Genomic DNA, 56,985 nt, shown 5'->3' with positions numbered 1-56,985 from the left:
GCGCCGCGCGGTCGGTCACCGTGTTGGGGGTGACGCGCGGCAGCTCGATGCGGGCGACCAGCGCGGCACGGTCGGCCGGCGCCATCAGGCCCAGCGTCGCCTTGCCGATGGTGCTGGAATGCAGCGGCTTGGTGTCGCCGGGGCTGGAGGTGTAGCGCACGATATGGGTGCCTTCGATCACCTCCAGATAGGTGACATGATCGTCCTGCCGCTTGCCCAGTAGCACGGTCTCGCCGGTATCGCGGCGCAGATCCTCCAGGATCGGGGCCAGCTTCTCCAGCAGCGGATCGTGCCGGGCGATGGCACTGGCCACCGCCAGCAGCCGCTTGGTCGGATAGACCCGCTTGCGGCTGTCCAGCACATAGACATAGCCGCGCGCCTGCAGCGTGCGGACCAGCGAATGGCAGCTGCTGATCGGCGTGTTGATGCGCTGGGCGATTTCCGTCAGCGACAGCGGACCGCGCGCCTTCGCGAAAACCTCCAGCAGATCCAGCGTGCGCGCCGCCGTCTTCACGGCATCCTGACCGGCCATGCGTCCCCCAATACCCAACCCTGTTACCCAGCCCTGCCTGACAGGCTTGTTCCGCCCGCCTCTTTATCGATGCCGGACTATGACATCGCCGGCCCCGGAAAATCCAGATTCCAGCGGTCCCGCACCCGTCGCGAAACATTATTACCCACTCAACGGTTTTCTAATGACAGAAAAATGTTTCACCATGCCGAAAACTTGACTATCGTTGCCGCGATCATACGGTCTGGCTCCAACGCGGGCCGACATCAATCAATCCGACACGATCGGGCAGGCCGGCGAACGCGGCAACGGGTTCCGCAACGACCTGCCTTTTGGGGGGAAGAAAATGAAGATCACCGCACTCCACGGTCGCATTGCGTCCGTTCTCGGCGTTGCCGTGGCGCTGGGCCTGACCGCCGGTACCGCCAGCGCACAGCAGCGCCTGGCCATGGGCGGCACGCACGGCAATTCCGCCTTCTACGCCTATCAGGTCGCCGTCGTCTCCGACTGGAACAAGGCGGTGCCGGGCGTGAACATCAGCGTGCAGGAGCTGGGCGGCGCCTCGGCCTCCACCACCGCGCTGATGCGCGGCGAGGTCGATATGGGCATCGCTGTCACCTCCAGCGATTTCGCGACGATGAAGGGCAAGGATGGCGCCAAGCTGCGCACGCTCTACTACTTCGCGCCGCTGCCGGCCAACTGGGTGGTGTCCGCCGATTCCGGCGTGAACAGCCTGACCGACCTGGCCGGCAAGCAGTTCAACCCGGGCGGCCGCGGTTCGGCCACCGAGAAGCAGGCCGAGGCCATCCTGCAGCTGCTGGGCATCAATGCCGAGCTGCACCGCGCCGGCGGGTCCGACGCGCTGGATGCCTATCAGAACCGCCGCATCGTCGGCTTCATGAAGGCCGGCCTGCACCCCGATGGCTACATCCAGCAGGCGCACGCCTCACGGCCGATCAAGCTGCTGCCGATGACCGAGGACCAGGCCAAGAAGATCGCCGCCGAATATCCCTATTTCAGCGTCGCCAAGAGCCGCCCCGGCGAGAATTACGGCGCCCAGCCGGCGGAGCTGGTGACGGTGCAGACCGCCATCGGCATCAACACCACCGACGCGCTGCCGGAGGGTGTGGCCTACGAGATCGCCAAGCGCATCTTCTCCGCCGACGGCATGGCGGCGGCCAAGGCCGGCTATCCCGCCGCCGACCGCGCCAACCCGCAGGAGCTGACGCTGGAAGCCTCGGTCGCGCCGCTGCATCCCGGCGTCGCGCGCTTCTACAAGGAAAAGGGCATCGCCGTGCCCGACCGGCTGATGGCCAAGTAACGCCGTTTCCCGTCCAACCCAAACTTGGCCGCCGACGTTCCGCGTCGGCGGTCCCTCTTTTTCCGAACACCAGAATTCCAGCCCTCCCATGGAACCAGAAGAGAGAGAAAGCGCCTACCGCAGCTATGGCGGTATCATCGGCGCGGCCCTGATGACCGCAGCGATCCTGTGGGTCCTGTTCCATGTCGTGACAGCCGGCATCGGCACCCTGCCGAACTACCAGCAGCGCGCGATCCATCTGGGCGGCGCGCTGGCGCTGGTCTTCCTGCTCTATCCGGGGGCGCGGCGCGACTCAGCCCTGCTCCGGTTCGGCGACCTGATCCTGGCCGGCCTCAGCGTCGTGGTGCTGGGCTATATTGTCTGGAACTACGACACCATCGTCGAGAGTACCTGGTTCACCAACGAGACGCTGGAGAAGCTGTTCGGCCTGGCGCTGCTGCTGCTGGTGCTGGAAGGCGTACGCCGGGCGCTCGGCTGGCTGTTCGTCGGCCTGATCCTCGCCTTCTACCTCTATGCCTATTTCGGCGGCTATATCCCCGGACCGCTCGGCCATCGCGGCCTGTCAATCGACCGGCTGATCTATGCCTTCTATCTGGGCGAGAACGGGTTGCTCGGCCCGCTGATGGGCATTTCGGCGACCGTCGTCACTTTGTTCCTGATCCTGGGCGCGCTGCTGAACAGCAGCGGCGCCGGGCAGGTCTTCATCCTGATCGCCATGCGTATCGGCGGCCGCATCCGGGGCGGTGCCGGCATGGTGGCCGTGTTCGGCAGCGCCTTCATGGGCATGGTGAATGGCAGCACCGTGGCAAATGTGACCAGCACCGGCGTGCTGACCATCCCGCTGATGAAGCGGCTGGGCTTCCGACGCAACCTGGCCGGCGCCATCGAGGCGGTGGCCTCGACCGGCGGCCAGATCATGCCGCCGGTGATGGGGCCGGGTGCCTTCCTGATGGCGGAGTTGCTGGGCGTGGCCTACCTGCAGGTGGTGACGGCGGCGCTGGTGCCCTCGCTGCTGTTCTTCCTGGCACTGCTGATCGGCGTCTATCTCTACGCCCTGAAATATGACCTGAAGCCGCTGCCGGCGGAGCTGATCCCCAGCGCGCGCGAGGCCTTCGCGCCCTTCCCGCTGGCCAGCCTGCTGATCCCCATCGGCATCCTGATCTACTTCATCGTGAACCAGTACACGATCCAGCTGGCGGTGTTCTGGGCGATCATCGCCATCGTCGCGATGATGCTGGCCGGCATCCTGCTGCGCGCCCGCCCGGCGCCGACGATCCGCACGACGGCGGAGCAGGTCCCGGTCGCCGACGCCGCCCCCATCGAGCCGACGCCGCAGCGCATCGCCAGCATGGCGCGCTCGATCCGCGACGGCCTGTATGACGCGGCGCGCGGCGTCGTCTTCATCGCCATGATCATCGCGGCGGCGCAGATCATCGTCTCGCTGATCAACCTGACCGGCCTTGGCGTCACCTTCTCGCAGATGATCGTCAGCATCGGCCAGGGCAATGTGCTGCTCTCCCTCGTGCTGACCATGGTGATCGCCATCATCCTGGGCATGGGCATGCCGACCCCGGCGGCCTATGCGGTGGGGGCTGCGGTGCTGGCGGCACCGCTGATCAATCTGGGCTTCGACCTGCTGCCGGCGCATCTGTTCTTGTATTTCTTCGCCAGCGTGTCGGCGATCACCCCGCCGGTGGCGGCCGGCGTGTTCGCCGCCGTGGCGATCAGCGGCGGCACCGTCATGGGCACCGCCGCCTTCGCCATGACGCTGGCCTGCAGCCTGTTCCTGATCCCCTTCCTGTTCATCATGAACCCGGAGCTGACGCTGCAGGGCGACCCGTCGGCCATCGCCACGGCGCTGGTCTCCGCCACCATCGGCATCGCCGGCATCTCCATCGCCGCCATCGGCCATTGCCGGGGCGCTGTCTCCTGGCTGCCGCGTATCCTGATCGCGGCGGGCGCGCTGGCGCTGATCGAGCCGGACTGGAAGACCGACCTGATCGGCCTGGCGCTTGCCGGCGCCGGCCTCGCGCTGCATCTTCGGCTGGATCGGCGCATGCGGTCGGCAGCCGTGCCGGAATAAACAAGAAGCCTGAGAGGAAACACCGATGAAGATCGCCATTCTCGGCGCCGGGGCCATGGGCTCCGTCTATGGCGCCATCCTGGCCCGCGCCGGCGACAATGATGTCTGGCTGGTTGACCGCTGGAAGGAGCATATCGACGCGATCCGCGCCAACGGGCTAAAGGTCACCGGCGCCAGCGGCGACTGGCTGTCGCCCTCCAAGGCGACCACCGATCCGGCGGAGGTGGGCCTGTGCGAGCTGGTGATCGTCGCCACCAAGACCCGCGACATCGAATCGGCGCTGACCGGGGCCAGGCCGATGATCGGCCCCGAGACGCTGGTGCTGTCGATCCAGAACGGCCTCGGCGCCTACGACATTCTGGTGAAAACGGTCACTAAGGACCGGCTGCTGCTGGGCATCGCCGGCGGTTTCGGCGCCACCATACCGACGCCCGGCCATGTGCATCATAACGGCTTCGAGATCGTGAAGATCGGCGCCACCATCGCCGAGGCGCAGCCCGCCGCCGAGGCGGTGGCCAAGCTCTGGGCCGATGCCGGCTTCCGCGCCGAGGCCGCCCCCGACATCCAGTCGATGATCTGGTCGAAGCTGATCTGCAACGTCACCTACAGCGCGGTGTGCGGCATCACCGGCCTGACCATCGGCCAGGTGATGGAGACGCCGGAAGCCTGGCGCGTGGCCTCATCCTGCGCGTCGGAGGCGTTCGCCGTCGCCAAGGCGCGCGGTATCGCCCTCAGCTTCGACGATCCGGTCGCCTATGTGCACAAGTTCGGTTCCGCCATTCCCGGCGCAAAGCCCTCGCTGCTGCTGGACCGGCTGGCCGGCCGGCAGGGCGAGATCGACTTCCTGAACGGCGCGGTCGCCGACGAAGGCGCCAAGCTGGGCGTGCCGACCCCGACCAATGCCATCGTCGCCGGCCTGGTTCGCGCCATGGAAGCGCACGACATGCGCACGGCCTCCCACAAGAACTGAGGACAGACACAATGTTCCGTAAAGATGGCTGGTACCGCTCGATCCTCTACGCCCCGGCGCACCGCGACAATCTGGAGAGCGTGTTCGCCAACACCCCTGCCGATGTGGTGATGCTGGATCTGGAGGATGGCGTGCCGCTGGCCGACAAGCCGGCCGCCCGCGTGAAGGCCACCGCACTTGCCAGAAAGGACTGGCCGCCGCTGGTGGCGCTGCGCGTGAACAAGGCCGACAGCGGCATGATCCCGGAGGATCTGGAGTGCTTCGGCCCCGGCATCGGGGCTGTGATCCTGCCGAAGGCCGAACGTGCTGCCGATCTGCAGGATATCGACCGCCGCCTGACCGAGAAGGAAAAGGCGCTGGGCATCGCGGTTGGCCGCACGAAGATCATCGGGCTGGTGGAAAGCTGCCTCGGCGCGCTGGAGGCGGCGAACCTCGCCCGCGCCACGCCGCGTATGCTGACGCTGGGCATCGGCGCGTCCGACTTCGTGGCGGATATTGGCAGTCCGGTTTCGCGCGCCACGCTGGACCCGGAGGCACTGTCGCTGCCGCGCCGCATGCTGGTGCTGGCGGCCCGCGCGGCGGGCCTCAGTGGCCCGTTCGATGGCGGTCAGTTTCCGCCCGGCCGGCCGGGCTGGGGCGAGGCCTGCGACATGGTCCGGTGCATCGGCTTTCAGGGCAAGGTCTGCTTCGACGACGCTCAGGCAGCGGAGGCGAACGCCGTGTTCTCCGCCCGCGAGGGCGAGATTCTGAACCTCTAGCCTGAGAAGGGGCTCTTGCCGCCCTCGGTATAGAGCCCCACGATCAGCTTATCCACCTGTTCCCCGTTCGAGGAGCAGGGCAGCACGATGCGGTGGATATGCGTCCAGTCGCGGTTCACGCTCTGCCGGCAGGTATAGAGCGGCTGCCGGCTTTCGACGCAGCCTCGATAATCGGCCAGAATCATCGCGCTGACCAGCGCCGGCAGTTCCGCCACCGGACGGCCGGTCAGGTCCATGTTGTTCACATAGACAAAGGCCGCGCCGAACAGGCTGAAGGTCATTTCCAGCGACGGGTGCTTCACATCGGCGATGGCGATATGGCCCATCCAGGGCGCGAATTCTTCCGGCAGGAAATCCAGACGCGATGGCAAGGGCCGGTCGCCAGCGCGAGTGCACCAGAAATCGTAGAGTGACCGCAGCTTGGCATGCGGCACATCGATATCGCCCGTCCCGACCGGCATATCCCTCCTAAATCCTGGCTCGCGATCATTCCGCCGCGATTTCCACTTTAGATAGCGATGATATGCACACTTATCCGCAGCACCGCAAGAAAGGCATCGAAAACCCGGTCCGCAGCGTTACCCTAGGCGATATGTTATTGAGGATCATTCTCGATTGCGATTATAAGGAGCGTGATAAGCTCCACTGATACTTATTCGCAAATAAGGAACCCTCATGCGCTTTTTCCCCTTGCCGCGCCTGGCCGCCGCTTTCCTTGCCGTCACGCTCTCCGCCGGCAGCGCTGCTGCTCATCAGGTCTGGATCGAGCAGCAGGACGGGAAGGCCAGCTTCTATTTCGGCGAGTTCGGCTACAATCTGCGCGAAATCTCACCGGGCCTGCTGGACCGCATGCCGGTGCCGCAGGCAGCGCTTGCCGGCAAGGACGGCACGAAGCCGCTGAGCGCCGCCAAGGGCGAGAAATCCATCACGCTGGACGGCGCGGCCGGCAAAGGCGAGAGCATCACCGCCGCGGTCACCGACTACCCCGCCTTCGAGCGCAAGAATGACGGCAAGACGGTGCGCACCGTCTGGACGCCGGCCGCGCGCTATATCGCCGGCTTCGATGCCCTCCAGCCCAGCCTGGCGCTGGACATCGTGCCGACCGGCAAGATGCTGGATGGCAAGGTGGAGTTCCAGGTGACCTACAAGGGCAAGCCGCTGCCGAAGGCCGAGGTCGAGATCGTCGCCCTGTCCGGCTGGGCCATGACCCGCCGGACAAGCGAGGACGGCACCTTCGCCGCCGCCTTCCCCTGGAAGGGCCCTTACGTCATCGAGGTGAAGCACAAGGACGAGACGCCGGGCAAGCGCGGCGCGGAGAGCTATGACGTCGCCTCTTACGTGACCAGCCTGTCCTTCACCACGACCGAGGGGCTGGAGTCGCCGGCCGCCCCGCCCGCCGCCAAGCCGAACTGAGGCCGGCATGACCGCGATGGCCGCAACCATGTCTCGTGAGAACAGAGGCCGGCGGATTGGCGCCGGCCTGCTGCTGGCCTTCCGGCTGCTGTCGATCGTTGTCGGCGGCTATTTCCTCAGCGCCGCCCTCACTGCACTGGGGGCGGCCGGGCTGGTCAGCCTCGGCATGGACCGCAGCGAGGCCGTGGTGCTGATGTCGATGCTGGGCTTCATCATCTACCTGCTGGTGCTGATCTGGGCCTTTGCCGAGCGCCGCCTGCCGCGGCTGCTGGCGGTGACGCTGGGCGGTACCGCTGTCGGACACGGGCTGGTCTATTGGCTGTCCATGGCGCCGCCGGCCCTGTCCTGACACACATGTCCTGACGCCAGCAAAAGGAACGACCAAGATGGAACAGGGCTTCCGCGCCTCGATGAACTGGCTGCACACCTGGGCGGGTGTGGTGATTGGCGCGCTGCTGTTCGCGATCTTCTGGATGGGCACGCTCAGCGTGTTCGACCGCGAGATCGACCGCTGGATGATGCCGATGACGCGCCTCGCGCCGATGGAGGCGCCGGTGAAGCTGGACGCGCTACGCGACATCCTGCTGTCCGATCTGGAGGCCAACGGGGAAGAAGGCGTGCGCAACGCCTTTATCATCCCGCCGGCCGAACGCGCGCCAACGGCCCGGGTCGGCTATCGCGGCAAGGACGGTTTCAAGAGCAAGTTCGTCAATCCCGCGACCGGCGAAGTGCTGCCCGAAGCCGGCACGCGGGGCGGCACCGGCTTCATCTTCCCGTTCCATTACAGCCTGCACCTGCGCGCGGGCGGCGTCGGCTACTGGCTGGTCGGCCTCGCCGGCATGGCGATGATGGCGCTGCTGGTCTCCGGCGTGATCGTGCATGTGAAGATCTTCAGGGACTTCTTCACCTTCCGCACCGACAAGAAGACGCCGCGCGTGGCGCTGGACCTGCACAATGTCACCGGCGTGCTGGCCCTGCCCTTTCATTTCCTCATCACCCTGTCGGGCCTCGTCATCTTCATCACAATCTATTTTCCGAGCGCCCCGAATATCCCCTACGAGCGCGACAGTCAGCTCTTCTTCAATGAGGCTTTCGGCAGCTATTCGCGGGACAAGGCAGGCCAGCCGGGCAGCATCGGATCGCTGGATGCGATGGCAGCGGAGGCGATGCGGCTTTGGGGCGATGGTACCAGGCCCTTCTTCGTGCGCATCCACCATCCGGGCGATGCCAACGGCTATGTCGAGATGCGGCAGTCCTACGAAAACAAGGTCACCATGTCGATGGACCGGGTGTATTTCGATGCCGCCAGCGGCGCGGTGCTGCACCGCCATGTCGGCGAACCGGTCCTGAACGCGCAGCGATTCATCTCCGGCCTGCATTTCATCCAGTTCAGGCACTGGACGCTGCGCTGGGTCTATTTCGCGCTCGGCCTGTCGGGCTGCGTGCTGATCGTCACCGGCTTCCTGTTCTGGCTGGAATCCCGGCGCAAGCGCCACACCCAGCAGGGTTTGCGCGGCGTGCGCATCGTCGAGGGACTGACCATCGGCAGCACCACCGGCATCATCTTCGCCACGCTGGGCTTCTTCATCGTTAACCGGGTCCTGCCGCTGGGGCCGGAACATCGTGACGATATCGAGTTCTGGGCCTTCTACGCGATCTGGGTGCTGACCTTCGCGCATGCCTGGCTCCGCACACGGCGCGGTTGGATCGAGCAGTGCTACGCTGTCGCCGCAGCCGCTCTGCTGGCCGTGCTGCTGAACGCCATCACCACCGGCGACCATATGCTGCGCACCCTGATGGCGGGCAACTGGCCGGTGTTCGGCATGGATTCGCTGATGCTGGCGGGCGGCGCCATCGCGCTGGCCACCGCCATCCGGCTGCAGCGCCGGCAGAGCACAGCACAGGCGGTGGCACGCCCTGCCGGCCCGATCCGAACCGACAAGCCGGAGCAACAGCATGCCTGAGGCAATCCTGCTCGCCCTTATCCTGGGCACCAGCTATCTGGGCCTCGATCTGCTGGCCTTGAGCCAGGAGAAGAACTGGGAGCGCGTAACCGGCCAGCGCCATGTGCCGGCTGGTCGGACCCTGCCGCTGCGCCTTGCCGGCTATGGGTTGCTGGCGCTGTCGCTCGCCCTGTCGCTGCAGCGCGACGGCGCCAGTTTCGGCAGCATCCTGTGGGTGGTGGGGCTCAGCGTCGGCGGGTTGGCGACGGTCGCGACGCTGACCTGGCGGCCGGCCTGGCTGAAGCCGCTGGCCTGCATCGCCGCCGCCGGCCGCTCCCGGCGCCAGAGCGCGTAAGGCAGAGACCTTCTCCTTTGTTATTCCCGGGCTTGTCCCGGGAATCCAGGCTTCAGCTTGCGTCGGCCTTGTTCCAGTAAGCTGAAACATGGACCCCCGGGACAAGCCCGGGGGTGACAGTCAGAGAAGATAGAGATCGTCGGGGCCAATCACCCCTTCGAGGCGACGTTGGCAGCACTGAGCACCGCCTTCACCGAGGCGATGGCGACATCGGCATCGATGCCCACACCGAACAGGGTGCGCCCGTCTGCCGTGCGGCATTCGACATAGGCGGCGGCCTGCGCGTCGGAGCCCTTGCGCAGCGCGTGCTCGTGATAGTCCAGCACCTCCAGCTCAATGCCGCAATCGGCCTTCAGCGCCTCCAGCAGGCCGGAAATCAGGCCATTGCCCTTGCCGCTGATCGAGCGTTCCTTGCCGTCCACCGTGATGCGGCCGACGAACACCCGGTCCTGCCCCGGCTTGCGTGCGCCGGTATCGTCATATTCAATCAGGTCGAAGCGCTGCGCCCCGGCCAGGCAGTAGGATTCCTCAAACGCCTCCCAGATCGCGCCCGCCGTGATCTCCTTACCGGTGCGGTCGGAAATCTCCTGCACCTTGCGGGAGAAGTCGATCTGCATGCGGCGCGGCAGCTGCAACCCCTTGTCCTGTTCCAGCACCCAGGCGACACCGCCCTTGCCGGACTGGCTGTTCACCCGGATCACCGCCTCGTAGGAGCAGCCGACATCCGCCGGGTCGATCGGCAGGTAGGGCACGTCCCAGTACTCGTCATTGCGCTTCGACTGTGCCGCGAAGCCCTTCTTGATGGCGTCCTGATGCGAGCCGGAAAAGGCGGTGAATACCAGTTCGCCCGCATAGGGGTGGCGCGGATGCACCGGCAGCTGGTTGCAGTATTCCACCGTCCGCACGACATTGCGCATGTCGGAGAAATCCAGCCCCGGATTGATGCCCTGAGTGTAGAGGTTCAGCGCCAGCGTCACCAGATCGACATTGCCAGTGCGCTCGCCATTGCCGAACAGGCAGCCCTCGATTCGGTCGGCGCCGGCCATCACCGAGAATTCCGCCGCCGCCACGCCGGTACCCCGGTCATTATGCGGATGCACGCTGACGATCACCGAATCGCGACGCGAGATGTTGCGGCAGAAATATTCGATCTGGTCGGCATAGATGTTGGGGCCCGCCACCTCCACCGTCGCTGGCAGGTTCAGGATGGCCGGGTTCTCCGGCGTCGGCTGCCAGACATCCAATACCGCCTCGCACACCTCGACCGCAAAGTCCGGCTCGGTGGCGGAAAAAGTTTCTGGCGAATACTGGAAGGTCCATTTCGTGCCCGGCTGCTTCGCAGCCTCCTCGACGAACAGCTTCGCGCCCGCCACCGCCAGCTTCACCACATCCGCCTTTTCCATGTTGAACACGGTACGGCGGAAGCTGGGCGAGGTGGCGTTGTACAGATGCACGATGGCCTGCTTCGCCCCCTTCAGCGATTCGAAGCTGCGGCGGATCAGATCCTCGCGCGACTGCGTCAGCACCTGGATGGTGACGTCGTCGGGGATGCGGTTTTCCTCGATCAGGCTGCGGATGAAATCGAACTCGGTCTGCGAGGCGGACGGGAAGCCCACCTCGATCTGCTTGAAGCCGGAGGCGACCAGCAGGTCGAAGAAGCGGCGCTTCTTCTCGCCATCCATCGGGTCGATCAGCGACTGGTTGCCGTCGCGCAGATCGGTGGACAGCCAGATCGGCGCCTTCTCGATGCGCTTCGACGGCCAGGTACGGTCAGGCAGATCGACCGTGGTGAAGCGGCGGTACTTGGTTTCAGGGTTCTGCAACATGGGAGCGACTCCGGATGATTTTCTTGTCTTGAAAGGGCGATGCGGCAGGGATACGGCCGCCGGGCTGCCGTCAGGCCCGACGACCGCCGCGCAGTCGCCCATGCGCAAGGCGCCCCCTGAGGCAGGCGTGCGTGAACAGGCAGAAACATTCAGAAAACGAAACGGTGGACATGATTTCACCGGCAGCAACGGACAGATCGACGACGCGCGTTATCCCGCCTCCCTCAGGAGGTCGGGCCTAGAAGTCGTAGAAGGGCTGCCGCGTGAATAATCATGCCTCTAATGTGCACAGTGCCGGCGGCAGCGTCAACCACCCGGTACGAACCTTCTTTCAGGCCGCAAAGCTGTTTTCTCTCCTGACAAATCCTGCCAAGCTTGGCCGGCCTTGAACCGGGGGGAGAGAACCATGCCGCGACTGGCCGCCGACCTGATCCTGCGCAATGGGCGCATCCATACGCTGGACGCGCGCAGCAGCGTCGCCAGCGCGCTCGCCATCCGCAACGGGCATATTCTGGCGGTCGGCAGCGAGGCCGATCTGGACGGGCTGGCCGGGTCGGAGACAAAGGTGATGGACCTTGGCGGCCGCACCGCCATTCCCGGCATCGTGGACAGCCATTGCCACCCCGACAGCTATGCCGCCCGCCTCGCCGGGTGGGAGGATGTCGGCCCGAACCGCATCCAGTCGCGCGCCGCCCTGCTCGCGCGGCTCACCGATGTCGCCGTCGCACGCGGCAAGGATGACTGGGTGGTCGCCTACCGGCTGAACGAGAACAAGTCCGGCGGCTATCCGACGCTGGCGGAGCTGGACGCGGCGGGCGAGGGACGGCCGCTGTTCATCCTGCGCACCGACGGCCATATCGGTCTCGCCAATTCCCGCGCCTTCCAGGAACTGGGCATCGACCGCGACACGCCCGATCCCGCCTTCGGCCGCTTCGACCATCACCCCGAAACCGGGGAGCTGACCGGCCTGATGCGCGAGACGGCGGTGCACGTGTTCCTCGATGTGATCCACGGCGCCGATACGCCCGCCCGCCTTGCCGACGGGCTGGAGAAAGTGTTCGACGACTGGGCGCGTCATGGCATCACGACCGTCTATAACTCGCTGGCCGGCAGCCGCTCGATCCAGGCCTACCAGCTGCTGCGCCAGCAGGAGCGGCTGCGCATGCGCGTCGGCATCATCGTCTCGGGCCGCGAGGACGGGCTGGTGGAATCCTATGTGAAGGCCGGCATCCGCTCCGGCTTCGGCGATGACATGGTGCGCATCATCGGCGTCGAATGGTGCCCCGACTGCTCCACCTCCGGCCGCACCGCCGCCTATTACGAGCCCTATGTCGGCATGCGCATCGAGGGCGAGCCCGAGCCGAACACCGGCATGCTGCTGTACGAGCTGGAGGACCTGAAATCCCGTGCGCTGGCCGCGCACAAAGGCGGGCTGCAGGTGATGATCGAGGGCGTGGGCGACCGCGGCATCGACTTCGCGCTGGACGTGATCGAGCATTGCCTGGCCGCCCATCCGGTGTCGGACCACCGCATGCGGGTCGAGCATTGCTGCTACGTCACCCCGCCGATCCTGGAACGGCTGAAGCGGGTCGGCGCGGTGGACAGCTCCGCCACCGGCTTCATGTACGATCTGGGCGAGGCCTACCGCGCCAATCGCGGCGAGGCGGCGATGCGCTGGATGTGGCCGCACCGCAGCCTGATCGATGCCAGCATTCCCGCCCCGGGCCATTCCGACGCCATGGTGTGTGACCCGAACCCGTTCTTCGCCCTGTGGTCGATGGTGACGCGCAAGGCGCAGACCGGCGCCTCGCTGGACGAGGCCGAGGCGGTGACGGCGGAGGAAGCCCTGCGCGCCTATACGATTCTGGGGGCGTGGTCAGGCCGCGAGGAAGCCGTGAAAGGATCGCTGGAACCCGGCAAGCTGGCCGATATCGCCGTGCTGGACCGCGACTATTTCAGCATCCCGGCGGAGGAAATCCGCGAGGTCGGCGTGACCGCGACCCTGCTGGGCGGGCGGCTGGTGCATGGCGGGCTGTAGCGGCGCCCGCCGCTAATACGCGGCCTCACCCTTCGGGGTCAGGCCGAGGGAGTCGCAGGCGAGGTAGCAGAATTCCAGCATCACCGTGGCGGCGAGCCAGGCGGTCTGGCCCTTCAGGTCAGCACCCGGCGTCAGCGTGTTCACGTCGAAGCCGACGAAATTGATGCCCTTCAGCGCGCGCAGCAGCGCCAGCCCCTCGCGCGCGGTCGCGCCGCCCCAGGCCGGCGTGAAGACGCCGGGGGCCGCCGAGGGATCGAAGAAATCCATGTCGAAACACAGGAAGACCGGGCGGTCGCCGACCGTCTCCCTGAAGCGTCTGGCGAGACCGGCCACGCCCTCGCTCTCCAGCGCCTCGATGGGGATGGTCTGGTAGCCGAGGCCCTGCGTGTAGTCGAACACGCGCGGCACATAGGTGAAGCCGCGCAGGCCGAAATGGATCGACCGGCTGGCATCGACATAACCCTTCTGCACTGCATAGGCGAAGGTGGTGGCGGGGTTGATCTCGCTCTCGTTGCCGGCTTCGGGATAGGCGTCGGTGTGGGAATCGAAATGCAGCACGCAGAGGTCGGGATACTTCCGGCTGAGCGCCTGCATCTGCGGCAGGCTGATGACGCCGTCACCGCCCATGCAGATCGGCACCACGCCGCGCTCCACCACCGCCGAGATCGCCTCGGCCATCGTCTCGACCGAGGATTCGACCTCCGCCGAGACCACCGGCACATCGCCGCAATCGACAAGCCCCAGCGCGCGAACGGGATCGAAATCGCCGGGATCGTCGGGCCGGTAATGCCGCACCATGTCGGTGGACATATAGCGGATCGCCGCCGGCCCCAGCCGCGCGCCGACACGCCTTGGGTGCCGGCCACAATCGAAGGGCAGGCCGATCACCGCCGCCTTCGCACCGGTCAGGTCCAGCGTCTGCGGCACGCCGAGATAGGTGCCGATGGTGCGGAACAGGCTGTTGGGCAGCGGCGCGGTCATGGGTAGCTGATTCCCAGCTCCTTCATGCGCGCCTGCGCCGCATCGTACAGATCCTGCTGCGGCGGCACGCTATCCGGGTCCAGCACGCGCACGGCGAAGCCCGCTGCCTCTGCCCGGTAGCGCTCCCACAGTCGGCGCAGGTCGGACAGCGGCGTCTCCGAATAATCGATGCGCAGGTCGAACATCGGGAAGCTGTTCTCGCCGATGGCGATCATCTGCGCCGCATGCACGGTGCCGGTTTCGCCGCCCGCTGCCTCGCCCGCCTCGATGGCGCGCAGCAGCCGCTCGGCGATCTCCAGCGACGGGTCGGCGGTGAAGGCCGCGACCATCGCCTTCGGCACCTCGGGATTATCGATGATGTTGCCGATGGCGACGACGCCCGGCGCCTGGCATTCGGCGCGGATCGAATAGATTTTGTCGCCATGGTGAAAGGCGGTGTTGCCATGCCGGTCCACGCAGGCAAGCTGCCGCCAGCCGATATCCTTCGTGCTGGCGACCACAGCGGCCATCGCCTCGGCGGCGGTGGCGCCATCCTGCAACAGCGCGATGCCGCGCGGCCCCAGCCTTGGGTCGGTGCGGTGCTGGGTCAGGAAGCCGCCGACGCCGGACTTCAGATAGACGCAGCGGCTGCCGACCGCGAGGTTGGAGGTGGAGATGACCGCGCCGATTTCGCCGGTACGGCCGCAGCGCGCGACGAGGGAGAAGGTCATGCCGCCCTCCCTCAGCTGATGGAATCGCGGACCAGCGGGCTGGTCGAGCAATGGATGCCGCCGCCGCCCAGCCAGATCTTGTCGTATTTCACATCGACGATCTCGATGCCCAGTCTGTCCAGCTTGTCGGCGGTGCGCGGCGACAAATTCGCCTCCATCACCACCCGGCCCGGCCGCACGGCGATGCAGTTGACCGCGCCCGAGGGATCGTCCGGGCTGACCTCGATGGTGCGGATGCCCAGCTCCTTCAGCTTCTCCAGGAACCAGAAGGGCAGCTGCGTCGGGTTGATGATCGCGGTATCGACATCGATCATCACCAGATTGCCGTCGATATGCAGGCGGTAGCCGGTCAAATCCACGCGCAGCAGCTCGCAGCCCTGTGCCTTCAGCACCTCCTCGACCTGGCGCGTGCCTTCCTCATTCACCCGGTTGGAACGGCCGACGGCGGCCAGCCCCGGCTTCAGCCAGGCAAAGCTGCCGCCCTCCATCAGGCCGGTGCCGTGCACGGTGCGCAGGATCGGCATGCCGATGGAGGCCAGCGTCTCGGTCGCCGGTGCTTCCTCGCCGCGCCGCACGATGGGGCCGAGGCGGGTCACGATGGCGCCGCCCTTCACGCCGATCACCGAATCGCGGGTATAGATCGATTTGTGCCGGCCCGGCGCACAGCGCTTCAGATAGACGACCTCCACGCCTTCCTTGCGCAGTGTGTCGGCCAGCGCGTCATGCTGGGCCTGCTGTTCTGCCAGAGTGGGGATCACGTCGCCGCGCCAGTACCAGGTCTGGCCCTCGACATCGCCATAGCTGCCCAGCTCCTCGATGCGCTTGGACGGGTCGATGATGTTCATCTCCTCGCCCGGCCGGTGCATCAGCACCTTGCGCAGCTGGCCCACATCATTGTCGCAGCCCCATTGCTGCCCCCACACCGTCTCCTGCTGCTGCGGCGTCTCGAACGCCGGCTCGGCGTGCGAGTGGAAAATCTTCATCGTCATGTTGTAGCGATATTCGAACTCGCTGACGGCACCCATGGGGTCGATCCTCTTCCTATGGTGGAGCGTTTTGCTTGCTGGCGGGTGTTATTCCCCGCCCTCTGAAGCCAGCGCCTTCAGGCGCGCGGCCCGGCGCTGGCGCGACCACAGCTCGAACAGCAGCAGCGCCAGCGTAACGATGATGAGAAGCGTGGCGACGGCGGCGATGGTGGGGTCGAGATGATCCTCGATGCCGTCCCAGATGCGCTTCGGCAGGGTGTAGATGTTGCGGCTGGTCAGGAACAGCACCATCACGATCTCGTCGAAGGAGATGGTGAAGGCAAAGATCGCCCCCGACAGCATGCCCGGCAGGATGCGCGGCACGATCACCAGGCGGATGGTCTCACTCATCGAGGCGCCCAGGCTGCGTGCCGCCTGCTCCAGCCGCACGTCGAAATTGGCCAGCGAGGCGGACACGGTGATGATCACATAGGGGATCGCGACCAGCGTGTGCGCCAGGATAACGCCGAGATAGGAATCCAGCAGCCGAAGATCGATCCAGAACCGGTACATCGCCAGCGCCTGAACGATGGTCGGCACGATGATCGGGATCAGCATGAAGGTGCGCACCGCCTCCGATGCGTTGGTGGACAGCCGCCAGCAGCCGATGGCGCACAACGTGCCCAGCACCACGGCCGCCAGGGTGGAGGCGACCGCGATCACGATGCTCTGCCCGGTCGCGGACAGCCAGATATCGTTGCTGAAGAAGGCGGCGTAATGCTGCAGCGACACGCCGTCCTGCGGCAGCGACAAATAATACTGGTCGGTGATCGAGACCGGGATCACCACCACCATCGGCAGCACCAGGAAGGCCAGCACGGTCCAGGCGCCGCCCAGCACCATGCCCCGCCCGAAAAGCTCGCGGAAATCGCCCTTCATCATCGCGCCCCGAACACTTTCTTGAGGTCAACGAAGCGCGCGACCAGCGCCAGCGTCAGCAGCACCGCGAACAGCAGCGTCGAGGCCAGCATGGTCGCCTGCCCCCAGCGCAGCGTCTCCTCGAAGCTGACGCGGATATATTCGGAGATCATCACCACCTTGCCGCCGCCCAGGATGGCCGGCGTGATGAAGAAGCCCAGCGAGAACACGAACACCAGAATGGTCGCGGCGATCAGGCCCGGCTTGCTGAGCGGCAGGTAGATGTGCCGGAAGGCAACCCAGGGCGAGGCCCCCAGCCCGCGCGCCGCCGAGACATAGCGCGCATCGATGCCGGTCATGTTGGAGAAGATCGGCAGCACCGCCAGCGGCAGCATGAAATGCACCATGCCGACGATCACGCCGAATTCGTTGCGCACCAGCGGCAGCGGCTCGGAGATCAGCCCCAGCGCCATCAGCCCCTGATTCACCAGCCCTTCATTGCGCAGCAGCATGACCCAGGCGAAGGCGCGGATCAGCACGCTGAGCCAGAAGGTCAGCAGGATGCAGAACATCATCCAGGCGCGCTGGGTTTCCTTCACATGCACCATCGCATAGGCGACGAGATAGCCCAGCACCACGGTAATGATGGTGGTGATCGCGCAGATGCGCAGCGTCGTCAGCCAGATGCGGTGTAGCAGCGGGCGCGTCAGCAGCGCCTCGTAATTCTGCAGGCCCGGATAGGGCTCGGTCACGCTGATCCACAGCACCTGGAACAGCGGATAGATATAGAAGATGAGCATCAGCAGGACCGCGGGCGCGATCAGCAGCCAATAGGTATTGCGTTGCGAGGTCAGCATCCGAAATCCCGCCGATGCTCTCTTTTCTACGTCAGGTCAACCCGGCCGCTTCTCGGCGACCGGGCACGAAGCAGCCGGCTGTCCTTACGAGGACAGCGTGTCCAGCCACATCTCGCGCGACAGCTCGTCATTGGTCAGCTTGCCCTTGCCGCTCGGCTCCTGATACCAGGGGCCGCTCTGGATCATCTGCAGCTTCATGTTCTCGGGCTGGCCCGGATCGATGTGCTTCATGTCGGCGGGCACCATGTCGGCGGCGGCCGGGTTGGCCGGGCCGTTGCCCATGACCTTGAACAGCTCGATCTGGCCGGCCGGGTCCTGCGCCGAGGCGATGAACTTCATCGCCGTTTCCTTGCCCGCCGGATTGCCCTTCGGCACGTTCCACATGCCCGCCGTGACGATGCCGTCCTTCCAGGTCCAGGTCACATCGCCGGCCATGTCGCGGGTCAGCAGGTTGGCGCGGGTGTGCCAGATATTGCCCATCACCACCTCGCCGGTGCGGAACAGCTCCTGGCTTTGCGAGCCGGAACCCCAGGCGACGACAGCGCTCTTGATCTCCTTCAGCTTGCTCATCGCAAGGTTCAGGTCGATCGGATAGACATCCTTGTGGGACTTGCCGGCGGCCAGCATGCAGGCCTCCAGCATGCCGTTCGGCTGCTTGCGCAGGGTGCGGCCACCAGGGAACTTCTTCAGGTCCCAGAAATCCTTCCAGTCCTTCGGCGCCTCGGAGAGCTTCGCCTTGTTGTAGGCCAGCACGAAGCTGAACATGTAGTTGGCGCAGCCATACTCATAGGCGAAGTCCGGCGCCATCTTCGACTTGTCCACGATGGAATAGTCGATGGGCTCCAGCACGTCATGCGTCTGCAGCACCAGCGTGGTGCCGGTGCCGGTGTCGCACACATCCCAGGTCACCGCCTTGGCTTCGACCATGGCGCGGATCTTGGAGCCGAGCGGGCCGGTGCCATCGATCACCACCTTGGTACCGGTGGCCTTCTCGAACGGAACGCCCCAGGCATTGGCATAGGCCTCGACCGCCGGGCCGCCCCAGTTCACCACCACCAGCTCCTTGGCCTGAGCGGCAGCACTGCCGGTGCCCAGCTTCAGCGCGACCGGGGCCAGGCCCAGCATCGCCATCGCCTTCACGAAGCTGCGGCGGTCGATCTCGCCGCGCGCCAGCCGCTCGGCGGCAATGGCGGCGCAATCCTCGGCGAAGGACTGCTCGTCCGGGTACAGATCCTTCTCGTAGAGCGTCTTGCTCAGATCCTTGCGCGATTTCATGTCCGGTCTCCTCTGATTTTACGTGTTGTCCCTGTCACGCCATCCCGTTGGCCGGGCGGCTTTCCTGTCGCTCAATTGTCGCGCACCACCACCGAGGCATCCGGTTCCCAGCCCAGCCAGACCTGGTTGCCGATGGCGGGATCGACCTCGCATTTCCAGGCCGGCGCGGTGACGATCAGATCGCCCAGCGCCTGGGTGCGCACCTGGAAGTGATAGTTGGCGCCGTAATAGTTGAAGGCGTCGATGGTGCCGGGCACGCGGTTGCGCGTGGCGGGTTCGGCCTGGCTGACGGTCAGCTTCTCCGGGCGCAGCGCGATCAGCACGGAGCCACCGGGACCAGCCGGTTCCGCAGCGCCGGCCTGCACCAGCGCGTGATCGCCGGCCTGGTAGGTGAAGCTGCCGGACTCGGTGCCTGCAACGGTGCCGTTGATGAAGTTGCTCTTGCCCAGGAAGTCGGCGACAAAGCGGGTCGCCGGGCGTTCGTACAGGTCGCCGGGGCCGCCCATCTGCTCGATCTTGCCGTCGCGCAGGATGATGATGTCGTCCGACATGGACAACGCCTCCTCCTGGTCGTGCGTGACATAGATGAAGGTAGCGCCCAGCCGGTTATGCAGGGATTTCAGCTCCCACTGCAGATCGGCGCGCAGCTTCTTGTCCAGCGCCGACAGCGGCTCGTCGAGCAGCAGCAGGTCAGGCTGGAACACCAGCGCGCGGGCCAGTGCCACGCGCTGCTGCTGGCCGCCCGACAGCTGGGTCGGCAGGCGCTTGGCGAGATGCGCCATCTGCACCAGCTCCAGCGAGGCCATGACGCTCTTCTGTGCCTCGGCCCGCTTCACCCCGCGCACGCGCAGGGGGAACCAGATATTGTCCTCGACACTCATATGCGGGAACAGGGCATAGCCCTGGAACACCATGCCGAAATTCCGCTTGTCCGGCGGCAGGGCGGTGATGTCCTTGTCGTCCAGCAGGATCGAGCCGGATGTGGGCTGCACAAAGCCGGCGATCGACATCAGGATCGTCGTCTTGCCGGAGCCGGACGGGCCCAGCAGGGTCAGGAACTTGCCGCGCTCCACCTCGAAGCTGACATCGTCCACCGCCGCGAGGTCGCCATAGACCTTGCGCAACCGGCGAATGGACAGGGAATGCGATTGCGTCTTCGCACCGGAGATCGACCTATCCGGCACCGCTGCCTCTACCATCCAGAGCCCACCTGTTCCGTCGTTCGCTTGTTGTTTTTTCTTACTAAGTTGTAAGCTTAAAACACATTTTCAGGACGGGCGAGTCTTTCTGGAAATTTTTTATCCTGTTGAAATTACGAACTAATATTACCCTAATATAGCATCTGCACAATTTTTATGCCGAAATATTGTGCAGCGCGAAAAATGCAAAATCGCGCATATGGCGCTGCTCATCCGGCTATTCCCGGCGCAGCAGCATCAGGCCGCTCAGCCCCGTCACGATGGCGACCGCGCCATAGGCCACGCCATAGGTCTGGCCTGAGGCGACCATCACGCTGAACACCGCCGGCATCGACATCACGCCGAGGAACATCATGGAGGCGGCCAGCCCGCTGGATTCCGCCGTGCGGCCCGGCCCGCCGATGCGTGCATATTCGGCGAAGGCAATGCCGGTGAAGCCGCTGGCCGTCGCCCCCGCCACCGCACAGACCAGCAGGATCAGCGCATAGGGCCAGTCGGCGCCGAACTGGCCGGCGGCAACCGCTGCCCCTGCCATGACGATGCCGTGCAGCGCCAGCAGCAGCCGGGCAGAGATCACAGTGTCCGCCATCCAGCCCCAGATCGGGCGCGAGATCACGCCGGCAATCTGGAACATAGCCAGCGCCTGCCCGGCGCGGATCAGGCTCATCTCCGCCATGCTGGTCAGATGCACCGCCATGAAGGCGATGAAGCAGAGCTGCGCGCCGGCATAGCAGAACATGGCGATGCACAGGATGCGCACCTCCGGCAGCTCGATCAGCAGCCGCAGGGGCGCCAGTGCATTGCCGCGCGTCAGCGCGCGCGCCACGTCGCGGTCGGCATCGTATTCCCGCCGCATCGCCTGCAGCAGCACCAGCAGCAGGATGGCGGGACCAAGCTGCACCAGCAGTGCTGTCTGCCAGTCGAGGCCCAGCCCCAGCGGCGGCACCAGCAGCCCGCCCATGACGCCGCCCAGCGGCACGCCGATCTGGCGGATCGAGAAGACGAGGTTGCGCAGGCGCACCGGTGTGCGGCTGATCAGCAGGTGGGAGCTGGAGGGTGCGGTGGCGCCATAGGCGAAGCCCAGCAGCACGCCGGAGAGCGCAATGGCGCCCGCTGTGCCACCCAGTGCCGCGGTCAGCAGCATGACGATGGTGCAGACCAGGATGACCTGGCTGACCCTGACCGCGCCGAAGCGGTGCACGAAGCTGGGGCTCAGCACGGCGGAGAAGATGCCCACGCCATAGACGATGGAGATGAACAGCCCGACCCGCGCGCCATCGACGCCGACATCGGCGGCGATAGCCGGGGCGGCGGCCGGAATGGAATAGGCAGACATGGTCGCCAGCGCCTGCACGAACAGGGTGGCGAACAGCGGCATATAGGGAATTTCGCGCCACATGCGGCCGGCCCTCAGTTGCGGTGGAGCACGAAGCGCTCGCCATCGACCGGGCGGCCCACCGGGCGGCGCAGCCAGAACAGCCGGATCGAATCGCACAGCCCGTCATCGAGGCGGATGGCGATGCTGCAGGCATCGTCGATGCCCGTGAGCGCGACCGTCTCAGCCTTTGTGTGTGGCTCCAGCGTGATCGTCACTTCCGGCAATTCGCCGCGCGAACAGAGCAGCGGCTCGCTGGCTTCCATATGCACCGCCCCCTTGCGGTCCGCCGGCAGGCTGACCGACATCGCGGCCATGTCGCCCAGCACCGAGAAGGCTTCGTCTTTGCCAACCGCATCGGTCGCCAGCATGACGCGGTAGAACAGCCCTTCCGGGCTGTCCCGGTCGAGCCAGCCGAGCACACGGTCCTCCCGCCCATCGCAGGTGACGTCGCCACGCAGCATGGTGATGTCGTTGAGGTGGGCGTACTGGCCCCATTCATAACGCAGCAGACCATAGGCCTGCTGGTCCAGCCGCAACCGGTCCTCGCTGGCGGCTTTATCGCCCCCGGCATCCGCCGAACCTGCTGCCATCAGCAGCAAAGTGCCAGCAACCATAAGGCACCGGTACACGCCCATCCGGCACACCCTCATGCGCCCCCTCCCTCTTGTTTCTTCTTATGGGAGAACGCTAGCGGCGGGCGATGGCCCGCACAACTGCCCGAAAGCGCGGGTCAGCATCCCGGCTTCGGCAGCTTCTCCAGCTTGTCGAGGGTGGCATCAACGACGAAGTCGCCATAGTCCAGCTTCATCTCGGTCACGATGCCATTGTCATAGAGCCGGATGCCCATTTCGTAATCCGGCAGGCCGCCCGGCGCATTGTCCGGGCCGAAGAAGGCCAGCCGCACCGGCCATGAGGGGCGGCGCAGCAGCTCCTCGCCTTCCGTCGGGGCGGGAATCTGCTTGCCGATGACGGCGGTGATTTCCGTCGCCTCCTCCACCTCATTGCCGTCGAACACCATGCCACTGAGGAATTTTTGCCCGGCTTCGGCGGCACCGAGGATGGCAAGGCTGTGCTGGGTCGGAAACAGCACATCCTTCGGCAGGTCGAGCTTTACCGGCTCCGGCGCCTCGAACTCGGCACGCACGCCCGCCGGGCCGCGCACCGCCTTGCCGCTGATATTCTCCGGCACGCTGCCGGGACGCGCGCGCTCGATGAAGAAGCGGTAGCTGCTGCCATCCTTCGCCTCATAGGTCGCGAAGGAGACGGCGACATCGGATTCACCGCCCTGGGTGTAGCCCAGCTTCAGCCGGTAGCGCTGCTCGACGGTCCAGCCCTCGCAGCTCTCGCCCCATTCCAGCGCCATCGCGCCTTCCGCCGTGGCGATGCCGCTGCCGGACGCCGCCTTGGCCAGCGCCATGCGATAGACCGCGCGGTGCGGCGCGACGTCATAGGCCTGCGCGGCCCCCGCGCCCAGCAACGCCACCGCCGCCACGACAAGCCCAACCCGATATCGCCAAGCCATACACTTCTCCTTCGGCACGCAGGGCATCCATGCGGCGGTTGCCGCTTGCCCATGTGTCCTCCACGCTATAGTGCCGGAGAGGCTAGGCAAGCGCACCCGCAAAGGGGCACCCCATAAAGACAATAGCTTGCCGACATCAATAAGGAGGTTTCATGGCATCGACCCATCCGCAGAACAGCGCAGGCAAGCCGCGCATTCTGGTCACCCGCAAGCTGCCCGCCGCCGTCGAGGCGCGGCTGGCGCGCGACTATGACGCAACCTTCAATCCGTCCGACAGCGTGTTCGATGGCGAGCGGCTGGTGGCGGAGAGCGCCGGCCATGACGGCATCCTGGTCTGCTCCACCGAGAAGCTGCCCGCCGCCATCATCGAAAAGCTGCCGCCGGAGATAAAGATCGTCGCCACCTTTTCCGTCGGGCACGACCATATTGACATCGCGGCGGCGAAGGCGCGCGGCCTTGCCGTGACCAACACGCCCGACGTGCTGACCGACGCCACGGCGGACACCACCCTGCTGTTGCTGCTGGCCGCCGCGCGGCGCGCCTATGAGGGCGAGCGCATGGTGCGCGAGGATCGCTGGGGCCGGTGGGAGCCGACCGGCATGCTCGGCGTGCATGTGACCGGCAAGCGCCTCGCCATCCTGGGCATGGGCCGGATCGGCCGCGCCGTGGCGCAGCGGGCGCGCGGCTTCGAGATGGAGATCCACTACAACAACCGCAGCCGCCTTTCCCCGGAGCTGGAGCAGGGCGCGATCTTCCACGAAGACCCGGAGGAATTGCTGACCGTTGCCGATTTCCTGTCGATCAACTGCCCGGCGACGAAGGAGACCCATCATTTCCTGAATGCGGACCGGATCGCCCGCATGCCCGATGGCGCCGTGGTCGTGAACACGGCGCGCGGCAGCATCGTGCATGACGAATCGCTGATCGCGGCGCTGACATCCGGCAAGCTGGCTGCCGCCGGGCTGGACGTGTTCGAGAATGAGCCCGCCATCCATCCGGGCTACCGCGATCTGCCCAACTGCTTCCTGCTGCCGCATATCGGCAGCGCCACAAAGGAGACGCGCGACGCCATGGGCTTCCGGGCGCTCGACAATCTGGACGCCTTCTTCGCCGGGAAATCTCCAAAGGATCGCGTCGCCTAGACCGGGTTGCCTAGGCAAAGGTGGACGATAATACCGCTGGCAGGGGGTAGCTTTTGCCGGGCTGCCCCCGCCCGGCATCATCCGAAATTCCGAATACACACTTTAAATCAACAAATTAGGACATGGCACGGCGATTGCTCCAGAGGGAGGGACCTTCGTTTCAACGAGCGGAACTTCGCCATGAGCCTGCATGCCACCGTCACCATCCTGCCGCCCGCGCAGAACAGCCAGCCGATCCCGCTGCCTGCAGCATGGGGTGAGGAGCAGCCGCGGCTCGACTACCATATCGAACGCTGGCTTTCGGAGACGGCGCGCCTGATGGGCGCCACGCCGCTGCCGACGGATGAGAGCAAGCGCAGCGACGTGCTCCGCCTCGCCCTCGCGCTGGCCGAGGCGGAGCAGATCATCAAGAAGCAGCAGGCCGAGATCGAACGGCTGGAGATGCTGAGCCTGAACGACGATCTGACCGGCCTGTTCAACTGGCGCGGCTTCAACCGCCAGGTCTCCGCCGGGCTGGCCGAGGCGCAGCGTACCGGCATCGGCGGCGTGCTGATCTATGCCGATATCGACGACTTCAAGAAGATCAACGACACCTACGGCCATGCCGCTGGCAACGCCGTGCTGTGCGAGATCGCCCGCCTGCTGTCGCACAAGGTGCGCCAGCATGACAGCGTTGGCCGACTGGGCGGCGACGAGTTCGCGGCCCTGCTCACCCGCACCAGCGCGACGCAGGGCTTCCGCCGCGTGCGCGACATCGCGCAGGCGCTGGAGCAGGTCAGCATCGTCCATGACGGCATCGCGATCTCCGTGACGGCCAGTGTCGGCGCGGTCGCCTTCTCGCCCGACGACAGCCCCGAAGCGCTGCTGGAGCGCGCCGACCGCCGCATGTACGACCGCAAGCGTGGCCGGAGCCGCATCGCCGCCTGATACGCCTTTGCCGGCGCGCCGGCGAATGCTATGAGACGGGCATGACGACACTCATCACCGATACGAAGACGCTGGACGTCTTCTGCCGCGGTCTTGCCAAGGCTGAGTACATCACTGTCGATACAGAGTTCATGCGGGAGAAGACCTATTACCCGCAGCTCTGCCTGATCCAGCTCGCCGGCCCCGATACGGCCGCCGCCATCGACCCGCTGGCGCCGGGCATCGACCTGAAGCCGGTGTTCGCGCTGCTGGCCGATCCCGGCATCCTGAAAGTGTTCCATGCCGCCCGGCAGGACATCGAGATCTTCTACCAGCTGACCGGCGTGGTGCCCGCGCCTCTGTTCGACACCCAGGTCGCGGCGATGGTCTGCGGCTTCGGCGATTCGGTCGGCTATGAGACGCTGGCGACCAAGCTGGCTAATGCCCGCATCGACAAGAGCTCGCGCTTCACCGACTGGTCGCACCGGCCGCTGGCGCCGCACCAGCTGGACTATGCGCTGGCCGACGTGACGCATCTGCGAATCATCTACGACAAGCTGTCGGCGATGCTGGAGAAGAACGGGCGCGCCTCCTGGCTGACCGAGGAGATGGCGGTGCTGAGCAACCCCGCCACATACGATGCCGACCCGATGGACAGCTGGCGGCGGCTGAAGCCGCGCACCAACAGCACCAAGTTCCTGGCGATCCTGCGCGAGATCGCGGCCTGGCGCGAAATCGAGGCACGCAAGCGCGACCTGCCGCGCAACCGTCTGCTGCGCGACGAGGCGCTACTGGAGATCGCCGCGCGCGTGCCCAACAATGCCGACGAGCTGGCGAAGATCCGCGCGCTGTCCAAGGGCTTCGCCGAGGGGCCGATGGGGCGGCAGCTGCTGGAAGCCGCCCAGCGCGGGCTGGACCTGCCGAAGGAGCAGCGCCCGGACCTGCCTCAGAAGGCCGACCTGCCGGCCGGGCGCGGCCCGATCCTGGAATTGCTGAAGGTGCTGCTGAAGCTGCGCTGCGAGGAGCATCAGGCCGCCCAGAAGCTGGTCGCCAACAGCGCCGATCTGGAAGCCATCGCCGCCGACGACAATGCGGACACGCCGGCCCTGCGCGGCTGGCGGCGGGAAATTTTCGGCGAGGATGCACTGGCGCTGAAGCATGGCAGGCTGGCGCTGACCGCCGATGGCAGCAGCGTTCGCGTCGTTCCGGTCCACGAATTGGAACCCGCGCCCTGATCCGTCGTTAACTTTAGCGTCGCCTTCTGGGGCCCCCTCCAGGAGGCCCACGCTAGGCTGCCTACACCGACAATGGGGACAGCCGACCCGTGGATTCCCGCTCCCCTAACCGGGATGACGGGCGGGAATGACGGGGGAGCTTTTATCCCTTCTGTCCTTCGAGGCGCCCCGCCGGATCCCTCTGCTTACAGCGACCGGCGTGGCGTCTCGAAGCACAGGAAGGCCTCCTGCCTACTCCGCCGCGCGCTTCCGCACCGGGCCGGGCGCGTTGCCCGCGAAGGCGCCGGTATAGGGCTTTTCGCGCGGCTGGGCGTAGGAGACGATCTTCGAGGTGCCGAGGCCGAGGCCGGCCAGCGCCTCCACCATCTTCACTGCCACCGTGACGCCGTCCATCACCGGGATGCCGGTTTCCTGGGTCAGGCGCTGCGCCAGATCGACCATGCCGGCGCAGCCCAGCAGCACGCATTCCGCACCATCCTCCTCAATGGCCTTCAGCGTCTCCGCCTTCACCTTGTCGGCGGCGCCGGAATGCGCGTCCTCCAGTTCCAGCACCGGCACGCCGGCGGCGCGCACGCTCATCAGCTGGTCGATGAAGCCGTATTTGCGGGCAAGATCGTACTGCACCTTGGCCGAGCGCTTCAGCGTGCTGACCACCGTGAAACCCTTGCCGAGCATGGAGGCCGCGTGCATCGCCGCCTCGCAGATGCCGATGACCGGCCCGGTCGCGATCTCGCGCGCCGCCTCCAGCCCCGGATCGCGGAAACAGGCGACGACATAGCCGGCATAGCCGCCTTCTTCCTCCGCCGCCCTGATGATCTCCAGCATGCCGGGCACGCAGAAGGCGCTGTCATACTGGCTTTCGATGGAGACCGGCCCCTTGTCCGGCTGCACCGTCACCGTGGTGGTCCCGGGAGACGCCGCCCGCGCCGCCGCATGGCCGATGGTGTCGGTCATCGACTGGGTGGTGTTCGGATTGATAACCAGGATCTTCATGGCGCCTTGCCTCCTGAAATACCCTAAACCGCCAAAACCTTTCCCTCGCCCCCCGCTGATGGCGACCCATCGCCATCAGCTATCGTTAGCCAAAGGGGGAGAGGGTTGCGCAGCCTTATCGAGCCATCGGCGAGATTAGGCGAAGCTGGGTGAGGGGGAAGGTCAATGACGGAGCCTGTCTCCCCTCACCCAGCTCCAGCTAACTCACTTCGTTCGTAAGCTTTCGCATCCCTCTCCCCTTCCGGGGTGAGGGACCTTTTATTATCCCCCTTGGCCTCTCCCCTTCCGGGGCGAGGGACCTTTTCATCTCACTTGCGGGACAGCACGTCCTCGCCTTCGACCTCGCCGGCCGGCGGCAGTTCAACCCCGGTCTGGCTGGTGATGCGGCCATAATGCTCGATCCGGCGGTGCTTGGCGAAGTTGAACACCGTCTCCTTGCCCATCTGCACCAGGTCGAGGCGCAGGTCGGCAACCACCAGCTCATCCTCCAGCGTCTGCGCCTTGGCGACGATCTCGCCCGAGGGCTGTGCGATCAGCGAGCCGCCGATCATGCCGACGCCTTCCTCGATGCCGGCCTTCGCGGTGGCGATGACGTAGCAGGAATTCTGATAGGCGCTGGCCTGCACGACGAGGTCGTTGTGGAAGTTGCGCAGATGCTTCGGCTCGAAGGCCGAGGTGTTCTCGTCCGGCGTGTTGTAGCCGAGCGAGATGATCTCCGCACCCTGCAGGCTCATCGAGCGGTAGGTCTCCGGCCAGCGGCGGTCGTTGCAGATCGCCATGCCATGGATCGCGCCCATGCTGCGCCAGACCGGGAAGCCGAGGTCGCCCGGCTCGAAATAGCGCTTCTCCAGATGCTGCCAGGGACGGTGCGGCTCATGCTCGGAATGGCCGGGCAGGTGCACCTTGCGGTACTTGCCGACGATGCGACCCTTGTCGTTCACCAGGATCGAGGTATTGAAATGGTGGCCGTCCTCGGTCAGCTCGGCATAGCCCAGATAGAAGCCGATGCCCCATTCCGCGGCCTTCTCGAACAGCGGCAGCGTCTCCTTGGTCGGCATGGTGCGCTCGAAGAAGGTTTCGACCTCCTTCCAGTCCTCCATGTACCAGCGCGGGAAGAAGGTGGTCAGCGCCAGTTCCGGAAACACCATGTAGCGCACGCCGCGCGACTTCGCCTCGCGCATCATCTCGATCATGCGGTTGACGCAGGAGGTGCGGGATTCTTCGCGCGCGATCGGGCCCATCTGGGCGGCGGCGGCGGTAATGATACGGGCCATTCTCTTATTTTCCTCCGTCAGAACTTGATGTAGTCGCCCGAAGTCGGGTTGAAGCCGTGAACGCTGGTGCCGCGCGGCCGGGCGGCGGCCGGCACGTCGCAGCGCAGGAACTTGCCGTCGCCTGGCTTGGCGAGAACCTCGCCATCGTTCCAGACGATGGTGCCGCGGACCATGCTGATGATCGGCCAGCCGGTCACCTCATGCCCCTCATAGGGGGTGTAGTCCATATCGTCATGCAGCATGTCGATGGAGATGGTGACCTTCTTCTCCGCGTCCCAGATCGCGATGTCGGCATCGGCGCCGACCGCGATGGTGCCCTTGCGCGGATAGAGGCCGTACATCTTGGCCGGGTTGGTGCAGCACAGCGCGACGAACTTGTTGATGTCGATGCGCCCGGTCAGCACGCCGGCGCTGAACAGCATCGGCATGCGGATTTCCAGGCCGGGCACGCCGTTCGCCACCTTCTTGAAGCTGGTATCGGCGCCGCCGACGCGCTTGCCGGTCGGGCTGTCATAGCGGTAGGGCGCATGGTCGGAGGAGAACACGTCGAAGGTGCCGTCGGCCAGCCCCTGCCAGACGAACTCCTGGTTCTCCTTGTCGCGCGGCGGCGGGGAGCACATGCATTTCGCCCCCTCGAACCCGTCCTTGTCGAGGTCGTCCTCGGTCAGGAACAGATATTGCGGACAGGTCTCGGCATAGACCTTCACGCCGCGCGCCTTGGCGGCGCGGATGCGCTCGATGGCTTCCTTGGCGGAGACATGCACCATGAGGATCGGCTGGTCCACCAGCTCCGACAGGGCGATGGCGCGGTTGGTGGCCTCGCCCTCGGCGATGTTGGCATGGGCGACGCGGTGGAATTTCGGCGCGGTATGGCCGAATTCCAGCAGCTTTTCCGAAAGCCAGGCGATCATGTCGTGGTTTTCGGCATGTACCATGACCATCGCGCCCTCGCGCCGGGCGGCGGCCAGCACTTCCAGGAACTGCCGGTCGTTCAGCTTCAGCGCGTCATAGGTCAGGTAGATCTTGAAGGAGGTATAGCCGTCCTTGATGAGGGCCGGCAGCTCCTGCCCGATGACGCTCTCCGTCGGGTCGGAGATGATCAGGTGGAAGGCATAGTCGGTCATCGCCTGGCCATCGGCCTTGGCGTGATAATCCTCGACCGTCTTGCGCAGGCTCTGGCCCTTGAACTGGGCGGCAAAGGGGATGATGCCGGTGGTGCCGCCGCACATCGCCGAGCGTGTGCCGCTGAGGAACGTGTCCGCCGTATAGGCGCCGCTGGAGGAGAGCTGATCGACATGGACATGACTGTCGATGCCGCCGGGCAGGACCAGCTTGCCGGTGGCGTCGATCTCCTTCGCGCCCTTCGCCAGCTTGCTGCCCAGCGCGACGATGACGCCATCCTTCACGCCGACATCGCAGACAATCGTGTCGGAGGCGGTGACCACCGTGCCGCCACGGATCACCAGGTCGAAATCAGCCATTCTCGCCTCCCCTTCAGCTTTTATGTCAGACGGCCTTCGCAGCCCCTGCCTTCATCTTCTCGGTCGCCTTGCGGTAGGCTTCCAGGCGCGGCAGGTAATGATCCGACGCATTGCCGGCCTTGATCGCGCTCACCGCCTTCGGCACCTCGATCTCGTTCCAGAAATGGCAGGCCACCTGATGGCCCCCGCCGATATCCTGGAAGGCCGGGTCCTCGACCTTGCAGCGCTCCTTCGCATGCGGGCAGCGTGTGTGGAAGCGGCAGCCGGACGGCGGGTTGATCGGGCTGGGCACGTCGCCTTCCAGCAGCATGCGCTCGGTCTTCACCGACGGGTCCGGCACCGGGATCGCCGAGAGCAGCGCCTGGGTGTAGGGATGGCGCGGCGTATCGTAGAGCGTCTTCTTGTCCGCCAGCTCAACGATCTTGCCGAGATACATGACCGCGACCCGGTCGGCGATGTGCTTCACCACTGCCAGATCGTGGGCGATGAACATATAGGCGAGGCCGAACTGGGTCTGCAGATCCTGCAGCAGGTTCACCACCTGCGCCTGGATCGACACGTCCAGCGCCGAGACCGGCTCGTCGCAGACGATCAGCTTCGGATTCACCGCGAGCGCGCGGGCGACGCCGATGCGCTGGCGCTGGCCACCGGAGAATTCGTGCGGATAGCGCACCATGTGCCAGGGCGACAGGCCGACGACCTTCAGCAGCGCCTCGACCTTCTCGCGCTTTTCCTTGCCGTGCGCGATACCGTGCACTTCCAGCGGCTCGGCGATGATGTCGCCGACCGTCATGCGCGGATTGAGCGACGCATAGGGGTCCTGGAAGATGATCTGGATCTGCCGGCGGATCATCCGCATCTCCCGCCCCTTCAGGGTGGTGATGTCGGTACCGTCGAATTCGATGCTGCCGGAGGTCGGCTCGATCAGCCGCATGATCAGCCGGCCGGTGGTGGACTTGCCGCAACCGGATTCGCCGACGACGGCCAGCGTCTCGCCCTCGTTGATGTGGAAGCTGACATCGTCGACCGCCTTCACGGCGCCGACCTGGCTCTGCATCACGATCCCCTTGGTGATCGGGAAATGCTTCACCAGCCGTTCGACCTTCAGGATCGCCTTGCGGGCGCCGGGGGTGCTCTGCTCGTTCATCGGGCGCCTCACAGGATGGTGTTTTCGAGCGGCGCCTTCCAGCAGGCGACCTTGTGACCGGGCTTCACCTCGGCCAGCACCGGTACTTCCTGGCGGCACTTGTCGTCGGCGAAGGGGCAGCGCGGATTGAACTTGCAGCCCGCCGGCATGTTGTAGGGGTTCGGCACGCTGCCCTCGATGGTGGCGAGGCGCTCCTCCTCGACATCCAGCTTGGGGATCGAGCCCAGCAGGCCCAGCGTGTAGGGATGCTGCGGGTCGGTGAACAGGTCGCCGACGCGCGCCTCCTCCACCACCTTGCCGGCATACATGACGACCACCCGGTCGGCCAGTTCCGCGATCACGCCCAGATCATGGGTGATCAGCATGATCGCCGTGCCGGTGCGCTCGCGCAGGTCGCGCATCAGGTCGAGAATCTGCGCCTGGATGGTGACATCCAGCGCGGTGGTCGGCTCGTCGGCGATCAGCAGCTTCGGGTTGCAGGCCAGCGCCATGGCGATCATCACGCGCTGGCGCATGCCGCCGGACATCTGGTGCGGGAAATCGTCCACCCGGCTTTCCGGCGAGGGAATGCGCACCAGGCGCAGCATCTCGATGGCGCGCTCGCGCGCTTCCGCCTCCGAGATGTCCTCGTGTAGCAGGATGCCTTCCATGATCTGCTGGCCGACCGTATAGACCGGGTTCAGGCTGGTCATCGGCTCCTGGAAGATCATCGAGATATCGTTGCCGCGCACATCGCGCATCTCACGCGACGACAGCGTCAGCAGGTCGCGCCCCTCGAACACGATCTCGCCGGCCGGAATCTTGCCCGGCGGGCGCGGGATCAGCCCCATGACGGAGAGCGAGGTGACGCTCTTCCCGCAGCCCGATTCGCCGACAATGCCCAGCGTCTCGCCACGGGCCACGGCGAAGCTGACGCCATCGACGGCCTTGAACACGCCTTCGCTGGAATGGAACTCGGTCACCAGGCCGCGCACATCAAGCAGCGGCTGGGCGGATTCGGTCTGCGGGGAAGCGGTTTCGCTCATCAGGCGCTCTTGATCACCGGCTTGGGGGCGGACAGGACGGATTTGACGGGGAACACCATCGGCGACATGTCCTCGACCTGGCGCTTGGCCCAGTCGCGTTCGGACACGGTGGCGATGGTGCGGGCCTGCGCCTCGCGCAGGGTCTCGATGGCGGCCTCGATGTCGATGGTCAGCACCTTGCCGTCGCTGACCACCTGCTGGCCGTCCACATAGACGTCGCGCACGGCCCGGTCGGAGGTCGAATAGATCAGGCTGCGCAGCGGCTCGCGCAGCGGCTGCATGTAGGGGTGCGAGAGATCGACCAGCGAGAAGTCGGCCTTCATGCCGACCGCGACCCGGCCGATATCCGGCTTCTTCAGCGCGGTCGCACCGCCCACCGTGGCGGCCATGAACACCTCGGCGGTGGAGGCGCCGGTGAAGTCGCCCTTCAGGATGCGCGCGGCCAGGCAGGCCATGCGCATCTCGTCGATCATGTTGTGCGGGAAGGTATCGGTGCCGAGGCCGAGATTGATGCCGGCCTTCATGTAGCGATGGACCCAGTGCAGTGCGATGCCGCGGCGCGAGAACACGGTCGGGCAGTGCGCGACCGAGGCGCCGGATTCGGCCAGCAGCGCGAAATCGTCGGCCTGCGGCCAGTGCAGCCAGGGGTGATCGTTCAGGAAGATGCCGTGGCCGATGATCATCTGCGGCCCCAGCACGCCCAGCGAGTGCAGCCATTCGATTGGCGTCTTGCCGTGGCGGCGGGTGATCTCGTTGAACTCCACCACGCTCTGCGCCGCGTGCAGCTGCACGGCGATGCCGCGTTCGGCGGCCGCGTCATAGCTGTCGCGGATCAGGTCGGCGGTGCAGGTGTCGATCTGCGACGGGCCCAGCATGCCGGACACGCGGCCGGACGGGTGCTTCGCCGCCGCATCGACGAGGTCGATGGCGCGCTGCATGGCCTGCTTGCCGGCCTTTTCGTCCCAGTGATACTCGACCGAATGGCCGTTGCTGGTGCTCCAGCTGGCCGAGCGGTACATCGGGCACAGCACCGACCGCAGGCCGGTCGAGGCCATGTCGTCGGCCCAGCCCTCGCGCGCGCCGGACAGGTCGGCGATGGTGGTCACGCCGCTCTTCAGCAGCTCGCTCATTGCCACCATGCTGGCCGCGCGGGCGGCATTCGGGTCGAGCCGGAACACCGGCATGAATTCGTAGAGCGAGGACTGACCGAGGCGCGGGCTGCCCAGTTCCTCCAGAAGGCCCTTGTTGCCCGGCTCCGAGGTCGGATGGGAATGGATGTTCACCAGCCCCGGCATCAGCATCATGCCGCGCCCGTCGATCTCCCGGTCGGCGGCGCCGCTATAGCCCTTGCCGACAAAGCTGAACTGGTTGCCCTGGAAGGCGACATCCGCCCCTTCCAGATAGGCATGGCTGCCCGCCGCCTCATCCCAGGCAATGACGTAGTCGGCGTTGCGGATCACCGTGGTCTGCATGGCCTGTCCATCCCCGTTCATTGATAAATTTTCTAACGAATGATCTGTCGAGAAAGGCCCGTCCGGGCGCGCCAGATGACACGCCCGGACGGTTCGCGATTATTTCAGCGCGAGGTCGATGCCCTTGTAGAAACCGGCACCATAGATGCCGTGCGCACGCACCGGCTGCATCTTCGGGCCGGCAACGGTGAACAGCGGCTCGTGGTAGAGCGGGATCCACACGGCGGCGTCATGCACCTTGTGCAGCACCTTGCCGAAGGCCTCGGCACGCGCCTTGTCGGTCAGCGCGGCAGAGCCCGCTTCCAGCAGGGCGTCCGTCTCCTTGTCGTCCCAGTTGACGCGGTTCGGCGTCGGCATGTTGGCCGAGCGGAAGTACAGGTTCATCGCGTCGCCGGTCGAGACATAGGGGAACGACATGGTGAAGATGTCGAACTCCTGGGTCGCCAGCTTGCCCCAGACGACCGTGGCGTCGAACAGCTGGATCTGCAGGTCGATGCCGACCTTGCGCAGGTCGCCCTGCACCGCCTCGACGATCTGGCGCCAGGTGTCGGTGAAGCCATAGACCAGCGGGGCCAGCTTCTTGCCGTCCTTGTAGCGGAAGCCGTCGCCGCCCAGCTTCCAGCCGGCCTCGTCGAGCAGCGCAGCCGCCTTGGCCGGGTCATAGCTGTAGGTGTCGGTCTTCACCGACTTGTCGAAATCCACCACTTCCGGCGAGATGTAGGTGTTGGCCGGGGTGGCGTAGCCGAAGGTCACCGCATCGGTGATCGCCTCGACATCGACGGCTAGGTTCATGGCCTGGCGGACGCGGACGTCACCCATCAGCTCGCGGGTGATCTTGAAGCCCATGAAGTAGGTCCAGAAATAGGCCTCGGCCTGGGTGACCGACATCTTGGAATTGGCCTTGAACTGGTCCAGCGACCAGTAGGGCACATACTGGCTGGCATCAGCCTGACCGGTTTGCAGCGAGGCGACGCGGGTGCTTTCTTCCGGCACGATCTTCCAGGTGATCTTGTCCACCTGGGCTTCCTTGTTCTTGTAGAAGTCCGGCCCCCAGTTATAGCCCTTGTGCTTGGTCAGCACGGTCTGGTTGCGCGGCTCCCAGCTGTCGAAGCAGAACGGGCCCGTGGTATCCAGCCCCTTCACACCGAAATCGTCGCCCAGCTGCTTGGCCTGATCGACATTGATGATGGTGTGGAAGTGCTGCGTCATCTGGAACAGCAGCTCCGAGTACGGCTTGGTCAGCTCGTATTCGACGGTCAGCTTGTCCTTGGCGCGGACTTCCTTCACCGGGCCGGCACGCCAGGTGACGACGCCCTTAGTGGCCGGGTCGCGCCAGCGGTTGATGGTGTCCACCACATCCTGCGCGGTGAATTCCTTGCCGGAGCAGAACTTGACGCCTTCCTTCAGGTTGAAGGTGTAGGTCAGACCGTCCTCGGAAACCTTCCAGCTCTTCGCCAGGCCGGGCTTCACGGTCTTCAGGTCATAATCCAGCGCGACCAGCGTGTCGCCGACCATGAACAGGATTTCCGCCGCCGAACGCGCGGTGGAGCGATGCGGATCGTAGCGGTCCGTATCGATGGTGCGGATGATGGAGATTTCCTTCTGCGCCATCGCCGGGGCCGCGAACCCCGCCGTCGCCGCGATGGCGACACCGGCCGCCATCCAGACTGTGTTCCGTAACTTCATCTAAGCCTCCTCGTTCTCATGTTTGGCTTTCGCCAGCCCCGCCGACGGCGGGCTTTCATCCCCCGTCGCGGCTTTATTGCCTCATCCGCGGATCGAGGACGTCACGCAACGCATCGCCCAACACATTGAAGGCCAGCACGATCATGAAGATCGCAACGCTGGGAATGGTCGAGACATGCGGTGCGAAGAAAAGGAAATTGCGCCCCTCGGCGGCCATCGTGCCCAGCTCCGCCGTCGGCGGCTGCGCGCCCAGCCCCAGGAAGCTGAGCGCCGCCCCCAGCAGGATGGTCTGGCCGAACTGAAGGGTGAGATAAACGAAGATCGCCGACAGGCAGTTCAGCGCCAGATAGCGCCAGATCAGCGTCCAGTCGGACAGGCCGATGGCGCGGCCCGCCTCCATATACTCGTTCTGCATCACCACCGTGGCCGCACCGCGCGCGATGCGCGCCACGGTCGGGATGGCGGCGATGGTCAGCGCCACGATCAGGCTGGTGATGCCCGCCCCCAGCACGGCGGCAATGGCCAGGCCGAACAGGATCGACGGGAAGGACAGCAGCACGTCCACGACGCGCATGATGATGTTGTCGAGGCGCTTGTAGAACGCCGCGATGATGCCCATCGCCGCGCCGATCAGCCCGCCCAGCATGACGCCGCTGAAGCCGATCAGCAGCGTGGTGCGGATGCCATAGAGCAGGCGCGTGACCATATCGCGGCCCTGCGCGTCGGTGCCCAGCAGATAGTCGCCGCCGGGCGGGCGCAGCCGCATCCGCATGTTGGTGTCATACGGATCGAACGCCGTCAGATAGGGCGCAAAGATCGCCGCCAGCACCACCAGCAGCAGGAAGGTGCCCGCGATCACCGCCGGCTTGTCGCGCAGCAGGCGCTGCCAGGCCGACAGGCGCTTGATCGTCTGGCTGCTGGACGCCCCGGTGGCGGAATCTGGGGCGGGGTCGGCGGGCGACAGGGTCTGGGTTGCGTCGGTCATTCGCCTCGTCCCCTATTTCCGCCCGACGCGCGGGTCGAGATAGGCATACAGCACGTCCACGATCAGGTTCACCAGAAGGAAGGAGACCGCCAGCAGCAGGATCGCGCCCTGCGCCAGCGGGAAGTCGCTGGACACGATGGCGCCGACCGCCAGCCGCCCGACACCGGGCCAGGCGAACATGGTCTCGGTCACCACGGCACCGCCCAGCAGGAAGCCGATCTGCAATCCCACCAGCGTGACGATGGGGATCAGCGCGTTGCGCAGCGCATGCTTCACCACCACGCGGGTTTCCGGCGCGCCCTTGGCGCGGGCGGTACGCACGAAATCGGCGTTCAGCACCTCCAGCAGCGAGGTGCGCGTCATACGCGCGACCGGGCCGATGAACACCCCGCCCAGCGTGATTGCCGGCAGCGCGATGTGGCGCAGCCCGTCGATGCTCCACAGCGGACCGCCGCGACCCTGGAAGGGCAGCAGCTCCATCTTGAAGCCGACATACTGGATCAGCATCAGGCCGAACCAGAAGATCGGCATCGACACGCCGGCGACCGAGAAGGCCATAACGATACGGTCGGTCACCCGGCCGCGCCGCACGGCGGCGATGGTGCCCAGCAGGATGCCCAGCGGCACCGCCCAGATCAGGCTGGCGATCATCAGCTCGACCGTCGGGCCAACCGTGTTGGCCAGTTCGCTGACGACGGTAGAATTGCTAATGATCGAGCGGCCGAGATCGAGTTGCAGCACGCGGAAAATATAGAGCCCGAACTGGTACCAGAGCGGCTCGTTCAGCCCCATCGCCTCACGCAGCGCGGCAACGTCGGCGGCGGTCGCGGTCGGGCCAGCCAGCACGGTGGCGGGGTCGGTCGGCACCACCTGCAGCAGCAGGAAGCCGATCAGCAGCACGCCGAACAGCACGGGAATGGAGATCAGCAGGCGGTGGGCGATGTGTCGTGACATCGGGTCAGCCTCTCAGACGCCGGTCGGTCAATGCAATACCTCGCCCTTGCGGTCGTGAACGATCTCGCCGTCGATGATCGTGATATCGGCCAGCGCCGGCAGGATCTCCTCGGGCGCCACGGCGAACAGGTCACGGTCGAACACCGCGATATCCGCCAGCATGCCGGGGGCCAGCGTGCCCTTCACCTGCTCCGAGAAGCTGCCATAGGCGCCATTATAGGTCATCGCGCTGATCGCCTGTTCGGTGCTGATGCACTGGTCCGCGCCCATCACCGTGCCGCGATCCGTCTTGCGCGTCACCATCTCGTAGAGATTCTTCATCGGGTTGAAGTCGGACACCGGCGAATCGGAGCTGGCCACCGGGTGCAGCCCGGCCTCTACCCAGTCCTTCATCGGATAGGACTGCGCCGGCCGTTCCTCGCCCAGCACCTCGATATAGAGGTCGCCGAACTCATAGATGAAGATCGGCTGCGGCGCCGGGATCATGCCCAGGCGCTTCATCGAAGCAATCTGGTCCGGCGTGGTGAAGCCGCAATGCTCGACCCGGTGGCGGCGGCCGGCGACCGGCACCTTCCGGTTCGCCGCCTCGACCGCGTTCACCGCCTGGTCGATGGCGGCATCGCCGATCGCGTGGATCGAAAGCTGGTAGCCCAGCTCGTTATATTTCGCGACCCAGTCGTTCAGCTCGCCATCGCTGTAGATGAAGATGCCGATGGAGCCGCAGGAACATTTGTACGGGTGGCGCATCGCCGCCGTCTTGCCGCCGGCGCTGCCATCGGTGAACAGCTTCACCGAGCCGACCTTCAGATATTCGTCGCCGACGCCGGTCTTCAGACCCTGCGGCAGCGCCTTGTCCATGACACCCGCCGGGCCGCCGGTCAGCGACATGTAGGTGCGCACCGGCAGGCGGCGCTGGCGGCGCGCCTCCTGGTAGGCGAGGTAATGGTCATAGCTCTGGACCAGCCCGACGCCGGCATCCATCACGCTGGTGATGCCATAGCTGCGGAACACGTTGCCGCCTTCCTCAATGCCGCGCACCAGATCAGCGATCGGCAGCGGCGGCATGGCCTTGGTAACCAGCTCCTGCGCGCGCTCCTGCATCAGACCGGTCAGCCGGCCGTTCTGCGTCTCGATGAACCCGCCGGTCGGCTGCGGCGTCTTTTCGTCGATGCCGGCCAGCTTCAGCGCCATCGAATTGGCCACGCCCATATGGCCGCAGGTGCGCTTGATATAGACGGGATTGTTCGGCGAGACCTTGTCCAGCTCCTCGCGGAAAGGATGGCGCTTCACATCGAGATGGAAATGGTCATAGCGGCCGCCGAAGATCCATTCGCCCGGCTTGGCCTTGTCCACGAAGGCCTTCACCCGCGCCAGCACCTCGTCCAGCGTCTTCACCTCGCTGGCCGACAGATCGACCTGGCGCAGCCCCATGCCGAAGGGAAGCAGATGCTGGTGGCCGTCATTGATGCCCGGCGTGGCGCAGCGACCGGCAAGGTCGATGACTTTCGTGCCGGGGCCGACCAGCGCCTCGATCTCGGACGTTTTTCCGGCAGCCAGCACGCGCCCCTTCCAGACCGCCAGGGCTTCCACGAATCCTTCCTGAAGCCCCTGAAAAATCCTGCCGTTCTTCAGAACGACATCTGCCTTCGGCAGCACCATCTCAGCCCATCCCCTGTTCAACGGCTATGTTCAACGCCAGTACTCAACGCACATATTCAACGCTGCCGCGCCGGCCCTGTTACGCAAAAGCCGGTCCGTTTCGCGCGGCACCCGATATCTTTGTCGCGAATAATCGCCACGGTCCGAAAGCTCTTTTAAGATCAGCCTGTTGCGAGAAGCCGCCTGTGACGCTGCGCGGCCTTTCCGGCCCCCTGAGCGGCGCGCCGGATGCGCTGGCCTGCCCAAAAGCCGGTCAACTGCCCATGCGCCAGTCAGTCACGCCGGTTAGTCGCGATATCCCGCATCTTCCCGGTCGAGCGTGCGCAGCAGCGCCTCCCACGGGCGGCTGGCGCTCTTCTCGCCGCCGCGCTCGAACTGCCTGGCGGCAGGCTCGGCCACATCCGGCGGCACCATGGCCAGTTCGGCCCCGCTCGACATGGCGGCAATCTGCGCCTCGCAGGCCTTCTGCAGGTAGAACATGATGGTGAAGGCCTCGGCGACGCTGCGCCCGCAGGTCAGCAGGCCGTGGTTGCGCAGGATCATGGCGTAGGTATCGCCCAGGTCGGCGACCAGCCGCTCGCGCTCGTCGAGGTCCAGCGCGATGCCTTCATAATCATGGTAGGAGACGCGGTTGTAGAAGCGCATCGCGTGCTGGCTGATCGGCAGCAGCCCGCCCTTCTGCGCCGCCACCGCCATGCCGGCGGCGGTATGGGTGTGCAGCACGCACAGCGCATCCTCACGCGCCGCATGCACGGCGCTGTGGATGGTGAAGCCCGCCGGGTTGAAGCTGTAGGGTGTCTCCATGACGATCTTGCCGTCCAGATCGACCTTCACCAGGCTGGAGGCCGTCACCTCGTCGAACATCAGCCCGTAGGGGTTGATGAGGAAGTGATGCTCCGGCCCCGGCACACGCATCGAAATGTGGGTGTAGATCAGGTCCGTCCAGCCCATCCGCGCCACCAGCCGGTAGCAGGCCGCCAGATCGACGCGCGCGGCCCATTCCTCGGCGCTGACCTGCTCGCGCACGCTGCGCGGCTTCAACGGAGTGACTGTCCCAGACATGATGCTCTCCATTCGGTACGTGCTCCTGTTGCGGTGCAAATGACACCGAAAAGGAGCCGTGCCTTGCTTGTAAATGTCACATACAAGTCTTGCGCAAGCTTCCGCCGGAAGTCAATCCGCTGGTTGCAGATTCGAGACAAGACCACGCCCGATTGCCGCAGACTGTTTCCAACCCTCTCATTTTTCGCGCTTTTCGGGAACCGGTTACGGGCGATTCCTTGACAGGACTCGCCCGCTATATGAGACTCCATGAGGGTTACGCGGCCCATAAGCGCGCAAGGGCAAGCGCTAGGGATAAGCTGCGCGGAGGATGGGGCGATGAAGAAGATTGAGAAGCGGACGAAACGGGGCCGCTTCACCGTGATGCTCGCCGGAACGGCCTTGCTGCTGGCCGGCTGCGACACGGTTTCCAGCTTCTTGAACGACACCTTCTCTTCCGCCCCGCAGGCGCCGGCGCCCCAGCCGGCGACCGCGCAGGCCGGCGCCCCGCAGGGCGGAACCGGCAAGCCGGCGCAGGCCATGCTGCCGCCCGCCCCACTGCCCCGTTACGTTCCGGGCGATACCTTCGTTTATCGCGTCGGCAACGCGACCATGCGCGAGCAGGTGCTGACCACCACCCCGGACCGCGTGGTCTGGACCAACGATCAGGGCCTGATCTGGACCACCGGCTACGACCTTGTCTCGCCGATGCTGTCCTGGTCCGCCGACCCGGAACTGGGGCGCGGCCGGCAGGATATCGTCGATGGCAACCCGGCCAGCCTGTTCCCGCTGACGGCGGGCGAGCAGGTGGCCTTCCAGGTGACCGGCTCCAGCGAGAAGCAGCCCGGCGGCTGGAAGATGGATCAGCGCTGCGAGGTTGCCGGGCAGGCCCAGGTGACGGTCGAGGCCGGCACCTTCAACACCTTCCAGATCGGCTGCCAGCGCGGCGACACGCTGGAGACTCTGTTCTATTCGCCGGTCGTGCAGAATTACGTGCTGCGCACCCGGCAGTTCCCGTTCCGCTCCGAGCGCAAGGAACTGGCCGGCTTCCAGCATGCCGAGCTGCGCGAGGCCAAGGACGAGCAGCTGGTGGCGATGACCGAGGGCGACAGCCGGCAGGCCTCGCTGGGGCGTAGCACCGAAATGCCGGTCGATCCCTCGGCGGCGCAGACCCTGCCGCCGGCACCGCCGGTCCCGCCGGCCGGCGCCATGATGCCTGTCGGAGCGCCTGCTGGCGACATGGCCGCTCTGGTGCAGCGTCTGGAGGCCGTGCTGGCCCGGATGGAGCAGCTGATGGGTGGCCAGGGCAACGCCGCCCGTCTGCCCGGCGCCGCGCCATCTGCAATGGCACCCAATGCCTCCAGCCCGATGACGCCCCCTGCGGCACAGCCCCTGCCCCGGTCGGCAAGCAGCGGCGCGCCGCTGTCGCTGACCGGCCAACCGCCGGCGCCCTCGCAGCCAACCCAGCGGCAGCCCCCCCAGCAGACAGCCAGCGCCGCCCCGGCGCGACCCGGCGAACAGTTCGGCCTGCATCTGGGGTCCTATCGTGAGCTGCCGGCAGCGGAGCGCGGCTGGGATATTCTGAAGGAGCGTTACCCCAGCCTGCTGGGGCCGCTGAAGCCGTTCAATTCGGAGTTCAGGACCGGCGATACGCGCGGTGCCTTCGTCCGGCTGGTGGCCGGCCCCTTCCCCAGCCGCGATGCCGCGACCAAGGCCTGCAACGACCTGGCCGCCCGCCGGCAGTTCTGCCAGGTGGTCAGTCTGAACGATTCCTGACCCAGGCCCGCCCCAGCACGATCAGCAGGAACAGCAGGCTGGCGAGCGCCCCGAACACCAGCATGCCGTGCGGGTCCCACAGCGTCATGGCGCCGCCGCCCAGCGCCGGGCCGGACATGCTGCCCAGGCTGTAGAGCATGACGAAGGCGGCGTTGGCACCGGGCAGGGTCGCGGTATCGAACCGCTCCGCCAGCATGCACAGGCCGATGGTGTAGATGCCCATCACCACCCCGCCCCAGGCGAACAGCAGCGGCCAGACCAGCCATGTGCCCAACGGTGTGCCTATGGCCAGCCAGAAGGCCAGCGGCCCCAGCACGCCGGCAGCACCACAGATCGCCAGCAACAGCCGGCGATTCATCCGGTCGGCCAGCCAGCCGAGCGGCACCTGCAGCGCCAGATTGCCGGCCAGGAAGGTGGAGAGCAGCAGCACCGCGGTTTCCGGCGCGAAGCCGACACGCAGCGCATAGACCGGCAGCAGCGCGAAGACAGTCGCGTCCGACAGGCCGCTGACTGCCGCCGCCAACATGATGGTGGGGGCCAGCAGTATCAGCCGCCCGATATTCCCGGCGGCGTGCGAGGGCACCGGCGGCAGCGCGTGGCGTGCCAGCGGCAGCGGCAGGGCGGAGGCGCCAAGGATCGCCGCACCGATCAGAAAGGGCACCGGCCCGTCCAGCCCGACCAGGCCGACGATCATCGGCCCCAGCGCGAAGCCGCCGGCGAAGCAGGTGACGTAGAGGCCCAGCATCTTGCCGCGGTTGCGGTCGGTGACGATGGCGTTCAGCCAGGCCTCGCTGGCGATCCAGGCGACACCGACCGAGATCCCCAGCGCGAAGCGCAGCACGAACCAGGCCGGCAGGCTGGTGAACACCGGCATCGCCAGCAGCACGGCAATGCCGAAGACGATGGAGAGATACATGACCGGCAGCGTGCCGTAGCGGCGGATTGCCCGTGGCAGGAACGGGCCGGTCAGCAGGATGGCGAAGGTGGACATGGCCGCGTTCAGGCCGATCAGCACCGTATCGGTGCCGCGCAGCTCCAGCAGCATGCTCAGCAGCGGCATGGTGACGCCGATCATCAGCCCCGCCCCCAGCGAGACCGACAGCAGCGCCAGCATGGCCAGCCGCCGCGCGCGGTCCGTCAGCGGCTGGACCGGAAGGGTGTCCTGCGTCATCTCCTTACGGGAAGCGGCAGCGTTCGGCGGTCACCTGCACGAAGCCGCGCTGCCCGGCGGTCACCCCGAAGCGATGTTCGACCGCGCCGATGACGACCGACAGGGTCATCGGCAGCGTGCCGGTCTTCTGGTCCGCCTTGCCGTCGATCCGTGTCACCGTCAGCGTCATCGGCTGCGCGGGGTCGAACCAGGCTTCCGGCCGCCCCTCGGCATTCAGCGCCGATTCGCCCAGGCCGGTGATGGTCACGGTATTGTTCACGAAGCCGACCACGGAGGCCGCGCCATCGGTCAGCGGCGTGCGCACCAGGAAGCGCTTGGTCTCCGCCGGCTCGCAATCGCGCCCGATGCTGGCCTCGCGGATGACGAAGGAAAGCCGTTCCGCCGGCACGCCGGCCGCCACCCTGTCCCGGAGCAGCGCCAGCATCTCCTGCATCTCCGGCGTGGGGACGTCCTGCTCATAGCGCTGCTGCAGCGTCGCCAGCTGCTGGGCTGCCTCGCGGCTGCGCAGCAGTGCAGCCTGGGCCTGCTGGTTCAGCGTCTCGATCTCGGCCCGTGCCGCCGCCAGATCGTCGCGCTGCCGGTCCAGCTGGGTCTTCCGGTCCTCGATCCCCAGCTGGTAGGCGAACAGCCCGACGCCGGCCAGCAAGGCCACGAACAGGAAGAACCGCAGCACCCGCCCGATAAGGCGCTTCCGATAACGCCGCTCAGTATCGTATAGACCGTAGGACATGTTTTCCCGGCACTGGTAACGGACCCGATCCCCCGCCAGCAGGCGGGAGCGCACGATGCCGCCACATTGCGCCAATTGCGTGGCCAACTGGCACTGGGCCAGCGCGGCGCCTGGCTTCCGTCTCCCGCGGCACATGGCAGTGTCGCGCGGCATCGGGATGACAGGACGCTGCACCGAAGGCTAGGCTGGCGCGATGCGGCAACCCGCCGTTCCTACACCGGACAACGCATGCCCGCCACCCCCATCGACAATGCCCGTGGTATCCTTTTGATCCTGCTGGCCATCGCCTGCTTCGCCTCGATGGACGCGCTGGCGAAATTCCTGCTGCAACGCCACGAGATGCCGCAGGTGGTTTGGGCGCGCTACACCTTTCACCTGCTGGCGATGGCGCTGATCCTGGGGCCGCACCGCATTCCGCGCCTGCTGAGGACGCAGCGGCCGCTGGCGCAGATCCTGCGCGCCAGCCTGCTGCTGGCCTCGACGGCGATGTTCTTCACCGCCATCAGCTACATTCCGCTGGCCGACGCCAGCGCCATCGGCTTCCTGTCGCCGCTGCTGGTGACCGCCTTGTCGGTGCCGGTGCTGGGCGAGAAGGTCGGCCCGCGCCGCTGGGCCGCCGTTGTCGTCGGTCTGGTCGGCGTGCTGATCATCCTGCGCCCCGGCATGGGCAGCGTGCACTGGGCATCCTTCCTGGTGCTGGGCGTGGCGCTGACCTTCGCCGGCTTCTCGCTGATGACCCGCATCCTGGGCCGCAGCGAGGACGGCACCACCATGCTGCTCTACACGGCGGTGGTCGGCTGTGCCGTCACCAGCCTGATCGTGCCGTTCTACTGGCGCGCCGTACCGCTGGAGAGCTGGCTGCTGTTCGGTGCGGTCGGCGCGCTGGGTGGCCTCGGCCATCTGGTCCTGATTCGCGCCTACAAGCTGGCGGAGGCGTCAGCGCTGGCGCCGTTCAGCTACAGCCAGCTGATCTGGGCCATGCTGCTGGGCTTCCTGATGTTCGGCGATGTGCCGCAGGCGCACATGCTCGCCGGCTCCGCCCTGCTGGTCGCCAGCGGCCTCTATGTCTGGCACCGCGAACGGCAGCTCGCCCGCAAACTACCGCTCAGCGCCGGCTGACATTGCCCGCCGTCAGGACGGTGGCGATGGTCGCCACGCTGAGGCCGGCAATCACCCAGAACAGGATCGACGGATCGGCCACCCGGTCCAGCAGCAGGCCGAACATCAGCGGCGTGATCGCCCCGCCCAGATTGAAGCCGGTGGAGACGAAGCCGAACACCTTGCCGGTCGACCCCGCCGGGGTGACCGCGCGGATCATCATGTCGCGCGAGGGTGCGACCATGCCGCTGAAGAAGCCGGCCAGCGCGAACAGCACGCCGACCACCGCCAGCGACGGGCTGAAGGCGGCAATGCAGGCAACGAACAGCCCGACCAGCAGGAAGCAGCCGCCGGCCACCAGCGAATGGCGATTGGTGCGGTCGGCAACCCAGCCGCCGGCCAGCACGCCCGCCGCGCTGGCGAACAGATAGGCGGTCAGCGGCACGTTGGCCTGGGCCAGCGGTGCCTCGTAGATCGTCACCAGCGCCGAGACGCCGAAGCTGGTGAAGCCACCATTGGTCATCGAGATGCCGACGAAGAACAGGAACCCCATGATGACCGGCAGGCTGAGCAGCAATTTGATGCCTTGGGGGCCAGATGCGGACGCTGATTCTTCCGGCTTCGGCTTGCGGCCTCCCGCCTGGGCGCCAGCAGGAGTCTCGTCTTTCAGAACGCCGGAAAACGCCATCAGCACCAGCGCCACGGCAAGGCCCGCCCCGCCGGCGATCACCAGCGCCATCTGCCAGCCGACCGCGCCCAACAGGAACACCATCATCACCGGGGCGACGGCGAAGCCGAAATAGCCGGCGAAAGTATGGATGGAAAAGGCCCGCCCCATGCGCTTGCCATCGACTGAGGCCGACAGGATCGTGTAGTCGGCGGGGTGATAGACGGCATTGGCGAGGCCGGCGACGGCCATCAGCGCGATCAGCGCCCAGTAGCTGGGAAACAGGCCGATCATCATGAAGGCGATGGCCTCGACGATCAGCCCGGCGATCAGGATGGCGCGGGCACCGAACCGGTCCACCAGGAAGCCCATCGGCGCCTGGGTCAGGCCGGTCGCCACGTTGAACACGGTCAGCGCCAGCCCCAGCGCCGCGAAGCTGACGCCATAGACGTCCTTCAGCAACGGGAACAGCGGCGGCAGCACCAGCATGTACACATGGCTGAGGAAGTGCGCCGTGCTGATAAGGCCAATGACCTTCGTGTCGCTGCGCGGCAGCGCGACGCTGGCATCCATGGTTTCCGACCCTCGTCTTTTCTTGTGTTGCGATGAGAGTGTGTTGTGCACGCGCGCCGCGTCAACCGTCAGCGCGGCATGACAGCGATGATTGCCCGCCGCGCCGTCAGGCAGTACAAAGCGCACAAAGCAAATCGGAGGCTGAAAGCGTGAAAATCTGCATCTATGGCGCCGGCTCGGTCGGCGGATATCTCGGCGCGCGGCTGGCGGCGACGGAAGGCATCGAGGCCAGCCTGATCGCCCGGGGCGCGCATCTGGCGGCGATCCGCCAGGACGGGCTGACCCTGCACCAGCAGGGCGAGAGCCTCACCGTCCGCCCTGCGGCCAGCGACAATCCCGCCGATTTCGGCCCGCAGGATGTGGTGATCTGCACGGTGAAGGCACATGGCCTTACCGGCATCGCGCGCAGCATGGCGCCGCTGCTGGGGCCGGACACCGCCGTGGTGTTCGCCATGAACGGCGTGCCCTGGTGGTATTTCCACGCCCTGCCCGGCCAGCATGAGGGCCGCTCCATCGACCGGCTGGACCCCGGCGGGATCATCCGCGATGCCATCGGGCCCAAGCGCGCCATCGGCTGCGTCGTGCATATCGGCGCGGAGGTCACCAGCCCCGGCACGGTGACCGTCACCGGCCGCGAACGTTTCGAGATGGGTGAGCCGGACGGCAGCATGAGCCCGCGCCTGACCCGCCTGATGGAGGCCTTCGGGACCGCCGGCATCACCGCCGTCGCGCACGACAATATCCGCGACTATGTGTGGTCGAAGCTGCTCGGCAATATCACCTCCAACCCGCTCAGCGCGCTCACCCGCGCGACCATGGGCCAGCTCTATGACGACGACATCCTGCGCGGCTTCATGCGCCGGATGATGGAGGAGGCGGAAGCCGTCGCCAGCGCGCTGGGCGCCAGCCTGCCGGTCAGCATCGACAAGCGGTTCGAGAGCGGGCCCCGGCTGAAGGACTTCAAGACCTCGACGCTGCAGGATCTGCTGGCCGGCCGGCCGCTGGAGATCGAGCCGATCGTCGGCGCGGTCGTCGAGCTGGGCGACCTGACCGGCGTCGAGACGCCCTCCATCGACCTGATCTACGCGCTGCTGAAGCGCCTCGCCATCAATGAGGGGCTATACCCGGCAGGGTGAGGGGGTGGGGCTATTTCGTGTTCTCCCTCTCCCCTTGCGGGAGAGGGTTGCGTAGCCTTATGAGCGGAGCGAATTAGGCGAAGCTGGGTGAGGGGTAGTTGCACGGGCCGAGCCGCCCCCTCACCCGGTTCGCTGACGCTCACCACCCTCTCCCGCCAGGGGAGAGGGTTTACAAGCTCCCCCTCAGTTCCGCGCCGTCGCCTGCTGCGGCAGGTAGGTGACGATCTCCGGGAAGATGGTGATGATCACGACCGCCGCCACCATCAGCAGGAAGAAGGGCAGCGCGGCATAGGCGATATAGAGGATGTTGCGTCCCGTCAGGCCCTGCAGCACGAACAGGTTGAAGCCGACCGGCGGGGTGATCTGCGACATCTCCACCACCAGCACGACATAGATGCCGAACCACAGCAGGTCGATGCCCGCCGCCTGCACCATCGGCAGGATGATGGCGACGGTCAGCACCACCACCGAGATGCCGTCCAGGAAGCAGCCCAGCACGATGAAGAACAAGGTCAGCGCAATCAGCAGCACATAGGGCGAGAGCTGCATGTCGCGGATCCACTCCGCCAGCACGCGCGGCAGGCCGGTATAGCCCATCGCCACCGACAGGAAGGCCGCCCCCGCCAGGATGAAGGCGATCATGCAGGAGGTGCGGGTGGCACCCAGCAGGCTGGACCAGAAGGCCTGCCAGTTCAGCGAACCGGTGACCAGCGACAGGAACAGCGCGCCGGCGACACCGCAGGCCGCGGCCTCCGTCGCCGTCGCCCAGCCCCAGTAGATCGAGCCGATGACGAAGACGATCAGCAGGATGATCGGGATCAGCCGGCGCGAGGCATAGACCTTCTCCAGGAAGCCCATGCTGAAATCGGCGGGCGGGGTCTTGCCCGGATGGATCACCGCCCACAGCGCGATATAGCCCATGAACAGCCCGGCCAGCAGCATGCCGGGGAACACACCGGCAATGAACAGCTGGACGATGGACACCTCGGCCGAGACGCCATAGACGATCAGGATGATCGAGGGCGGGATCAGCAGGCCCAGCGTGCCGGAGCCGGCCAGCGAGCCGATCGACAGCTTCTCGTCATAGCCGCGCCGGGACAGTTCCGGCACCGACATCTTGCCGACCGTCATCGCGGTCGCCGCCGAGGAGCCGGAGACGGCGGCGAACACCGCGCAGCCCAGCACATTCACATGCAGCAGCCGGCCCGGCAGCCGGGTCAGCCAGGGGGCCAGCCCCTGGAACATGTCCTCCGACAGCTTGGTGCGGAACAGGATCTCGCCCATCCAGATGAACAGCGGCAGGGCGGTCAGCGTCCAGCTGGCCGACGCCCCCCACACCGTGGTGGACATGACGATGCCGGGCGGCGCGCTGGCGAACATGGAGATGCCGACATAGCCGATGGCCAGCAGCGACATGGCGACCCAGAAGCCGCCGCCGAGGAAGAGGAAGAGCAGCGCGATCAGCAGGATCGACTGGATAAGCTGGTCCATGAACCGGTCCCCGCCTTAATCGTTCGCTTCGATGCGGTCGGATGGCCCCAGCTCAGGGCGGTTCTCCAGCACCACATCCTCGGAATTGTCATAGGACGGCGTATTGCCGCGAATCACGGAGATCAGCTCGTCCAGGAAGGCGATGGCCAGTACCGTAAGGCCAACCAGCATGGCGCCTTGCGGCCAGGCCAGCGGAATCGGCACCAGCCCGTCCGCGACTTCCTTGAAGCGGATCGAATCGGCAACCAGCACCCAGGTGTACCAGGCGAAATAGGAGGACAGGATGGTGCCGGCCACCAGGCAGACGATATCGGCCCAGCGGCGCGACGACGGGGCGAGCCGCAGCAGCACCAGATTGACCCGGATGTGGCTGCCCGCTTTGAAGGCATAGGCCAGCGCCAGGAAGGAAGAGGCGGCCATCAGGAAGCCGGCGATCTCGTTCGCGGACGGCACCAGCACGCCGAAGAAGCGGCCGACGATCTGCGCCAGGATAAGGACGGCGATGCCGGCCAGCGAGATCGCCGCCAGAACGCCGCACAGCTTGTACAGGAAATCGAGCGCCGCGCGCATGGCCACCCCGCGATGCGTGACAGGTTGGAAAAGGGATAGAGGCCCGGCCTATGGCGAAACGCCCAGGGTGCCGGTTGCAGCCCTGGGCGTTTCGGACCGGGAGACGCCTTACATCTTGTTGTAGGCGTCCACGATGGTCTTGCCGTCGGCGCCGGCCTTCTCAAGCCATTCCTTGACCATCTGGTCGCCGATGGCCTTCAGGTCGGCCTGCAGCTTGTCGCTCGGCATCAGCACCTTCATGCCATTGTCGCCCAGCGCCTTCACGGTGCGCTCGGCCTCTTGCTTGCTGGCGGCCCAGATGCGGGTCTCGGCATCGGCGGCAGCCTTCATCACCGCGTCCTGCGTTGCCTTGTCCAGCCCGTCGAAGGCACGCTTGTTCACGAAGACGATGTTCTTCGGGTGCATCGCGTCGGTCTGATAGAACACCTTCACGAAGTCCCAGGCTTTCACGTCCACGCCGGTGGCGCCGGAGGTCAGCATCGAGGAAACCAGGCCGGTGGAGAAGGCCTGCGGCACCTCGGCATACTGCACGGTGGTCGGCACTGCGCCGGCCAGCTCGGCAAAGCGCGCGGTCGCGGCGTTGTAGGCGCGGAACTTCACGCCCTTCATGCCCTCAACCGAGGCGATCTCGGTCTGCACGAACAGCCCCTGGCCCGGCCAGGGCGCTGCATAAAGCAGCTTCAGCCCTTCCTCGGCCAGCAGCTTTTCCAGCACCGGCTTCTGGGCCTTGTACAGCTTCATGGCATTGTCGTAGCCGGTGGCCAGGAACGGCACGCCGTCAGCCTCGAACACCGCGTTCTCGTTACCGTAGGCAGACAGCAGGATCTCGCCGATCTGCGCCTGGCCGGTACGGACCGCGCGCTTGATCTCCGGCATCTTGAACAGCGAGGCACCGCTGTGGATGGTGATGGTCAGCTTGCCGCCCGACAGCTTCGCCACATCCTCGGCGAACATCCGCGTGTTCTTGGTGTGGAAGTTGGTATCGGGGTACGGCAGCGGCATATCCCAGGTTTCCGCCGAGGCGGCGGTGGAAAAGCCGGCAACCGCCATGGAAAGCGCCATGGCCGTAAAGAATTTCCGCATTGTGTGCTCCCTGTTCCGGAGTGAGATTTCGGTCTCATCGGCGCGCGGTGCACCGATCAACCTGTTTGCTTTGCGTACAGGCTAGACTGTACACATACCCATTGATGGTCAAGAGGGACGGCGGCACCGCAGTGCGATATGCTGCGGGGCATGCCGAAAAACCCCTGTCTTTCCGCAATCCGAACGGGATCAAGATGACGAAATCCGCAGCCTCCGCCGCCGCAGCGCAGCATGACGACAGCCTGATGCGCGAGCTGATCGCGCTGGAGCCCACTTCGGGCTATCAGGAACTGATGGGCTACCGGCTGGTGGAATGGCGCGAGGGCTATGCCGTGCTGGAGCTAGACATCGGCCCGCAGCACCTGAACCGCGCCGGCGTGCTGCATGGCGGCGTGCCGGCCTCGCTGATCGACACCATCTCCGGCTTCTGCGGCTGTTACTGCCCGATCCCCGGCCAGGTGCGGCGCTGCGTGACACTGTCGCTGACCACGCAATATCTGGGGCAGGCCTCGAAGGGCACGCTGCGCACGACCGCCCGCGTGACAGGCGGCGGCCGCAAGATATTCTTCGTTGCCGCCGAGGTGACGGCCGAGGACGGCACGCTGGTCGCCACCGGCACCGGCACCTTCCGCTACCGCGCCGGCAGCGAGGACCCGAACGGCGTGCCTCGGGAGTAGGAGGAATTTAAACAATCCCTCTCCCCTTCCGGGGCGAGGGTTTTATCCCTCACGCCCGGGCCGGCGCCTCGCTGGCGCTACGGCCGAGTGCCGCCAGGGCGGTGCGCACGATGCCGTCGGCGTTCAGCCCGGCCTCGGCATACTGTTTCTCCGGCGAATCATGGTCGATGAAGCGGTCGGGCAGCACCATCGGCCGCACGCGCAGGCCGGCATCCAGCATCCCCGATGTCGCCAGATGCTGCAGTACGAAGGAGCCGAAGCCGCCGACCGAGCCTTCCTCGATGGTGATCAGCACCTCATGGCCGCGCGCCAGCCGCTCCACCAGCCCGGTATCCAGCGGCTTGGCGAAGCGCGCATCGGCGACCGTGGCGGACAGGCCGTAGCCCGCCAGCTCCTCGGCGGCGGCGAGGCATTCCTGCAGCCGCGCGCCATAGGACAGGATGGCAACCGCCGTACCCTCGCGCAGCACGCGGCCCCTGCCGATCTCCAGCGGCTGGCCACGTGCCGGCAGTTCCACGCCGGTGCCCTCGCCGCGCGGATAGCGCACGGCAGACGGCCGGTCGTCGATGGATGCCGCAGTGGCGACCATATGCACCAGCTCCGCCTCGTCGGCCGCCGCCATCAGCACGAAATCCGGCAGGCAGCCCAGATAGGCGACATCGAAGCTGCCGGCATGGGTGGCGCCATCGGCGCCGACCAGCCCGGCGCGGTCGATGGCGAAGCGCACCGGCAGGCGCTGGATCGCCACATCATGCACCACCTGATCATAGCCGCGCTGCAGGAAGGTGGAGTAGATCGCCGCGAACGGCTTCATCCCCTCCGTCGCCAGGCCGGCGGCGAAGGTGACGGCATGCTGCTCGGCGATGCCGACATCAAAGCTGCGGTCCGGGAAGCGCTCGGCGAACTTGTCGAGGCCGGTGCCGCCCGGCATGGCGGCGGTAATGGCGACGATGCGCTCGTCGGCCTCCGCCTCCTGGATCAGCGCCTGCGCGAAGACATTGGTGTAGCTGGGCGCGTTCGCCTTCGCCTTCACCTGTGCGCCGGTCACCAGATCGAACTTCTGGACCGCGTGATACTTCTCCGGGCTGTCCTTCGAGAAGGGATGCCCCCTGCCCTTTTCGGTGACGACATGCAGCAGCACCGGGCCGGCTTCCGGCCGGTCGCGCAGGCTTTTCAGGATCGGCACCAGATGGCTGATATCGTGCCCGTCCACCGGGCCGATATAGAGGAAGCCCATCTCCTCGAACAGCGTGCCGCCGGTCACCATGCCGCGGGCATATTCCTCGGCCCGGCGCGCCGCATTCTCCAGCGGCTTCGGGAAGCGGCTGGCCATCTGCTTCATCGCCTCGCGCAGCCCGCGATAGGATTTCGAGGCAATGAGACGGGAGAGATAGTTGCTCATGGCGCCGGTCGGCGGCGCGATGGACATGTCATTGTCGTTCAGGATGACGATCAGCCGGCTGTCCATCGAGCCGGCATTGTTCATCGCCTCATAGGCCATGCCGGCACTCATCGAGCCGTCGCCGATGACCGCGATGACATTGTTGTCGCCGCCCTTAAGGTCGCGCGCCACCGCCATGCCGAGGCCGGCGGAGATCGAGGTCGAGCTGTGCGCGGCACCGAACGGGTCGTATTCGCTCTCCGAGCGCCGGGTGAAGCCGCTGAGGCCGCCGCCCTGGCGCAGCGTGCGGATGCGGTCGCGCCGCCCGGTAAGGATCTTGTGCGGATAGGCCTGGTGGCCGACATCCCAGATCAGCCGGTCGCGCGGCGTATCGAACACATGGTGGATCGCCACCGTCAACTCCACCACGCCAAGCCCGGCACCCAGATGGCCGCCGGTGCGCGAGACCGCGTCGATGGTCTCACGGCGCAGATCGCCGGCCAGCGTGGTCAGCTGGTCGATGGAGAAATCCTTCATGTCCGCCGGTGTGGTGACCTTGTCCAGAACCGGGGTCGGGCTGTCGGCCATGGGCCTTACCTCTTTATCCGCGATGGGACTATCGCTCATGCCTGCCGTTCGACGACGAAACGGGCAACTTGCTTCAACAGCTTCGCCTTGTCATCGAAGAAATCAAGGTGCCGGGCCGACTGATCGACCAGCATCAGCGCATGGGCGCGGGCATTCTCGACGCCCAGCGCCGCTACCAGCGTGGCCTTGCCGGCGGCATCGTCGAGGCCGGTCGGCTTGCCGGTCACGCTGCTGTCGCCCTCGATATCCAGCAGGTCGTCGGCAATCTGGAAGGCCAGCCCCATCTCCTGCCCGTAGGAATGCAGCGCGTGGCGCGCCGCCTTGCCGGCCTTGCCCAGAATGGCGCCGGCCTCGCAGCTGAAGCACAGCAGCTCCGCCGTCTTCATGCGCTGCAGCCGGATGATCAGGCTGGCATCGATGCTGTCCATGTCCTCGGCCAGCAGGTCGAGCATCTGGCCGCCGACCATGCCCTGCGTGCCCGAGGCACGCGCCAGCGCCAGCACCAGCTCGGCCCGGACCCTGGGGTCGCTGTGGGTTTCTTCCTGCGCCAGCACCTCGAAGGCGTAGGTCAGCAGCGCATCGCCGGCGAGTACCGCCGTCGCCTCGTCGAACGCCTTGTGGCAGCTGGGCCGGCCGCGCCGCAGGTCACTGTCATCCATCGCCGGCAGATCGTCATGGATCAGCGAATAGGCGTGCAGGAATTCCACCGCCGCCGCTACCCGCAGCGCGCAGCTGCGGCTGACCGAGAACAGCGCCGCGCTTTGCAGCACCAGGAAGGCGCGCAGCCGCTTGCCGCCGCCCAGTGCTGAATAGCGCATCGCCTCGACGACGCGCGCCTCCGGCCCGTCCGGCAGGGCCAGCAGCCGGTCCATCGTCTCGGCGACGGCCTCGGCGGCCTCCGCCATGGCGGCCTTGACATCCATCGCAGGACCGCTCAGTTGGCGGGATCGAAGGGTTCGGCGGCGACGTTGCCATCCGGCCCCAGCTTGATGCGCTCCACCTTCATCTGCGCGTCCTGCAGTTTGCGCTCGCAATGCGCCTTCAGCAGCACGCCGCGCTCGTAGGTATCGATAGAATCCTCCAGGCCGATCTCGCCCTTCTCCAGCTTGGAGACGATGGCCTCCAGCTCGGCGAGGGCCTGCTCGAAGCTCAGGGCGTCGATGTCGCTGTGGGTCTTTTCGCTCATGCTGTTGCCTTGGCGCCTGCTGGGTGGAAAGGGGGCGGAGTGTAGCCACCTCGCCCCGCCGGAACAAGCCGAAGCCGCGTGTTATTGCCCCATAAGCGCGGCAACATGAGCAGCGGCCGACCGACCCAGCGCGTCGAGGTCATAGCCGCCTTCCAGCGTGGAGACCAGCCGTCCGCCGCACTGATAGGCCGCCAGCCGCATCAGCTCCCGCGTGGCCCAGGCGAAATCCTCCTCCTCCAGGCACAAGGCGGCCAGCGGGTCGTCCTTGTGGGCATCGAAGCCGGCCGAGATGATCACCAGGTCGGGGCGGAACTCCGTCAGCGCCGGCAGCAAATGTTCGGCGAAGGCGTGGCGGAACGCCGCGCCATCGGCCAGCGGCGGCAGCGGCACATTCAGGATGTTGTCGAGGCCACGTTCATTGGCTGCCCCGGTGCCGGGATAGAGCGGCGCCTGATGCGTCGACCCATAGAACATCTCATGGTCGTTCCAGAAGATGTCCTGCGTGCCATTGCCGTGATGCACGTCGAAATCCACCACGGCGACGCGCTTCAGCCCATGCACGGCGCGTGCATGATAGGCGCCGACGGCAGCACTGTTGAACAGGCAGAAGCCCATGGCGCGGGCCGCCTCGGCATGGTGTCCGGGCGGGCGCACGGCGCAGAAGGCATTTTCCGCCTCGCCGCCGACGACCGCATCCACCGCCGCGCAGACCGCCCCGGCGCAGCGCAGCGCCGCCTCAAGCGACTGCGGGCTGACAATCGTATCGGCATCGATTCCCGACAGCCCCTCGGCCGGGATCGCCGCCTTCACCGCATCGACATGCGCCTGCGGATGGGCGCGCAGCAGCTGCTCCTCCGTCGCTACCGGCGCCTCACGGCGGACAAGACCGGCAAAACGCGGCTCGTCCAGCGCCTCCAGTACGGCGCGCAACCGGTCCGGTCGCTCCGGGTGATAGGGGCCGGTATCGTGCGCGAGGCAGGCCTCGTGCGTGTAGAGCAGCGTCGCCATCGGGTCTTCCCTGTCCGGTCTTTACTGTCGGGTCTTTATTGGGGAACACGGAAATATAGGACAATTTTCCCAAAATCGAGGGAAGCACGGCGGACCGGCGACCGACAATATGAAAATCAGGGCGCCGAAGACATTGCCGAACGTCTTGCGGTCGCAGCGCTCTCACAACATACTCCGATGGGGATTGCGCGGGACCGGTAATACAATCTTTACGAAAAACACTTTCACTTACCGGGCCTGCTTTCTTTCGTACGGCACTCACAAACCGGCGACCCGATAAACGGGCGCAACAGACAGAACGACGACCGAAACAGGCCTCCAGTAAGGGCGGCCTTACAGCGCAGGATGCCATGACGCCGCAGGAAATTGCCTCGATCATCGACCAGCATGAAAGCTGGCTGAAACACCGCAAGGGCGGGTTACGCGCCAATCTGTCGATGCGCGACCTGTCGGGGCTGACCCTGGCCAGGGCGAACCTGAAGGGCGCCAATATGGCGGGCGCCAATCTGCACCGTACCGTGCTGGCGGGCTGCGTGCTGGAAGAGGCCGATCTGTTCTGCGCAACACTGGACCGCGCCGATTTGCGCCAGGCGAATTTGCGCAAATGCGACCTGCGCGGCGTTAGCCTGCGGCGGGCCAATCTGAACAATGCCAATCTGGAGCAGGCGGATTTCCGCGGCGGCGCGCTGTATGGCGGCGGCGACCACGAGAATGAGCGGATGCGCAACGCCAATTCCAACGGCGCCGACCTGTCGAACTCCGCGATGATGAATTGCAACCTGAAGGGGGCGGCGCTGGCCGGTGCCAACCTGTCAGGCGTGAACCTGAAGGGGGCGGACCTGACGGGCGCCAACCTGACCGGCGCCAATCTGGCCGAGGCCAATCTGACCGGCGCCAATTTGTCGGGCGCCAATCTGGAAGGGGCCGTCGTCGCCAATGCGGTGATGAAGAACGCCACGCTGGTCGGCGCCAATCTGGAAGGCGTGGACATGTCGGCGGTCGATGTCACCGGCGCCCAGTTGGTCGGCATGCAGGAAGGGCTGCCGCCGAACGTGCAGGCGGTGCTGGACAAGCATGCGCTGTGGATCAAGGACCAGGGCCGCACTGGCGAGCGCGCGGTGCTGTCGGGCACCGACCTCAGCTACATGGATTTCAGTGGCACCAACCTGTCCGGCGCGGAGCTGAAGGATACCAAGCTGGTCGGCGCCAAGTTCGAGCGCTGCCGGCTGGTGATGGCCGACCTGTCGCGCGCCGTGCTGACCAATGCCAGCTTCCTGGGCGCCATCGTCGATGGCGCCAGCATGGTGGATGCCGACCTGTCCGGCGCCGACATGCGCAAGGCGAGCCTCGGCCCGGTCGATCTGAAGGATGGCCAGGGCCGGCCGACCGGGCGCAAATGGCCGACCAACCTGGCCGGCGCCCGGCTGCGCGGCGCGAAGCTGGCGCAGGCCGATCTGCGGCACGTCAATCTGATGGATGCCGACCTGACTGACGCTGACCTGAACGGCGCCAACCTGACCGACGCGAACCTGACCGATACCATCATCGACGTCGCGCAGATGGACAAGGCGATCACCGGGGAATAGCCGCTGGGGAGTAGCCGCGTCAGCCCTGCTGTTCCGGGGCGACGCGCCGGCTGGCCGGCAGCACGATGGCAACGCGGGTACCGACATCCGGCGTGCTGGTCAGCACCAGTCGGCCGCCCTGCATCTCGGTCATCGACTTCACCAGCGGCAGTCCCAGCCCCGCCCCTTCGAAGGCGCGGGTCAGCGAACCGGCGGCCTGACCGTGATCCGCCAGCCTGCGGCGGAGACGCTGCACATCCGT

The 56,985-nt window shown here is 66.1% G+C and carries 52 protein-coding genes (1 of these 52 only partly in view); 17 read left to right on the top strand and 35 right to left on the bottom strand.

The features are described 5' to 3' along the window. Window positions 1-532, bottom strand: partial view of an IclR family transcriptional regulator gene (locus MK313_RS04670; protein ID WP_121220325.1) — the 5' portion only. 233 nt of this gene lie to the left of the window's left edge; 532 of the gene's 765 nt are visible here — the first part of the coding sequence; its start codon is at window positions 530-532; the stop codon falls past the left edge of the window. Window positions 533-857: 325 nt separating this feature from the next. Between MK313_RS04670 and MK313_RS04665 the strand changes: the two genes are divergently transcribed. From MK313_RS04665 to MK313_RS04650, 4 genes are all read left to right on the top strand, one after another. After that, window positions 858-1,832, top strand: a complete 975-nt coding sequence (locus MK313_RS04665) for a TAXI family TRAP transporter solute-binding subunit (protein WP_287780292.1) — start codon at window positions 858-860, stop codon at window positions 1,830-1,832. An 88-nt stretch (window positions 1,833-1,920) separates the two neighbouring features. Beyond that, the gene (locus tag MK313_RS04660) at window positions 1,921-3,915 is read left to right on the top strand and encodes a TRAP transporter permease (protein ID WP_287780291.1); all 1,995 of its coding nucleotides are present in this window, start codon (window positions 1,921-1,923) and stop codon (window positions 3,913-3,915) included. 25 nt (window positions 3,916-3,940) lie between these two features. Then, window positions 3,941-4,885 carry a ketopantoate reductase family protein gene (locus MK313_RS04655; RefSeq protein ID WP_287780290.1) on the top strand — a complete coding sequence of 315 codons (945 nt, stop codon included), beginning with the start codon at window positions 3,941-3,943 and terminating at the stop codon, window positions 4,883-4,885. A gap of 11 nt (window positions 4,886-4,896) precedes the next feature. After that, window positions 4,897-5,643, top strand: coding sequence for an HpcH/HpaI aldolase/citrate lyase family protein (locus MK313_RS04650; RefSeq protein WP_287780289.1), 747 nt, complete (start codon window positions 4,897-4,899; stop codon window positions 5,641-5,643). Here the strand turns inward: MK313_RS04650 and MK313_RS04645 are convergent. Further along, on the bottom strand, window positions 5,640-6,104 hold the full coding sequence (locus MK313_RS04645; RefSeq protein WP_287780288.1) for a PAS domain-containing protein: 465 nt from the start codon (window positions 6,102-6,104) through the stop codon (window positions 5,640-5,642). The two genes, MK313_RS04650 and MK313_RS04645, sit on opposite strands and share 4 nt — an antisense overlap. A gap of 214 nt (window positions 6,105-6,318) precedes the next feature. On the opposite strand from MK313_RS04645, the gene MK313_RS04640 reads away from it, so the two are divergent. From MK313_RS04640 to MK313_RS04625, 4 genes are read left to right on the top strand one after another with little or no spacing between them, the layout of a single operon-like run. Next, complete coding sequence (locus MK313_RS04640; protein WP_287780287.1) at window positions 6,319-7,056, top strand: DUF4198 domain-containing protein; 738 nt, start codon at window positions 6,319-6,321, stop codon at window positions 7,054-7,056. A gap of 7 nt (window positions 7,057-7,063) precedes the next feature. After that, window positions 7,064-7,405: a hypothetical protein gene (locus MK313_RS04635; protein WP_287780286.1), complete on the top strand. Its 342-nt coding sequence runs from the start codon at window positions 7,064-7,066 to the stop codon at window positions 7,403-7,405. Between the two features lie 37 nt (window positions 7,406-7,442). Next, window positions 7,443-9,020, top strand: a complete 1,578-nt coding sequence (locus MK313_RS04630) for a PepSY-associated TM helix domain-containing protein (protein ID WP_287780285.1) — start codon at window positions 7,443-7,445, stop codon at window positions 9,018-9,020. Further along, window positions 9,013-9,354, top strand: a complete 342-nt coding sequence (locus MK313_RS04625) for a DUF3325 domain-containing protein (protein ID WP_287780284.1) — start codon at window positions 9,013-9,015, stop codon at window positions 9,352-9,354. The genes MK313_RS04630 and MK313_RS04625 overlap by 8 nt, the downstream gene beginning before the upstream one ends. Window positions 9,355-9,503: 149 nt before the next feature. Here the strand turns inward: MK313_RS04625 and leuA are convergent, their stop codons facing one another. Further along, entirely contained in the window at window positions 9,504-11,180 is a 1,677-nt protein-coding gene (gene leuA, locus MK313_RS04620; RefSeq protein WP_287780283.1) for a 2-isopropylmalate synthase, read from the bottom strand. A 406-nt stretch (window positions 11,181-11,586) separates the two neighbouring features. On the opposite strand from leuA, the gene MK313_RS04615 reads away from it, so the two are divergent. Then, window positions 11,587-13,218: an amidohydrolase gene (locus MK313_RS04615; RefSeq protein WP_287780282.1), complete on the top strand. Its 1,632-nt coding sequence runs from the start codon at window positions 11,587-11,589 to the stop codon at window positions 13,216-13,218. A 12-nt stretch (window positions 13,219-13,230) separates the two neighbouring features. On the opposite strand, the gene MK313_RS04610 is transcribed toward MK313_RS04615, so the two are convergent. From MK313_RS04610 to MK313_RS04565, 10 genes are all read right to left on the bottom strand, one after another. Further along, a complete protein-coding gene (locus MK313_RS04610; protein ID WP_287780281.1) occupies window positions 13,231-14,199 on the bottom strand; it encodes an arginase family protein in 969 nt (322 codons plus the stop codon). Beyond that, a complete protein-coding gene (locus MK313_RS04605; RefSeq protein ID WP_287780280.1) occupies window positions 14,196-14,909 on the bottom strand; it encodes a DUF1028 domain-containing protein in 714 nt (237 codons plus the stop codon). Before MK313_RS04605 ends, MK313_RS04610 begins: the two co-directional genes overlap by 4 nt. Before the next feature lie 11 nt (window positions 14,910-14,920). Then, entirely contained in the window at window positions 14,921-15,934 is a 1,014-nt protein-coding gene (locus MK313_RS04600; protein WP_287780279.1) for a dimethylarginine dimethylaminohydrolase family protein, read from the bottom strand. Window positions 15,935-15,982: 48 nt separating this feature from the next. Then, window positions 15,983-16,816: an ABC transporter permease gene (locus tag MK313_RS04595; RefSeq protein WP_008944150.1), complete on the bottom strand. Its 834-nt coding sequence runs from the start codon at window positions 16,814-16,816 to the stop codon at window positions 15,983-15,985. Beyond that, entirely contained in the window at window positions 16,813-17,649 is an 837-nt protein-coding gene (locus tag MK313_RS04590) for an ABC transporter permease (RefSeq protein ID WP_121220296.1), read from the bottom strand. The genes MK313_RS04595 and MK313_RS04590 overlap by 4 nt, the downstream gene beginning before the upstream one ends. An 84-nt stretch (window positions 17,650-17,733) precedes the next feature. After that, the gene (locus MK313_RS04585) at window positions 17,734-18,924 is read right to left on the bottom strand and encodes an ABC transporter substrate-binding protein (protein ID WP_008944148.1); all 1,191 of its coding nucleotides are present in this window, start codon (window positions 18,922-18,924) and stop codon (window positions 17,734-17,736) included. 71 nt (window positions 18,925-18,995) lie between these two features. Continuing rightward, complete coding sequence (locus MK313_RS04580) at window positions 18,996-20,123, bottom strand: ABC transporter ATP-binding protein (RefSeq protein WP_287780278.1); 1,128 nt, start codon at window positions 20,121-20,123, stop codon at window positions 18,996-18,998. Window positions 20,124-20,340: 217 nt separating this feature from the next. After that, entirely contained in the window at window positions 20,341-21,522 is a 1,182-nt protein-coding gene (locus MK313_RS04575; protein ID WP_287780277.1) for an MFS transporter, read from the bottom strand. An 11-nt stretch (window positions 21,523-21,533) separates the two neighbouring features. After that, window positions 21,534-22,091 carry a hypothetical protein gene (locus MK313_RS04570; RefSeq protein WP_287780276.1) on the bottom strand — a complete coding sequence of 186 codons (558 nt, stop codon included), beginning with the start codon at window positions 22,089-22,091 and terminating at the stop codon, window positions 21,534-21,536. A gap of 140 nt (window positions 22,092-22,231) precedes the next feature. Next, window positions 22,232-23,023 (bottom strand): cell envelope integrity EipB family protein, encoded by a 792-nt coding sequence (locus MK313_RS04565; protein ID WP_183077960.1) that lies wholly within the window; start codon window positions 23,021-23,023, stop codon window positions 22,232-22,234. A gap of 152 nt (window positions 23,024-23,175) precedes the next feature. Here MK313_RS04565 and MK313_RS04560 point away from each other — a divergent pair, with 152 nt between their 5' ends. The 3 genes from MK313_RS04560 (at window position 23,176) to rnd (ending at window position 26,306) form a co-directional block, all read left to right on the top strand. Further along, complete coding sequence (locus MK313_RS04560) at window positions 23,176-24,165, top strand: 2-hydroxyacid dehydrogenase (RefSeq protein ID WP_287780275.1); 990 nt, start codon at window positions 23,176-23,178, stop codon at window positions 24,163-24,165. Between the two features lie 180 nt (window positions 24,166-24,345). Beyond that, a complete protein-coding gene (locus MK313_RS04555) occupies window positions 24,346-25,092 on the top strand; it encodes a GGDEF domain-containing protein (RefSeq protein ID WP_287780274.1) in 747 nt (248 codons plus the stop codon). 41 nt (window positions 25,093-25,133) lie between these two features. Then, window positions 25,134-26,306: a ribonuclease D gene (rnd, locus tag MK313_RS04550; protein ID WP_287780273.1), complete on the top strand. Its 1,173-nt coding sequence runs from the start codon at window positions 25,134-25,136 to the stop codon at window positions 26,304-26,306. 231 nt (window positions 26,307-26,537) lie between these two features. Here the strand turns inward: rnd and MK313_RS04545 are convergent, their stop codons facing one another. From MK313_RS04545 to MK313_RS04495, 11 genes are all read right to left on the bottom strand, one after another. After that, window positions 26,538-27,299: an aspartate/glutamate racemase family protein gene (locus MK313_RS04545; protein ID WP_008944140.1), complete on the bottom strand. Its 762-nt coding sequence runs from the start codon at window positions 27,297-27,299 to the stop codon at window positions 26,538-26,540. A 308-nt stretch (window positions 27,300-27,607) separates the two neighbouring features. Next, window positions 27,608-28,573 (bottom strand): N-carbamoyl-D-amino-acid hydrolase, encoded by a 966-nt coding sequence (locus tag MK313_RS04540; protein ID WP_287780272.1) that lies wholly within the window; start codon window positions 28,571-28,573, stop codon window positions 27,608-27,610. A 17-nt stretch (window positions 28,574-28,590) separates the two neighbouring features. Further along, window positions 28,591-30,054, bottom strand: a complete 1,464-nt coding sequence (hydA, locus tag MK313_RS04535; RefSeq protein ID WP_287780271.1) for a dihydropyrimidinase — start codon at window positions 30,052-30,054, stop codon at window positions 28,591-28,593. A gap of 25 nt (window positions 30,055-30,079) precedes the next feature. Next, window positions 30,080-31,201, bottom strand: a complete 1,122-nt coding sequence (locus tag MK313_RS04530) for an ABC transporter ATP-binding protein (protein ID WP_008944137.1) — start codon at window positions 31,199-31,201, stop codon at window positions 30,080-30,082. A gap of 8 nt (window positions 31,202-31,209) precedes the next feature. Continuing rightward, window positions 31,210-32,226 carry an ABC transporter ATP-binding protein gene (locus MK313_RS04525; RefSeq protein ID WP_121220279.1) on the bottom strand — a complete coding sequence of 339 codons (1,017 nt, stop codon included), beginning with the start codon at window positions 32,224-32,226 and terminating at the stop codon, window positions 31,210-31,212. After that, window positions 32,226-33,719, bottom strand: coding sequence for an amidohydrolase family protein (locus MK313_RS04520; protein WP_008944135.1), 1,494 nt, complete (start codon window positions 33,717-33,719; stop codon window positions 32,226-32,228). Before MK313_RS04520 ends, MK313_RS04525 begins: the two co-directional genes overlap by 1 nt. 78 nt (window positions 33,720-33,797) lie before the next feature. Beyond that, the gene (locus MK313_RS04515) at window positions 33,798-35,384 is read right to left on the bottom strand and encodes an ABC transporter substrate-binding protein (protein WP_237740177.1); all 1,587 of its coding nucleotides are present in this window, start codon (window positions 35,382-35,384) and stop codon (window positions 33,798-33,800) included. Window positions 35,385-35,457: 73 nt separating this feature from the next. Further along, complete coding sequence (locus MK313_RS04510) at window positions 35,458-36,369, bottom strand: ABC transporter permease (protein ID WP_008944133.1); 912 nt, start codon at window positions 36,367-36,369, stop codon at window positions 35,458-35,460. Between the two features lie 12 nt (window positions 36,370-36,381). Beyond that, entirely contained in the window at window positions 36,382-37,323 is a 942-nt protein-coding gene (locus tag MK313_RS04505) for an ABC transporter permease (protein WP_008944132.1), read from the bottom strand. Between the two features lie 27 nt (window positions 37,324-37,350). After that, window positions 37,351-38,982, bottom strand: a complete 1,632-nt coding sequence (locus MK313_RS04500) for an amidohydrolase (RefSeq protein WP_287780270.1) — start codon at window positions 38,980-38,982, stop codon at window positions 37,351-37,353. A gap of 285 nt (window positions 38,983-39,267) precedes the next feature. Then, a complete protein-coding gene (locus MK313_RS04495; RefSeq protein WP_287780269.1) occupies window positions 39,268-40,044 on the bottom strand; it encodes a class II aldolase/adducin family protein in 777 nt (258 codons plus the stop codon). A gap of 318 nt (window positions 40,045-40,362) precedes the next feature. Between MK313_RS04495 and MK313_RS04490 the strand changes: the two genes are divergently transcribed. Then, entirely contained in the window at window positions 40,363-41,799 is a 1,437-nt protein-coding gene (locus tag MK313_RS04490; protein ID WP_287780268.1) for an SPOR domain-containing protein, read from the top strand. Here MK313_RS04490 and MK313_RS04485 read toward each other — a convergent pair. Both MK313_RS04485 and MK313_RS04480 read right to left on the bottom strand, forming a co-directional pair. After that, the gene (locus MK313_RS04485) at window positions 41,780-42,970 is read right to left on the bottom strand and encodes an MFS transporter (RefSeq protein ID WP_287780267.1); all 1,191 of its coding nucleotides are present in this window, start codon (window positions 42,968-42,970) and stop codon (window positions 41,780-41,782) included. The two genes, MK313_RS04490 and MK313_RS04485, sit on opposite strands and share 20 nt — an antisense overlap. A 4-nt stretch (window positions 42,971-42,974) precedes the next feature. Beyond that, a complete protein-coding gene (locus tag MK313_RS04480; protein WP_287780266.1) occupies window positions 42,975-43,700 on the bottom strand; it encodes a hypothetical protein in 726 nt (241 codons plus the stop codon). Between the two features lie 228 nt (window positions 43,701-43,928). On the opposite strand from MK313_RS04480, the gene MK313_RS04475 reads away from it, so the two are divergent. After that, window positions 43,929-44,819 (top strand): DMT family transporter, encoded by an 891-nt coding sequence (locus tag MK313_RS04475; protein WP_008944126.1) that lies wholly within the window; start codon window positions 43,929-43,931, stop codon window positions 44,817-44,819. Here MK313_RS04475 and MK313_RS04470 read toward each other — a convergent pair. After that, window positions 44,806-46,038, bottom strand: coding sequence for an MFS transporter (locus MK313_RS04470; protein WP_287780265.1), 1,233 nt, complete (start codon window positions 46,036-46,038; stop codon window positions 44,806-44,808). The genes MK313_RS04475 and MK313_RS04470 overlap by 14 nt on opposite strands. Before the next feature lie 149 nt (window positions 46,039-46,187). On the opposite strand from MK313_RS04470, the gene MK313_RS04465 reads away from it, so the two are divergent. Next, window positions 46,188-47,174, top strand: a complete 987-nt coding sequence (locus MK313_RS04465; protein WP_287780264.1) for a ketopantoate reductase family protein — start codon at window positions 46,188-46,190, stop codon at window positions 47,172-47,174. A gap of 183 nt (window positions 47,175-47,357) precedes the next feature. Here the strand turns inward: MK313_RS04465 and MK313_RS04460 are convergent, their stop codons facing one another. The 3 genes from MK313_RS04460 to MK313_RS04450 all read right to left on the bottom strand — a co-directional run bounded on the left by MK313_RS04460 (window position 47,358) and on the right by MK313_RS04450 (window position 50,318). Further along, window positions 47,358-48,665, bottom strand: a complete 1,308-nt coding sequence (locus tag MK313_RS04460) for a TRAP transporter large permease (RefSeq protein WP_121220263.1) — start codon at window positions 48,663-48,665, stop codon at window positions 47,358-47,360. Between the two features lie 15 nt (window positions 48,666-48,680). After that, window positions 48,681-49,235, bottom strand: coding sequence for a TRAP transporter small permease (locus MK313_RS04455; RefSeq protein ID WP_008944122.1), 555 nt, complete (start codon window positions 49,233-49,235; stop codon window positions 48,681-48,683). A 108-nt stretch (window positions 49,236-49,343) separates the two neighbouring features. Next, window positions 49,344-50,318 (bottom strand): TRAP transporter substrate-binding protein, encoded by a 975-nt coding sequence (locus tag MK313_RS04450; RefSeq protein WP_287780263.1) that lies wholly within the window; start codon window positions 50,316-50,318, stop codon window positions 49,344-49,346. 194 nt (window positions 50,319-50,512) lie between these two features. Here MK313_RS04450 and MK313_RS04445 point away from each other — a divergent pair, with 194 nt between their 5' ends. Continuing rightward, complete coding sequence (locus MK313_RS04445; RefSeq protein ID WP_244922257.1) at window positions 50,513-50,995, top strand: PaaI family thioesterase; 483 nt, start codon at window positions 50,513-50,515, stop codon at window positions 50,993-50,995. Between the two features lie 49 nt (window positions 50,996-51,044). On the opposite strand, the gene dxs is transcribed toward MK313_RS04445, so the two are convergent. The 4 genes from dxs to MK313_RS04425 all read right to left on the bottom strand — a co-directional run bounded on the left by dxs (window position 51,045) and on the right by MK313_RS04425 (window position 55,158). Next, a complete protein-coding gene (gene dxs / locus MK313_RS04440; RefSeq protein WP_121220258.1) occupies window positions 51,045-52,964 on the bottom strand; it encodes a 1-deoxy-D-xylulose-5-phosphate synthase in 1,920 nt (639 codons plus the stop codon). A gap of 35 nt (window positions 52,965-52,999) precedes the next feature. Next, window positions 53,000-53,887: a polyprenyl synthetase family protein gene (locus tag MK313_RS04435; RefSeq protein WP_287780262.1), complete on the bottom strand. Its 888-nt coding sequence runs from the start codon at window positions 53,885-53,887 to the stop codon at window positions 53,000-53,002. Window positions 53,888-53,898: 11 nt separating this feature from the next. Further along, complete coding sequence (locus MK313_RS04430) at window positions 53,899-54,150, bottom strand: exodeoxyribonuclease VII small subunit (RefSeq protein WP_121220256.1); 252 nt, start codon at window positions 54,148-54,150, stop codon at window positions 53,899-53,901. A gap of 81 nt (window positions 54,151-54,231) precedes the next feature. Beyond that, on the bottom strand, window positions 54,232-55,158 hold the full coding sequence (locus tag MK313_RS04425; protein ID WP_287780261.1) for a histone deacetylase family protein: 927 nt from the start codon (window positions 55,156-55,158) through the stop codon (window positions 54,232-54,234). 350 nt (window positions 55,159-55,508) lie between these two features. On the opposite strand from MK313_RS04425, the gene MK313_RS04420 reads away from it, so the two are divergent. After that, a complete protein-coding gene (locus tag MK313_RS04420; protein ID WP_121220252.1) occupies window positions 55,509-56,744 on the top strand; it encodes a pentapeptide repeat-containing protein in 1,236 nt (411 codons plus the stop codon). Window positions 56,745-56,763: 19 nt separating this feature from the next. Here MK313_RS04420 and MK313_RS04415 read toward each other — a convergent pair. Beyond that, on the bottom strand, window positions 56,764-56,985 hold a 222-nt coding region (locus tag MK313_RS04415; RefSeq protein ID WP_416054108.1), incomplete at its 5' end, for an ATP-binding protein.

This window comes from Oceanibaculum sp. (genome assembly GCF_022449305.1).
In the GTDB taxonomy this organism is placed as follows: domain Bacteria; phylum Pseudomonadota; class Alphaproteobacteria; order Oceanibaculales; family Oceanibaculaceae; genus Oceanibaculum; species Oceanibaculum indicum.
The sequence above is the reverse complement of the archived record's forward strand: the minus strand, read 5'-3'. Positions and strand labels throughout refer to the sequence as shown.

Coding starts and splice junctions, on each gene's coding strand:
- MK313_RS04665 (WP_287780292.1), top strand. CDS start 858: ATGAAGATCACCGCACTCCACGGTCGCATTGCGTCCGTTCTCGGCGTT.
- MK313_RS04660 (WP_287780291.1), top strand. CDS start 1,921: ATGGAACCAGAAGAGAGAGAAAGCGCCTACCGCAGCTATGGCGGTATC.
- MK313_RS04655 (WP_287780290.1), top strand. CDS start 3,941: ATGAAGATCGCCATTCTCGGCGCCGGGGCCATGGGCTCCGTCTATGGC.
- MK313_RS04650 (WP_287780289.1), top strand. CDS start 4,897: ATGTTCCGTAAAGATGGCTGGTACCGCTCGATCCTCTACGCCCCGGCG.
- MK313_RS04645 (WP_287780288.1), bottom strand. CDS start 6,104: ATGCCGGTCGGGACGGGCGATATCGATGTGCCGCATGCCAAGCTGCGG.
- MK313_RS04640 (WP_287780287.1), top strand. CDS start 6,319: ATGCGCTTTTTCCCCTTGCCGCGCCTGGCCGCCGCTTTCCTTGCCGTC.
- MK313_RS04635 (WP_287780286.1), top strand. CDS start 7,064: ATGACCGCGATGGCCGCAACCATGTCTCGTGAGAACAGAGGCCGGCGG.
- MK313_RS04630 (WP_287780285.1), top strand. CDS start 7,443: ATGGAACAGGGCTTCCGCGCCTCGATGAACTGGCTGCACACCTGGGCG.
- MK313_RS04625 (WP_287780284.1), top strand. CDS start 9,013: ATGCCTGAGGCAATCCTGCTCGCCCTTATCCTGGGCACCAGCTATCTG.
- leuA (WP_287780283.1), bottom strand. CDS start 11,180: ATGTTGCAGAACCCTGAAACCAAGTACCGCCGCTTCACCACGGTCGAT.
- MK313_RS04615 (WP_287780282.1), top strand. CDS start 11,587: ATGCCGCGACTGGCCGCCGACCTGATCCTGCGCAATGGGCGCATCCAT.
- MK313_RS04610 (WP_287780281.1), bottom strand. CDS start 14,199: ATGACCGCGCCGCTGCCCAACAGCCTGTTCCGCACCATCGGCACCTAT.
- MK313_RS04605 (WP_287780280.1), bottom strand. CDS start 14,909: ATGACCTTCTCCCTCGTCGCGCGCTGCGGCCGTACCGGCGAAATCGGC.
- MK313_RS04600 (WP_287780279.1), bottom strand. CDS start 15,934: ATGGGTGCCGTCAGCGAGTTCGAATATCGCTACAACATGACGATGAAG.
- MK313_RS04595 (WP_008944150.1), bottom strand. CDS start 16,816: ATGATGAAGGGCGATTTCCGCGAGCTTTTCGGGCGGGGCATGGTGCTG.
- MK313_RS04590 (WP_121220296.1), bottom strand. CDS start 17,649: ATGCTGACCTCGCAACGCAATACCTATTGGCTGCTGATCGCGCCCGCG.
- MK313_RS04585 (WP_008944148.1), bottom strand. CDS start 18,924: ATGAAATCGCGCAAGGATCTGAGCAAGACGCTCTACGAGAAGGATCTG.
- MK313_RS04580 (WP_287780278.1), bottom strand. CDS start 20,123: ATGGTAGAGGCAGCGGTGCCGGATAGGTCGATCTCCGGTGCGAAGACG.
- MK313_RS04575 (WP_287780277.1), bottom strand. CDS start 21,522: ATGTGGCGCGAAATTCCCTATATGCCGCTGTTCGCCACCCTGTTCGTG.
- MK313_RS04570 (WP_287780276.1), bottom strand. CDS start 22,091: ATGGCAGCAGGTTCGGCGGATGCCGGGGGCGATAAAGCCGCCAGCGAG.
- MK313_RS04565 (WP_183077960.1), bottom strand. CDS start 23,023: ATGGCTTGGCGATATCGGGTTGGGCTTGTCGTGGCGGCGGTGGCGTTG.
- MK313_RS04560 (WP_287780275.1), top strand. CDS start 23,176: ATGGCATCGACCCATCCGCAGAACAGCGCAGGCAAGCCGCGCATTCTG.
- MK313_RS04555 (WP_287780274.1), top strand. CDS start 24,346: ATGAGCCTGCATGCCACCGTCACCATCCTGCCGCCCGCGCAGAACAGC.
- rnd (WP_287780273.1), top strand. CDS start 25,134: ATGACGACACTCATCACCGATACGAAGACGCTGGACGTCTTCTGCCGC.
- MK313_RS04545 (WP_008944140.1), bottom strand. CDS start 27,299: ATGAAGATCCTGGTTATCAATCCGAACACCACCCAGTCGATGACCGAC.
- MK313_RS04540 (WP_287780272.1), bottom strand. CDS start 28,573: ATGGCCCGTATCATTACCGCCGCCGCCGCCCAGATGGGCCCGATCGCG.
- hydA (WP_287780271.1), bottom strand. CDS start 30,054: ATGGCTGATTTCGACCTGGTGATCCGTGGCGGCACGGTGGTCACCGCC.
- MK313_RS04530 (WP_008944137.1), bottom strand. CDS start 31,201: ATGAACGAGCAGAGCACCCCCGGCGCCCGCAAGGCGATCCTGAAGGTC.
- MK313_RS04525 (WP_121220279.1), bottom strand. CDS start 32,226: ATGAGCGAAACCGCTTCCCCGCAGACCGAATCCGCCCAGCCGCTGCTT.
- MK313_RS04520 (WP_008944135.1), bottom strand. CDS start 33,719: ATGAACGGGGATGGACAGGCCATGCAGACCACGGTGATCCGCAACGCC.
- MK313_RS04515 (WP_237740177.1), bottom strand. CDS start 35,384: ATGAAGTTACGGAACACAGTCTGGATGGCGGCCGGTGTCGCCATCGCG.
- MK313_RS04510 (WP_008944133.1), bottom strand. CDS start 36,369: ATGACCGACGCAACCCAGACCCTGTCGCCCGCCGACCCCGCCCCAGAT.
- MK313_RS04505 (WP_008944132.1), bottom strand. CDS start 37,323: ATGTCACGACACATCGCCCACCGCCTGCTGATCTCCATTCCCGTGCTG.
- MK313_RS04500 (WP_287780270.1), bottom strand. CDS start 38,982: ATGGTGCTGCCGAAGGCAGATGTCGTTCTGAAGAACGGCAGGATTTTT.
- MK313_RS04495 (WP_287780269.1), bottom strand. CDS start 40,044: ATGTCTGGGACAGTCACTCCGTTGAAGCCGCGCAGCGTGCGCGAGCAG.
- MK313_RS04490 (WP_287780268.1), top strand. CDS start 40,363: ATGAAGAAGATTGAGAAGCGGACGAAACGGGGCCGCTTCACCGTGATG.
- MK313_RS04485 (WP_287780267.1), bottom strand. CDS start 42,970: ATGACGCAGGACACCCTTCCGGTCCAGCCGCTGACGGACCGCGCGCGG.
- MK313_RS04480 (WP_287780266.1), bottom strand. CDS start 43,700: ATGTCCTACGGTCTATACGATACTGAGCGGCGTTATCGGAAGCGCCTT.
- MK313_RS04475 (WP_008944126.1), top strand. CDS start 43,929: ATGCCCGCCACCCCCATCGACAATGCCCGTGGTATCCTTTTGATCCTG.
- MK313_RS04470 (WP_287780265.1), bottom strand. CDS start 46,038: ATGGATGCCAGCGTCGCGCTGCCGCGCAGCGACACGAAGGTCATTGGC.
- MK313_RS04460 (WP_121220263.1), bottom strand. CDS start 48,665: ATGGACCAGCTTATCCAGTCGATCCTGCTGATCGCGCTGCTCTTCCTC.
- MK313_RS04455 (WP_008944122.1), bottom strand. CDS start 49,235: ATGCGCGCGGCGCTCGATTTCCTGTACAAGCTGTGCGGCGTTCTGGCG.
- MK313_RS04450 (WP_287780263.1), bottom strand. CDS start 50,318: ATGCGGAAATTCTTTACGGCCATGGCGCTTTCCATGGCGGTTGCCGGC.
- MK313_RS04445 (WP_244922257.1), top strand. CDS start 50,513: ATGACGAAATCCGCAGCCTCCGCCGCCGCAGCGCAGCATGACGACAGC.
- dxs (WP_121220258.1), bottom strand. CDS start 52,964: ATGGCCGACAGCCCGACCCCGGTTCTGGACAAGGTCACCACACCGGCG.
- MK313_RS04435 (WP_287780262.1), bottom strand. CDS start 53,887: ATGGATGTCAAGGCCGCCATGGCGGAGGCCGCCGAGGCCGTCGCCGAG.
- MK313_RS04430 (WP_121220256.1), bottom strand. CDS start 54,150: ATGAGCGAAAAGACCCACAGCGACATCGACGCCCTGAGCTTCGAGCAG.
- MK313_RS04425 (WP_287780261.1), bottom strand. CDS start 55,158: ATGGCGACGCTGCTCTACACGCACGAGGCCTGCCTCGCGCACGATACC.
- MK313_RS04420 (WP_121220252.1), top strand. CDS start 55,509: ATGACGCCGCAGGAAATTGCCTCGATCATCGACCAGCATGAAAGCTGG.